The organism is Hyphomicrobium sp. CS1BSMeth3 (genome assembly GCF_900117415.1).
Taxonomy (GTDB): Bacteria; Pseudomonadota; Alphaproteobacteria; order Rhizobiales; family Hyphomicrobiaceae.
Genome location: NZ_FPEI01000006.1, coordinates 848279 through 904407 on the forward strand (window position 1 = coordinate 848279; position 56129 = coordinate 904407).

Annotated in this window: 52 protein-coding genes, 1 tRNA gene and 1 pseudogene (2 of these 54 running past the window's edge); 26 read left to right on the plus strand and 28 right to left on the minus strand. The window is 63.4% G+C overall.

Going from position 1 to position 56129, the window contains the following annotated elements:
- On the plus strand, positions 1–261 hold the 3' portion of the coding sequence (locus tag CS1BSM3_RS28105; protein ID WP_143149282.1) for a hypothetical protein. 15 nt of this gene lie to the left of the window's left edge; the window shows 261 of its 276 coding nt (coding positions 16–276); its start codon lies off the left edge, out of view; it ends in the stop codon at positions 259–261.
- Between the two features lie 120 nt (positions 262–381).
- On the plus strand, positions 382–1116 hold the full coding sequence (locus tag CS1BSM3_RS19040) for a DNA methyltransferase (protein WP_072389554.1): 735 nt from the start codon (positions 382–384) through the stop codon (positions 1114–1116).
- Here the strand turns inward: CS1BSM3_RS19040 and CS1BSM3_RS19045 are convergent.
- Positions 1113–2633: a glycosyltransferase family 39 protein gene (locus CS1BSM3_RS19045; protein ID WP_072389556.1), complete on the minus strand. Its 1521-nt coding sequence runs from the start codon at positions 2631–2633 to the stop codon at positions 1113–1115. The two genes, CS1BSM3_RS19040 and CS1BSM3_RS19045, sit on opposite strands and share 4 nt — an antisense overlap.
- 216 nt (positions 2634–2849) lie before the next feature.
- Here CS1BSM3_RS19045 and CS1BSM3_RS19050 point away from each other — a divergent pair, with 216 nt between their 5' ends.
- Entirely contained in the window at positions 2850–3185 is a 336-nt protein-coding gene (locus tag CS1BSM3_RS19050; protein ID WP_072389558.1) for an NIPSNAP family protein, read from the plus strand.
- A gap of 26 nt (positions 3186–3211) precedes the next feature.
- On the opposite strand, the gene CS1BSM3_RS19055 is transcribed toward CS1BSM3_RS19050, so the two are convergent.
- Genes CS1BSM3_RS19055 through CS1BSM3_RS19075 form a run of 5 tightly spaced genes read right to left on the minus strand, consistent with a single transcriptional unit; the run spans position 3212 to position 6775 of the window.
- On the minus strand, positions 3212–3979 hold the full coding sequence (locus CS1BSM3_RS19055) for an ABC transporter ATP-binding protein (protein ID WP_072389560.1): 768 nt from the start codon (positions 3977–3979) through the stop codon (positions 3212–3214).
- The gene (locus tag CS1BSM3_RS19060; protein WP_072394068.1) at positions 3979–4989 is read right to left on the minus strand and encodes a FecCD family ABC transporter permease; all 1011 of its coding nucleotides are present in this window, start codon (positions 4987–4989) and stop codon (positions 3979–3981) included. The genes CS1BSM3_RS19055 and CS1BSM3_RS19060 overlap by 1 nt, the downstream gene beginning before the upstream one ends.
- Entirely contained in the window at positions 4986–6056 is a 1071-nt protein-coding gene (locus CS1BSM3_RS19065) for an iron ABC transporter substrate-binding protein (protein WP_072389562.1), read from the minus strand. The genes CS1BSM3_RS19060 and CS1BSM3_RS19065 overlap by 4 nt, the downstream gene beginning before the upstream one ends.
- Entirely contained in the window at positions 6053–6553 is a 501-nt protein-coding gene (gene tsaA, locus CS1BSM3_RS19070; RefSeq protein WP_072389564.1) for a tRNA (N6-threonylcarbamoyladenosine(37)-N6)-methyltransferase TrmO, read from the minus strand. Before tsaA ends, CS1BSM3_RS19065 begins: the two co-directional genes overlap by 4 nt.
- Positions 6554–6565: 12 nt before the next feature.
- Positions 6566–6775: a TOBE domain-containing protein gene (locus CS1BSM3_RS19075; RefSeq protein ID WP_072389566.1), complete on the minus strand. Its 210-nt coding sequence runs from the start codon at positions 6773–6775 to the stop codon at positions 6566–6568.
- 235 nt (positions 6776–7010) lie between these two features.
- Here CS1BSM3_RS19075 and CS1BSM3_RS19080 point away from each other — a divergent pair, with 235 nt between their 5' ends.
- Entirely contained in the window at positions 7011–8441 is a 1431-nt protein-coding gene (locus tag CS1BSM3_RS19080) for an NAD-dependent succinate-semialdehyde dehydrogenase (protein ID WP_072394071.1), read from the plus strand.
- Positions 8442–8613: 172 nt separating this feature from the next.
- Here CS1BSM3_RS19080 and CS1BSM3_RS19085 read toward each other — a convergent pair whose 3' ends face one another.
- Complete coding sequence (locus CS1BSM3_RS19085) at positions 8614–9096, minus strand: GlcG/HbpS family heme-binding protein (protein ID WP_072389568.1); 483 nt, start codon at positions 9094–9096, stop codon at positions 8614–8616.
- A 273-nt stretch (positions 9097–9369) separates the two neighbouring features.
- A complete protein-coding gene (locus tag CS1BSM3_RS19090; protein WP_072389570.1) occupies positions 9370–10068 on the minus strand; it encodes a CBS domain-containing protein in 699 nt (232 codons plus the stop codon).
- A gap of 3372 nt (positions 10069–13440) precedes the next feature.
- On the opposite strand from CS1BSM3_RS19090, the gene CS1BSM3_RS19115 reads away from it, so the two are divergent.
- The 4 genes from CS1BSM3_RS19115 to CS1BSM3_RS19135 all read left to right on the plus strand — a co-directional run bounded on the left by CS1BSM3_RS19115 (position 13441) and on the right by CS1BSM3_RS19135 (position 15953).
- A complete protein-coding gene (locus tag CS1BSM3_RS19115) occupies positions 13441–13719 on the plus strand; it encodes a hypothetical protein (protein WP_072389580.1) in 279 nt (92 codons plus the stop codon).
- Positions 13720–14306: 587 nt separating this feature from the next.
- Entirely contained in the window at positions 14307–14777 is a 471-nt protein-coding gene (locus CS1BSM3_RS19125; protein ID WP_174263732.1) for a hypothetical protein, read from the plus strand.
- Positions 14778–14865: 88 nt separating this feature from the next.
- Positions 14866–15129: a hypothetical protein gene (locus tag CS1BSM3_RS19130; protein WP_072389584.1), complete on the plus strand. Its 264-nt coding sequence runs from the start codon at positions 14866–14868 to the stop codon at positions 15127–15129.
- A 14-nt stretch (positions 15130–15143) separates the two neighbouring features.
- Positions 15144–15953 (plus strand): hypothetical protein, encoded by an 810-nt coding sequence (locus CS1BSM3_RS19135; RefSeq protein ID WP_072389586.1) that lies wholly within the window; start codon positions 15144–15146, stop codon positions 15951–15953.
- Between the two features lie 94 nt (positions 15954–16047).
- Here CS1BSM3_RS19135 and CS1BSM3_RS19140 read toward each other — a convergent pair whose 3' ends face one another.
- From CS1BSM3_RS19140 to CS1BSM3_RS19210, 13 genes are all read right to left on the minus strand, one after another.
- On the minus strand, positions 16048–16590 hold the full coding sequence (locus tag CS1BSM3_RS19140) for a recombinase family protein (protein WP_072389587.1): 543 nt from the start codon (positions 16588–16590) through the stop codon (positions 16048–16050).
- A gap of 165 nt (positions 16591–16755) precedes the next feature.
- Positions 16756–16992, minus strand: coding sequence for a hypothetical protein (locus tag CS1BSM3_RS19145; protein ID WP_072389589.1), 237 nt, complete (start codon positions 16990–16992; stop codon positions 16756–16758).
- 1669 nt (positions 16993–18661) lie between these two features.
- Positions 18662–21112 carry a DNA-directed RNA polymerase gene (locus tag CS1BSM3_RS19155; protein WP_174263733.1) on the minus strand — a complete coding sequence of 817 codons (2451 nt, stop codon included), beginning with the start codon at positions 21110–21112 and terminating at the stop codon, positions 18662–18664.
- 400 nt (positions 21113–21512) lie between these two features.
- A complete protein-coding gene (locus tag CS1BSM3_RS19160; RefSeq protein ID WP_072389595.1) occupies positions 21513–22016 on the minus strand; it encodes a hypothetical protein in 504 nt (167 codons plus the stop codon).
- An 826-nt stretch (positions 22017–22842) separates the two neighbouring features.
- A complete protein-coding gene (locus CS1BSM3_RS19170; RefSeq protein WP_072389599.1) occupies positions 22843–23445 on the minus strand; it encodes a ribonuclease H family protein in 603 nt (200 codons plus the stop codon).
- Between the two features lie 88 nt (positions 23446–23533).
- Positions 23534–28735 carry a hypothetical protein gene (locus CS1BSM3_RS19175; protein ID WP_072389601.1) on the minus strand — a complete coding sequence of 1734 codons (5202 nt, stop codon included), beginning with the start codon at positions 28733–28735 and terminating at the stop codon, positions 23534–23536.
- A 925-nt stretch (positions 28736–29660) separates the two neighbouring features.
- Positions 29661–31061 (minus strand): tyrosine-type recombinase/integrase, encoded by a 1401-nt coding sequence (locus CS1BSM3_RS19180; RefSeq protein ID WP_072389603.1) that lies wholly within the window; start codon positions 31059–31061, stop codon positions 29661–29663.
- A gap of 170 nt (positions 31062–31231) precedes the next feature.
- Positions 31232–31305, minus strand: a tRNA-Gln gene (locus tag CS1BSM3_RS19185).
- A gap of 70 nt (positions 31306–31375) precedes the next feature.
- The gene (locus CS1BSM3_RS19190) at positions 31376–32251 is read right to left on the minus strand and encodes a 50S ribosomal protein L11 methyltransferase (protein WP_072389605.1); all 876 of its coding nucleotides are present in this window, start codon (positions 32249–32251) and stop codon (positions 31376–31378) included.
- Positions 32252–32441: 190 nt separating this feature from the next.
- Entirely contained in the window at positions 32442–32894 is a 453-nt protein-coding gene (locus CS1BSM3_RS19195) for a DUF1801 domain-containing protein (RefSeq protein WP_072389607.1), read from the minus strand.
- A gap of 12 nt (positions 32895–32906) precedes the next feature.
- Positions 32907–33410, minus strand: a complete 504-nt coding sequence (locus tag CS1BSM3_RS19200; RefSeq protein WP_072389609.1) for a DUF1801 domain-containing protein — start codon at positions 33408–33410, stop codon at positions 32907–32909.
- 32 nt (positions 33411–33442) lie between these two features.
- Positions 33443–34582: a DSD1 family PLP-dependent enzyme gene (locus tag CS1BSM3_RS19205; RefSeq protein ID WP_072389611.1), complete on the minus strand. Its 1140-nt coding sequence runs from the start codon at positions 34580–34582 to the stop codon at positions 33443–33445.
- Between the two features lie 37 nt (positions 34583–34619).
- On the minus strand, positions 34620–35351 hold the full coding sequence (locus CS1BSM3_RS19210) for a haloacid dehalogenase type II (RefSeq protein WP_072389613.1): 732 nt from the start codon (positions 35349–35351) through the stop codon (positions 34620–34622).
- Between the two features lie 84 nt (positions 35352–35435).
- Between CS1BSM3_RS19210 and CS1BSM3_RS19215 the strand changes: the two genes are divergently transcribed.
- Positions 35436–36119, plus strand: a complete 684-nt coding sequence (locus tag CS1BSM3_RS19215; protein ID WP_072389614.1) for a DJ-1/PfpI family protein — start codon at positions 35436–35438, stop codon at positions 36117–36119.
- A 5-nt stretch (positions 36120–36124) separates the two neighbouring features.
- Here CS1BSM3_RS19215 and CS1BSM3_RS19220 read toward each other — a convergent pair whose 3' ends face one another.
- The gene (locus CS1BSM3_RS19220) at positions 36125–36478 is read right to left on the minus strand and encodes a hypothetical protein (RefSeq protein WP_072389615.1); all 354 of its coding nucleotides are present in this window, start codon (positions 36476–36478) and stop codon (positions 36125–36127) included.
- Between the two features lie 2 nt (positions 36479–36480).
- Positions 36481–36798: a hypothetical protein gene (locus tag CS1BSM3_RS19225; protein WP_072389617.1), complete on the minus strand. Its 318-nt coding sequence runs from the start codon at positions 36796–36798 to the stop codon at positions 36481–36483.
- A gap of 192 nt (positions 36799–36990) precedes the next feature.
- On the opposite strand from CS1BSM3_RS19225, the gene mobA reads away from it, so the two are divergent.
- Genes mobA through CS1BSM3_RS19240 form a run of 3 tightly spaced genes read left to right on the plus strand, consistent with a single transcriptional unit; the run spans position 36991 to position 39326 of the window.
- Complete coding sequence (mobA, locus tag CS1BSM3_RS19230; RefSeq protein ID WP_348532909.1) at positions 36991–37611, plus strand: molybdenum cofactor guanylyltransferase MobA; 621 nt, start codon at positions 36991–36993, stop codon at positions 37609–37611.
- The gene (locus CS1BSM3_RS19235) at positions 37608–38528 is read left to right on the plus strand and encodes a S8 family peptidase (protein ID WP_072389620.1); all 921 of its coding nucleotides are present in this window, start codon (positions 37608–37610) and stop codon (positions 38526–38528) included. The genes mobA and CS1BSM3_RS19235 overlap by 4 nt, the downstream gene beginning before the upstream one ends.
- A 39-nt stretch (positions 38529–38567) precedes the next feature.
- A complete protein-coding gene (locus tag CS1BSM3_RS19240) occupies positions 38568–39326 on the plus strand; it encodes an extensin-like domain-containing protein (RefSeq protein ID WP_083528735.1) in 759 nt (252 codons plus the stop codon).
- Between the two features lie 149 nt (positions 39327–39475).
- Here CS1BSM3_RS19240 and CS1BSM3_RS19245 read toward each other — a convergent pair whose 3' ends face one another.
- Positions 39476–41815, minus strand: a complete 2340-nt coding sequence (locus tag CS1BSM3_RS19245) for a lytic transglycosylase domain-containing protein (protein WP_143149284.1) — start codon at positions 41813–41815, stop codon at positions 39476–39478.
- A gap of 233 nt (positions 41816–42048) precedes the next feature.
- Between CS1BSM3_RS19245 and dapA the strand changes: the two genes are divergently transcribed.
- The 4 genes from dapA (at position 42049) to CS1BSM3_RS19265 (ending at position 45040) form a co-directional block, all read left to right on the plus strand.
- Positions 42049–42942, plus strand: coding sequence for a 4-hydroxy-tetrahydrodipicolinate synthase (gene dapA / locus CS1BSM3_RS19250; protein ID WP_072389624.1), 894 nt, complete (start codon positions 42049–42051; stop codon positions 42940–42942).
- Positions 42943–43218: 276 nt separating this feature from the next.
- Positions 43219–43695: an SsrA-binding protein SmpB gene (gene smpB / locus CS1BSM3_RS19255; protein ID WP_072389626.1), complete on the plus strand. Its 477-nt coding sequence runs from the start codon at positions 43219–43221 to the stop codon at positions 43693–43695.
- On the plus strand, positions 43695–44486 hold the full coding sequence (locus tag CS1BSM3_RS19260; protein WP_072389628.1) for a GNAT family N-acetyltransferase: 792 nt from the start codon (positions 43695–43697) through the stop codon (positions 44484–44486). Before smpB ends, CS1BSM3_RS19260 begins: the two co-directional genes overlap by 1 nt.
- Positions 44483–45040, plus strand: a complete 558-nt coding sequence (locus CS1BSM3_RS19265) for a peroxiredoxin (RefSeq protein ID WP_072389630.1) — start codon at positions 44483–44485, stop codon at positions 45038–45040. Before CS1BSM3_RS19260 ends, CS1BSM3_RS19265 begins: the two co-directional genes overlap by 4 nt.
- A gap of 86 nt (positions 45041–45126) precedes the next feature.
- Here the strand turns inward: CS1BSM3_RS19265 and CS1BSM3_RS19270 are convergent, their stop codons facing one another.
- Positions 45127–45774 (minus strand): LabA-like NYN domain-containing protein, encoded by a 648-nt coding sequence (locus tag CS1BSM3_RS19270; RefSeq protein ID WP_083528736.1) that lies wholly within the window; start codon positions 45772–45774, stop codon positions 45127–45129.
- A gap of 191 nt (positions 45775–45965) precedes the next feature.
- Between CS1BSM3_RS19270 and folK the strand changes: the two genes are divergently transcribed.
- From folK to CS1BSM3_RS19315, 9 genes are all read left to right on the plus strand, one after another.
- The gene (gene folK / locus CS1BSM3_RS19275) at positions 45966–46556 is read left to right on the plus strand and encodes a 2-amino-4-hydroxy-6-hydroxymethyldihydropteridine diphosphokinase (protein ID WP_143149285.1); all 591 of its coding nucleotides are present in this window, start codon (positions 45966–45968) and stop codon (positions 46554–46556) included.
- Positions 46557–46657: 101 nt separating this feature from the next.
- Positions 46658–47095: a DNA-directed RNA polymerase subunit omega gene (rpoZ, locus tag CS1BSM3_RS19280; RefSeq protein WP_072389632.1), complete on the plus strand. Its 438-nt coding sequence runs from the start codon at positions 46658–46660 to the stop codon at positions 47093–47095.
- Positions 47096–47259: 164 nt separating this feature from the next.
- A complete protein-coding gene (locus CS1BSM3_RS19285; RefSeq protein ID WP_072389634.1) occupies positions 47260–49509 on the plus strand; it encodes a RelA/SpoT family protein in 2250 nt (749 codons plus the stop codon).
- An 88-nt stretch (positions 49510–49597) separates the two neighbouring features.
- A complete protein-coding gene (locus CS1BSM3_RS19290; RefSeq protein ID WP_174263734.1) occupies positions 49598–50161 on the plus strand; it encodes a DUF2062 domain-containing protein in 564 nt (187 codons plus the stop codon).
- Between the two features lie 46 nt (positions 50162–50207).
- Positions 50208–50972, plus strand: a complete 765-nt coding sequence (locus CS1BSM3_RS19295; RefSeq protein ID WP_072389638.1) for a pyridoxine 5'-phosphate synthase — start codon at positions 50208–50210, stop codon at positions 50970–50972.
- Complete coding sequence (gene acpS, locus CS1BSM3_RS19300) at positions 50969–51382, plus strand: holo-ACP synthase (RefSeq protein ID WP_072389640.1); 414 nt, start codon at positions 50969–50971, stop codon at positions 51380–51382. Before CS1BSM3_RS19295 ends, acpS begins: the two co-directional genes overlap by 4 nt.
- A gap of 157 nt (positions 51383–51539) precedes the next feature.
- Entirely contained in the window at positions 51540–51911 is a 372-nt protein-coding gene (locus CS1BSM3_RS19305; RefSeq protein WP_072389642.1) for a hypothetical protein, read from the plus strand.
- A 44-nt stretch (positions 51912–51955) separates the two neighbouring features.
- On the plus strand, positions 51956–52183 hold the full coding sequence (locus CS1BSM3_RS19310) for a cell division protein ZapA (protein ID WP_174263735.1): 228 nt from the start codon (positions 51956–51958) through the stop codon (positions 52181–52183).
- Between the two features lie 4 nt (positions 52184–52187).
- A complete protein-coding gene (locus tag CS1BSM3_RS19315) occupies positions 52188–52946 on the plus strand; it encodes a glycerophosphodiester phosphodiesterase family protein (RefSeq protein WP_072389645.1) in 759 nt (252 codons plus the stop codon).
- On the opposite strand, the gene CS1BSM3_RS19320 is transcribed toward CS1BSM3_RS19315, so the two are convergent.
- Positions 52943–53908: an HAD family hydrolase gene (locus CS1BSM3_RS19320; protein WP_083528738.1), complete on the minus strand. Its 966-nt coding sequence runs from the start codon at positions 53906–53908 to the stop codon at positions 52943–52945. The genes CS1BSM3_RS19315 and CS1BSM3_RS19320 overlap by 4 nt on opposite strands.
- A gap of 221 nt (positions 53909–54129) precedes the next feature.
- On the opposite strand from CS1BSM3_RS19320, the gene CS1BSM3_RS19325 reads away from it, so the two are divergent.
- Positions 54130–54459, plus strand: a complete 330-nt coding sequence (locus CS1BSM3_RS19325) for a YdhR family protein (RefSeq protein ID WP_244540565.1) — start codon at positions 54130–54132, stop codon at positions 54457–54459.
- A gap of 705 nt (positions 54460–55164) precedes the next feature.
- On the opposite strand, the pseudogene CS1BSM3_RS28690 reads toward CS1BSM3_RS19325, so the two are convergent.
- Together CS1BSM3_RS28690 and prmC are read right to left on the minus strand one after the other, a co-directional pair.
- Positions 55165–55380: pseudogene (locus tag CS1BSM3_RS28690) on the minus strand (DUF4167 domain-containing protein); the annotation flags it as partial.
- 388 nt (positions 55381–55768) lie between these two features.
- Positions 55769–56129: the final stretch of a peptide chain release factor N(5)-glutamine methyltransferase gene (gene prmC, locus CS1BSM3_RS19335; RefSeq protein ID WP_244540566.1), read on the minus strand. It continues 578 nt past the right edge of the window; 361 of the gene's 939 nt are visible here — the last part of the coding sequence; the start codon falls outside the window, past its right edge; its stop codon occupies positions 55769–55771.

Here is a 56129-nt window from a genome sequence, read left to right on the forward strand (position 1 = left end):
AAGGCGTTCGCTGCAGCGGCCATGCTGGCATCGGCTTCCACTTTTGCCGCGGCTGCACCTGCCAACATGAGCCACATCCCGGGGGGTGTGCGCAGCGATATCATTCAGGTTCACGGCAATCACGCGGACTGCCGGCGCGACCGAGGTGGCTGGCATCGCCACAACCGCTTCGGCGAGCGCAGGTCGTGCCGTCGCTGGGATGGCCGCGGCCGGCGTCCAGGGGCCTGCGTGCAAGTTGGTCCCGTCTGGTACTGCGGCTGAGCCGGGCGACATCACCGAGTTTCTGGTCCCCGGCCTGCGAAGGCCGGGGATTTTCATATGGTTCCGCTTGCGTCTTTTCTCCGAAGCAATGCTTGTCGGCATGAGGCGTCGGAGGGGATCATGAGCGCTGACCGGGCATCGCGGGGTGAGGCCGCCCGCTTGGAATGGGACGCACCGTCCAAACCCCGACGGAAGTCGCCTCAAGGGGCGGCCACCAACGATCTGGTTTTCAGCGCCTCGCGCGCCACCAATGACGAGGTGTTTCCGCAGATCCTCGAGCTCTATGTGGCGCCTGGCGCGAAGATCGCCGATGTCACGTATGGCAAAGGCGTTTTCTGGAAGCGCGTCGATCGCCGTCGCTACGATCTCAAGGCCACGGACTTGAAGGACGGCGTCGATGCCCGCGATCTCCCTTATGGGGAGGGCTCGCTGGACTGCGTGGTCTTCGATCCGCCCTATATGCACACGCCCGGCGGCACCGCGCACGTCGATCATCAGAACTACGAAGCGTACTACAGCAACAACAAAGCCCTCTCGCGCTCGAAGTACCACGAGGCGGTGCTCGATCTGTATTTCGACGCCGCGAAGGAAGCGTACCGCGTGCTCAAGAAAGGCGGCATCTATATCGTGAAGTGCCAGGACGAAGTGTGTGCCAACAGGCAGCGTCTCACGCACGTCGAGATCATCAATTTCGTCGAGAAGCTGGGCTTCGTGACGGAGGATCTCTTTGTCGTCGTCCGGCGCAACAATCCGGGCGTGAGCCGCGTGCTCAAACAGGTGCACGCGCGAAAGAACCACTCCTACTTTCTCGTGTTCTGGAAGGCGAGCGCGGCGCAGCGCTGGAAAGGCCTCTAGTCAATCGGAGCCGGCCGCAGGATGGCATAGTTGATCACGATCTCGCGGCCTTTCGGCAGGCGCTCGGCGGTGAAGCGCTCCTGCCGGATTTCTCGCCCTTGAACAAGCGAAGCGAGGATCCTCGGCGGGTTGTTGGGGGATCCATCCCAGACGAGCAGTGCGCCTTCGCGCGCCAGGCGCGCCGGTGTGATCCACGGCGAGTCAGCCAGCGAGCGGCCGGTGAGCACGGAGGGCTTGGTTGGGGCCGTCAGCGTGATGATGTCCGGGACCCAGAAGTAGCCCGCGACGATCCGCAAGGGCGCCTTGGTTTCCCGCTCCCAGATCTCGACCATGCGCCGCGAGATTTCGGCCTGTGGCCAGTTCACACGCGTTGGAGCGGATTTGCGCGGGTCAACCACCACGGCCACGCCGTACGCGAGCGGTGTGACGATCGTGATCGCTATGGCGGCGATGGCGAGGCGGCGGATGGCGTCGTCGGTAACTCGGAGGTTCAATCCGGCAACTGCGAACATGCCGGCATAACTCAACATCGAGTTGCCCCAGGACGCCTTGAGACCTGAACCCGTCAGCAAGGCTCCTGTCGTCGCGACCATGAGCGGGCCGAGTGTGATGATGGCGAGAAAGCTGACGATGCGTGCGTCGGGCTTCTGATCTCCTCCATCTGCCGGGGCGGGCGCACGCTTTCTCAGCAGCAGTCCCGCGATTGCCATCAACGCAAAGAGGCCCGCCACATTCAGGGCCACGTCGGCAAAGAACTGCGGGTAGCCCGCACTCGCTTCATGAGTGCGCGCAGCCGCATAGGCAAGCGGCGCGAAATTGTGGCGCACGAGCCAGTCGAGCAGAGGCAGCGAGATCAGGATTGTCGTGGCCGCGGCGAGCCACGGGCCGAGCGTCAGGATCTGAGCGCGGGCCTTCGCGTCCCAGAGCATCCACAAAGCAAGGATGGCCAGCAGCAGCAGGGTCGACAGTTTCGCGTAGAGGCCGATGCCTGCCGTGATCCCGAAAAGAAGCCACCAACCAAGCGATCGCCGTTCGACGGCGCGCCAGAGCGTCAAGGGCAGTGCGGCGGCCATCGGCAACTTTGCGATGTTGTGATTGAACTCGACCGTCGGCCACGCGAAGAACGCGACGCCTGCGAGGAGCAGCGTGCCCGCAATGGCGCGTCGCCGGCCGAGCAGATCATTGCCGAGCGTGTAGACGATGAGAAACGTCGCCATGACGAAGAGCTGCGAGATGACATACGCGGGCCATCCTATGGCGCCCGTCAGCACGCGCGAGCCTTCGAGTAACCAACTGGGCAGCGCGGGATGCTTGTAGGTAGCGATGACCCATTCGCGGCCCCAGGCATAGCCTTCTGCGACATCGAGCGGGACGGAGATGTGCGTGAGCGCTGGTGCCAGTGTCCAACCCACGAACTGGCAGACCATGAATGCAAGAACTGGAAGTGGCACCAGCCAGAATGTCCTGCCGAGCAGCGGGGCCGCTCGGACCTCGTCGGCACTTCCCTGCAAGCTCATTGCTGGTCCCCATTACCGCAATTCGCCAAATTTCCCCGGGCAGGCGGCCATCGTACAGGCGAGACCGGGGCCGGCTGCAAGCGACATCGTGGCGCAGACAGAGCAGATCACCCGTGCGGGCTGGTCAGGTCGGCGGCTGCATGTCGGTGTTGATCTCACACAGTCGATCGAGGCAAGTAGCCTCTGCGGAAATCATCGACCCAGCGAGGCGCAAGCATGTTCGTAGACGAGCGGATTTATACCCTTCATGCGGGGCAAGTCCCAGTGTTCCTCAAGCTCTATGAAGAGGAAGGAATGGAATGCCAGGTGCGCATTCTTGGAAACATGGTGGGCTACTACTTTACCGACTTCGGGCCGCTCAATCAGATCGTTCATATGTGGGGCTATGAGAGCCTCGATGACCGTTTCGAGCGGCGCAAGCGCCTGCTGGCAGCGCCCGAGTGGCAGTCCTACGCGAAGAAGATGAGGCCGCTCGTCGCAAAGGTCGAGAATAAGCTCCTCGTGCCGGCGCCGTTCTTCAAGGTTCCCGGGAGCAAGGCCGCGGGGGCGTGAAGGCGCAATACCGATAGTGCGCCCACCTACCACTTGGGCGAGCAGACGGATCGGCCGTCCGAAAGAACCTCCACCGAGACCTCTACGCCATAGACGCTGCGAAGCCTCTCGGATGTAAGGATCTCGCGTGGTGGCCCGGAGGCCACGATCTTGCCGTCGGCCATCAGTGCGACCCGCGTCGCGACGGCAAAGGCGTGATCGGGATCGTGCGTCGACAGCACGATGCCGATGTCGCGACCGGCCAGCCGGCGCACCTCCGAGAGAACCCGCACCTGATTGCCGAAGTCGAGGCTCGCCGTCGGCTCGTCCATGACGATGAGCGGCGCGGCCTGGGCCAGTGCGCGCGCAACGATCACGAGCTGACGCTGGCCACCCGACAGGCGCGTCACGTCGCGCTCGGCGAGCGCTGCGATGCCGAGATCCGCGAGTGCCTGCCGCGAGATGGCGATATCCTCGCTGCTCGGGCCCGCGAACATGCCGCGATGCGCGATCCTGCCCATGAGCACGAGATCGAGCGCGGTATAAGGGAACATCTCCGCCTGTGCCTGTGGGACATAGGCAATGCGGCGCGCAGTCTCCGCGCGGGGGAGCGCACCGATGTCCTCGCCGCCGAGAAGAACACGCCCGCCCTGCGGCGGCAGAAGGCCAAGCAGCGTGCGAAAGAGGGTCGTCTTCCCGCAGCCGTTCGGTCCGAGGAGGCACATGACCTCGCCGGCACCGACCGACAGCGACGCATCACGTCCGACAGGATGCTCGGGATATCCGAATGCGAGAGCTTCGGCCTCGATGCGCATCATGACCATCCATGGCGGCCGCGCCAGAGCAGCCAAAGGAAGAACGGCGCGCCGACAACCGCTGTGAGAATGCCGATCGGGACCTCGATGCGGGCGATCGAACGCGCGAGAACATCGACCAGCACGAGGTAGGATGCGCCCATGAGCGCAGCGGTCGGCAGGAGACGTTCGAAGTTCGGCCCGACGATCATGCGGGCGATGTGCGGGATGACGAGACCGACCCATCCGATCACGCCGGAGATCGCGACGACACTTGCCGTCATCAGCGTCGCGGCCGCTATGACGGCGGCGCGCACGCGTCCGGCTTCCATGCCGAGCGACCGCGCCTCCTCGTCGCCGAGCGAGAGCACATTGATCCGCCAGCGCAGCAGGACCAGGGGGACGAGGCCGATCAGAACCGCCGGCAGTGCGCCCGTGATCTCGGCGCCCCGCGTGCTTGCGAGACTTCCGAGCAGCCAGAATGTGATCGCGGGAAGCTGGTCGTAGGGATCCGCGAGGATCTTGAGCAGCGAGATCGCAGCGCCCGCGAGCGCGCCGACAACGACGCCGCCAAGAACGAGCACGAGTGTGGGATCTCGCCCGCGCACCGCGCTCGCGATCACATAGACGAGGCTCACGGTCGCTATGCCGCCGACGAACGCGAGCCCCTGGATGGCGGCCAGCGGGAGCGAGAGGAAAATGCCGAGAACGGCGCCGAGCCCCGCGCCTGCAGAGACGCCCAGGATGTCGGGCGAGACGAGCGGGTTGCGGAAAAGCCCCTGATAGACGACGCCGGCGCTCGCGAGGCTGGCGCCAACCAGGATGCCCGCGATGACGCGAGGCCCGCGGATGTTGAGGAGCACGCGCTCTTCCGGCGTCTGCGCGCTCTCACCGGACCAGAGACGGGCAATGGCGCTCCAGAAGCCCTCCAGCGTGATCGGATATGCGCCAATGGTCAGGGCGATGAGCACAGACAGGATCAAGACGACGCACAGGATCGGAATTGCGATCGCGCCGGCGCTCGATTTCATCGCTGCCGGAGCGTCGTCGGTGGTTGGCCATCCGCCCATGCGATCAACGTCTCGAGGTCGGCATCGGTCAAATCGACCTGATAGAAGAGCTTGTAGAACTTACGCGTCTCCTGCCGGATGTCGAAGGGAAAGCGCTCGCCGTGAAGGATGTGCGCAAGCCAGGCGAGTCCGATCAGGCGGTTGACCGAAGGTGGTCCGTCGATCCAGCCGAAGGGCGCCGTAGGCGCGAGATAGACGCGTTTGTTGCGTACTGCCGGGACCGATTCCCAGGTCACATCGGGTGACTTGGTCACCGCATCGAAGAAGTTGCGTTCCCAGGTGACGATGACCTCCGGCGCCCAAAGCAGGATCTGCTCGGGTGAAACATTGGCAATGCCCTGGCGGCGGTCATCCGACACGGCGACGTTGCGGCCGCCTGCTCGTTCGATGATCTCGGTGTTGATCGAGCCGCGCAGGCCCGTCTCCAATCCCTTGGCGCCACGCGCGAGATAAACGCCGGGCCTTTTCTCTTCCGGGACTGTAGCGGCGAGCGCGCCTATTCGTTGGAAGAGATCTTCTGCGTACTTCGCCAAGGTGTCGCCGCGCTCGGGAACGCCGAGGATGCTGCCGAGCAGGCGGAGCGAAGCAGGCGTTGCTTCGAAGCGCCCGTCAACGAGGACGTAGGGAATGCCCGTGCGCTGCTGAGTTGCCTCGGCGAGCGAGATGAATGTCGGGCGTACAGAACCGAAGTCGACGATCAGATCCGGGTTGGCCTTCAGCACGACCTCGACGTTCGCCGTATCGCCACGTCCGGTGAGGCGCCCGAGCTCAGGAAGATTGTGCGTCGAAGGGAGCAGATAGGGGATCTCCTCCTTGCGCGGCGCGCGCTGCCATCCGACCATGGTTTCGGGGAGCAGGCAGTAAACGACAGCCGATGCCGGCGGCCCAGCAGCCATCACGCGCGCAATGCGGTCGGGCAGAGTAACGGTCCGTCCGGCCGAGTCGGTGACGGTTCGCGCAAAGGCGGGCGCCGCAGCAGACAGCGCCAGCAAGGTGAGCGCGAAGATGGATCGGATCAGGCTGCTCATCGCTCGTCTCCAACCTGATCGTCGCCCGGCTGACGCGGTGCGAGCGGCGTGAAAAGCGTCCGGTCCGGTTTGAGGTCGATCAATGGCGTGCCGTCGAGACAATCGAGCCCGCGCACGAAGATGTTCGGCCCTTCCACGCGAACGAGCTGGACGATGTGCGTGCCGATCGGATTTGGCCGCACGGGCGTTCGCAGGCTGAAAGTCCCGCGTGCAACGCCATCATTGCGAGGGCTCTGCAGAACGAGATCGCGACGAGACTCGTGCAGCCAGTAGAGGACTTCCAGGCGCTCGAATTCAGCAATGCCGTCGAGGGCCGCAACCCAGGGCTCGAAGACCTCGATCCTGCAAAGCGGACCGTCGAGGCGCCCTTGCCGCGGGCAGGTCAGGCGGTCCGTCCAAGGTGTGTGGCAGCGGCCGACAAAGAAGAGGCCGGCGTCGGCGTTGTCGGGAAGGGCGACCGCCGCCTCGTTCGCGCGGATCTCGTTCAGTCGAACCATGGTGAGCCAACTCTAGCCGTCGATGCCGACCATGACGTCCGAGGCCTTGACGATGGCGTAGGCCTCCTTGCCGACGGCAAGACCGAGTTCGTCGACAGCCTCGTTCGTGATCGACGCGGTGACAATGGTCCCATTCACGTCCAGTCGGACGTGCGCGGTCGTCGCGCCCTTCGTAACCTCGACGATCTTCCCCTTCAGTCTGTTGCGCGCGCTGATCTTCATGCAGGTTTCCTCCTCCTGGGCCTCAGCTCTAGATATCCATGTGAATACAACGCTTCAGTGATGAAGCAAAGCACTGCGGAGGGGGTTGCGTAAGGCGCGGTGGCTTAGGCGGCTGGGTATCGAGCCAACTGCCATCGCGTCGGTGCATGGCGGGTCGGACGAGGGATCTGTTCCACCCATCGAGATATCCATATAGATATTTCGATGAACCCACGGATCGATGGAGGACAAAGGCATGGCGGCTTATCCCGAACTTCAGATGTACATCAACGGGGCATGGAAGCGGGCCGACGGCCAGCCCGTGCTGAACCCAGCCGACGAGAGCACCCTCGGCATCGTCCCACACGCGACGCGCAACGATCTTGATGCTGCGCTCGCGGCGGCGGCCGAGGGCCATCGGGTCTGGTCACGAACAGCGCCTGCCAAGCGTGCCGAGATCATCCTCAAGGCCGCTCGGCTCATGCGGGATCGCGTCGAGGAGATGGCGACGGCGCTCACGCTCGAGCAGGGAAAGCCCATTGCTCAGGCGCGGCTCGAAATCCTGCGCGGCTGCGACATCGTCGAGTGGGACGCCAACGAGGGCCGTCGTGTGTATGGCCGTGTCATCCCGAGCGAGCCGGGCATGCGGCATACAGTTCTTCGCCAGCCGATAGGCGTCGTCGCGGCTTTCTCTCCCTGGAACTTTCCCATGAGCTCGCCGGGACGTAAAGTCGCTGGTGCGCTTTCGGCGGGTTGCGCGATCATTCTGAAGGCCAGCGAGGAGACGCCGGCCGGCGCGATGCTCCTGGTCAAAGCTTTTCACGATGCAGGATTGCCGCCGGGCGTGCTCAATCTCGTGTTCGGCGTGCCATCCGATATCTCGGAGCATCTCATCCCGCAGCCGACCGTGCGGCTCGTGACCTTCACCGGCTCGATCCCTGTCGGCAAGCGCCTTGCCGAGCTCGCCGGGCGGCATATGAAGCCCGCCATCATGGAGCTTGGAGGGCACGCGCCGGTCATCGTGTGTGATGACACCAATCCGGAGCGGTCTGCGGCCACATCGGTCATCGGCAAGTCGCGCAATGCCGGACAGGTGTGCGTTTCGCCGACGCGCTTCTTCGTGCACGAGAAGAACTATCAGGCCTTTCTGGCCACTTTCGCGGAGAAGGCCAAGGCGCTCAAGGTCGGCGACGGCCTCGATGAGAGCAACCAGATGGGGCCGCTCGCCAATCATCGCCGCATCGAAGCCATGGAAGCTTTCGTCGCCGATGCCAAGGACAAGGGCGCGAAGATCATGGCCGGCGGCAGCCGGATCGGGAACAGAGGCTACTACTTCCCGCTGACCGTGCTCGCGGATGTGCCCGACACGGCGCGTGTGATGAGCGAGGAGCCCTTCGGCCCCTTGGCGATCGTCAATCCGGTGAAGTCGCTCGACGAGGCCATCGAGAAGGCCAACGCGCTTCCGTACGGTCTTGCTGCGTACGCTTTCACGAACTCAGCCCGCTATGCGGAGGAGCTCGCGGAGAGAGTCGAGGCCGGCAATCTGTCGATCAATCACCTGACGGCTTCGATTGCCGAGACGCCGTTCGGCGGCGTCAAGGAGAGCGGCTACGGGCGCGAGGGCGGCACCGAGGGATTGGAGTGCTACACGGTCGTGAAGAACGTGTCGCACCTCATGGCGCAATAGCCCGCGCCGCGCGTCGTAGCACGACGGTCGCTATCCGAGGTTTCCAGCTTCGGATGGCGGCGGCCGTGCTGAGCGCTGCGTCTGCAGCCGCAAACGCCATGGTTCAGCAGGAGCTGGCGAGGTGCGCGTACGGGCGGCCGCATCGGCCACCCGCTTTCGCCTGCGAGCAATTCTACTTGGCCGCTTCCAACCCGGCCCTGGCGCACTGCTCGTCTTGATCGGCGATGACACCACTCACCCCGACCGCGCCCGTAACTTTCCCGTCGACCGTGAGTGGCAGGCCGCCGGGAGAGGCGAAGACGCCGGGTAGAGTCGCAGTGGCCGGACCGCCCTTATTGATCACATCGGCAAAGGCACGGGTCGGGCGCCGGTAGGTAGCAGCGGACCTTGCCTTGCCAATGGCGATATCCATGCTTGCGTACTGCGTGTTCTCCATGCGCTCGAAGTACACAAGAAAACCGTGCGTATCGACCACCGCAATAGCCACGTTCCAATTGTTCTTCTGGCATTCGGCGAGTGCACCCGCGGCGGCCATTTTGGCGGTCGCGATGGTGACCGATGGGCCGTACTCGGGACGCCGGTCCTGCGCCATGGTTGGGGTAGCCGCCCCGAGCAATACGAGGGCGAGAGTAGAGAGAACCGTTCTCTTTGACATGTACTCCTCCCTAGGATTGTTGGTGGGAGTGGCTCCGGAAAGGACCCACCCGAGGGCATCCTAGCACTGCAGATGGCAGAACGGCGGGGCTTCAGAGCGCGCGTCGTCGTGCCTGGAGAAGCGTTCCTGGCTCGTCGTCGTCCAGGTCCACCGGATCAATCCGGTCTGCACTCACGTTTCCCGTCTTGTGGCCCCGCGTGCTCGGGAACGGCACGAGAAAGTCACTCGGGTCTGTCTCACCGAGGCGAATTCCGCAACCTAATGGCGTCGTGCTCAGACCCAACCGGGAAGGGTGTTCAGAGCGCCGACCTTGACATGATCTGCAACAGCCGCTGAGCCTGCGACCTCCTTCACCAGCACGAGAAGTGCGGTGTGCTGCTCCGCTGAATTGACCGTGCCCCAAACGTCGACAGCGCCATCCTTGACGGTGATGTTGACGAAGCCACTGTTCAACCAGGGTTGCTTGCGAATCTGCTCCAAGAGCGAGCGCTGCAACGCGGCATCATCCGATCTGGGGGCAGTTTCATTGAAGCGCGTTTGACTAAGAACACGAACGAGGTCACTGCGTGAGATAATGCCCACCAGCACCCCGTCTCGTATTACGGGAACCCGCTTGATCCCGTTCCTATCGAGGACATCGGCAACTTCACCGAGGCTGGCATCTTCGACGACGGAGATGATGTGCCGCGACATGACTTCGTGCGCCTTGCGTCCGTGGTCCTTGGCATACTGACGAGCAAGTTCATCCGGTCTCGCAAAGAAGCTCGAGAACCAGGATGGCCGTCTTTCGGCGCCTGTCTCTTTGCGGTGCAACAAATCGCTGGCCGTCAGAATGCCAATCACGTGTCCATCTGCCGCCACGACCGGGAGGCCGTTCAACCGCCTATCCGTCATCAGCTTGGCCGCCTCTTGAATGCTGGCGCCGGGACGCACGGTAGCAACGTCTCTCGTCATGATGTCTTTGGCCTGCATGGGCTTACCTCCGATCAATGCCGAGGCCCCACTGGAATGCCGCCGGACCTCTTCGGTTCTCATGCCAGTCAAATGAAAGCGCTCTGCCGTGATGGCCTAGCTTTGAACATGTGGGTGTCGCGCCGCTCGATCGCCAGGGAGCCAGGTTGCACGGCTGCCCCAGCGATATGGACGTGCAAAGGCATCCCACCGGCTCGTGGCCCGGAGGGCGCAGCCCCTGCGCTATGACTGGGGTGTGCCGGCCGAGATGATTGTGGCGCGGCGTGCTGTTTTTGTTTTGGCGTTAAGTATTTGGCTGGGGGACTAGGACTGTCAGGTGTCGGATGATAAGGCATTGAGCACGTTGATATTGCTGCATGTCTCGGCTTGATTGGGGGAGCAAATTGGGGGAGCGCGTCCCCCGCTCACGATCGAGCCAATCTATCCACAAGCAGCGAATCGGTGCATAGCTGAAGGATTGCGCTTGGGGCATGAGGCAACATGAGCGCCGATCGATTCGAGGTCTCCTTTCGGTTTCATGGCGGACTAGCTGACCGCGGGATGCTGGACGGCTCGGACCACGCCACCTCGACACAAGCTGTTCGGCGCCTTCTGGCCCTTCATGCTCATTGCTTTACAACAGGTAAGGTTCCGCGCGCCTCGTACTCTGATGGAGGTGGCTATCACGTTCTTCACGTCGCCAATCGTGTGGGCTCTCACGCAGACATTTGGGCGGTCGCATTCGATCCGAGAGCACAGAGCATCGCGGCATACCTAGCTGGTGTCTATTCTAGCGAGATTAAGGGAGGCCTCAACGCAGGGGCCCGCTTCCTTTGGGACAGCATCCGTTCGGCTGTGCGCAAAGGACCGTCTCACTTGCCTGAGTTTCAGCGAATAGAGCCAGTGCTGTCTGGCCTGTCGGGAAATCGCGAACCAATTGTGGATGTGGCAGCAGAGCAGGACGTTGAGCGTGGACGACTTCGAGAGGCGACTGTCCGCATCTTGTGCGATGCTGCTAGGCCCATTGGCAGAAGCGCGGATCATCTGGAGATCAGTATCGACGGGGAGATGGTCGCAGAGATTGATGTGGCAACGCTGAGATTGCTGCTCAACGAGCGTCAGCAGTATGTGGATCGACAGGCGGCACTGGAGCAAGAGATAGCTCGGGCGTTGACGCCCATACGGAGATTGCCGGGCAGACGATCAGGCCTAAGTTAGAGGAGCGTCCCTGACGCCTCGGCCTCAAGCTCCATGGGATCAATCAAGTCAGCTCCCTCGTTCCCCGCCTCGTTCATCCTGGTGCTTACCGGCCAGATGCGCATCAGCTCAGCGAAGGTCGATTTGACAAAGACACGGCCGCATATGAGAGCGTTATTGCTCCCGCCTTTCGGGCTTGTGCTCGTCTCCCAGCTGACGGATGACTTCATCCATCCCTCGGATATCTCCCTGCTCCTTGTCGTGGCGCCGCTTGGCTTCTAGGCGCTGCTTTCGACTTTTCCGCAGTTCGCGCGCTATTCTGGTGCGCTCATCGGCGGATATACCCAGTGGGTGATCCGTACGCATAACTGTCCTCGGGGTTGGAGTATGCGAGCTAGGCGCTACTGGAGCGATCTCGATAGGGCCCACATTCTCAGGAGGGGCGTGCTCGCGTTGAACAGCACTCTACAACACAGCGCCCCTGCAATTGTGACGCTGCGCGACCTTATTTCCTTCGGCGCTCAGCTAGGGACGGCTTGTTGGGCCACCCCGGCCGCGTCTCGGGCGTCATCATCTCACCGCCAAACCGGGCGTGAAAGCGCTGGGCATGTTCCGCCTCGGCGAAGCAGAACACATGGTGATGCTTTCCGTCGCGATAGAAGCCGTGTCCCCGTGCACAGAGTGACAGCTCCTCATTGGCGATGAAGCCGTGCACGATTGGGAAGTTGCGTCCGACGTAGGAGGACTCGGGGAGAGCCACTTGGTGAGGCCAGCCGCTGTCTATTGCTGAGCTGCTGAGTTCGCCTTTCCGCCGCCTCCCACCCATCCGACCTCCCACCAAATTGCCAGCCATGCCGGCCGCTGCTATTGATGAGAACGAATGTGGAACATGACGGAGGCGGCAGCAAGGGGATGGACAGCATTTCAAGGCTTAGCGGCGGGTGGTCAAATCTGAGGATGGCACCCGATCAGTTCCGACCATTGGCATACTTCCTCGCGGTTGCCGCTCTGCTGGTGTGCGTGGCGGCCGTCAATGCTTGGTTCGCGGACAGCAAGAGTAACGGTGGCTCGCTCGTTGGGACTGCCCGCGTGATCGATGGTGATACGTTCGACCTATGCGCTGGGCCACGAGGTTCCTGCGAGCGAGTTCGCCTGTGCGGGATAAATGCACCCGAGCGAGATGAATCGGGCTACCACGCCGCGCGGCAAGCGCTGGCGGAGCTGGTGAAAGGCCAGGACATCACTTGCAAGCCAGTCGGAGAAGGCACCGTGTGCGACGGACGCTCTCGCTCCACCTCACATGGTAGGATCGTGGCTCAGTGCCAAACTTCAACCGTGAAGGACCTTGCGGGAGAACTCGTGAGGCGGGGCGTTGCGTGCGACCTCGCGGGCTTTTCAGGCGGCTACTATCGAGATCGGTTCGGCGGACGATCTTGTTGAAATAGCTAGCGCAGCGTCCTCGACGATGCGAGGTGGGTACTGAAACTGACGCGGCCTGCTCTAGTTGTTGGCGATCGTCGTGCAAAGGCGAGTGGCCGTCAAAGCTTCGTGCGAGCCCTTAAGTGGGAACTGAGCGCGAGCCCTGGGAGAGACGACGCGTAGGGCATGGCCGTCAGCAATGGCCTTGATGCTTGAGTCGTCCAGGCTACCGAAGCTCACCAAGCCTCCGCTGATTTGCTGTGGAGTCGCCACATGGATCATACGGCCATCGACATGGACAGCTACGGGGTTGCCGACAAAGGCAGAGGCTGTGGGGCCTCCCGCGACGAGATGCCAATGGTCAGAGGCCGATCGGATAAAGCCCCATCCCATCTCTGCACTGACACCAGATCTGCTTGCGAAGGACTTCGTAGCCCAGCAGAGAGGCGGTTCGGATGGAGCAGTCATTAGCTGGACTTGCCAGCCGGCGCCCTCCCACACAATTCTGCCTTGGGCCGCAGCAGTAAGAGGCGCCAGGCCAATCGCAGCACTCAAGATCGATAGCGCAACCGTTGTCAATGAACGCATAGAACGTAGCTCCATCGCCTCAGCGGCATGGTTCAATGCAGATGCCGAGAAAGGGTGTGCAATACGGTGCCCAGGATGCATGTAGGGTCTCAATGAGAGATTGCTGGCCCGGGGCAATCGTGGCCTAAGGTGAACGACGGGTTAGCGACAATGTTGGTGATGAAGTGAGGAATTGGGGCAATCATCCACATGGCCAAACACGCACTGGACATCGCCAAGCTGATCTTCGAGGCGGAGCCCGATGCCTTCGCGGGTGATCCCGCAGCCGTAGAGCGGGTGTCTCAGGCGCTGGCGAAGATCAATGGTGCGCTCCTCGCTTCCACGCTGCTCAGGCATGGAGATGCGGCCCTCTCTGCTGCAGTGCAGAAGATCGCCAAGGCGGTGGAACTGGAGGCGAGGGAGACAGCGAGCACGATGCTGCTCCTAGAAGACAACGGCGAGGACCCTCCCACGGGCACGATCAACTAGGAACGGGCGCGCGCCTTGAGCTGTGCTGGGGAAGCGCAACGGAAGTCAATTGCAGTCCCTCCCGTTGATGCTATCTTTCTTGGCATCATGGGGTAGGTAATCGGTTTCGATCGCTCATTGCGCTTGGGTTGCTATTGCTCGCCTGGGGATGCGCTCAAACATCCTCGACATCGGAAGGGCCGCCTTCGCTCGCCACCTCTGCATCGACGCCATCAGTCGTCGCCCAAGCGCCCATCAACAACACGCCTCCCACTCCGCAACCTGCGCCGAAGCCCCAACCAAAGCAGCTAGAGGAGATCGAGCCACCACGTGGGCCACAGCTAACGGATCTCGCCATCGCGGCTCTCATCGTGCAGGCATCGAGGGCGAGCTATTCGGGAAACTGCGCGTGCCCGGACAACGTGGATAGGGCCGGGAGGAAGTGTGGCGCGAGAAGTGCCTATTCGAGGCCCGGAGGACGGAGCCCGTTGTGTTATGAGCGCGATGTCCCGGCTGGGATGATTGCAGAGTGGCGGGAGCAAAACAAGTAGTCTGCGGAGTGGCGTATGTTCGGATGGCTTCGGAAGAACGGGAGGAAGCCCAGCTCGGTGAGCGACACTGAGAGGCAGAGGCTTGCCGATATGGCCAAGCAGCTCGGCGAAGACCTTGCGGCGGACCTCGATGAATTCATGAGGCTGCGCTTTGAGCCTGTCCTCGATCGGTATCTCGACGTGCTGCGTGGATGTCTACAAGCCGCTGTGGCCGCCAAGGAAACGCCTCCGATATGGACTGCGCGCGTGGACTACGAGAGCTTCACGGAGAACGTTGCTGAGCTAAAGCACAAGGTTGCGAGCGAGGTCATTGCACACATGGCAGAGTGGCTCGCGATGGCAAATGAGATGGGCGTGCGGGCGGTCACGGATGAGTTATTGGCTCAGCGGATCGATGATTACATTACCCGTCTCTATCTCAGCGGCGGCGAACTGATGCTGAGATATGGGGATGCACTAATCGACGCGGACAAAGCGTGGCGCCTCAGCAATCCCGAGCTGGCCTTGGGCTTCCCTAACAACGACTGAGGTGCGAGTTGTCTTGATCTCCGCTGGGCTTGCTGTGTCTGCCGAATCAGTATGTGATTCGAACGGCCCTTAGAGCGCGGAGAATTGGATGTCTGTCGTCAAGTGCGGGATGTGCAAAGTACCCATGCAAGGCCCTGCGAACGCCAAGGGAAGTGACATCCTGACGTGTCCCAAGTGCGGGCAGCAGGACACGCTGGAGACCGTCCAGGCAGAGGTTGTCGATTACGCACGACATTGGATGGCGGAGCAGGCCGACGAAGTGATGAGGGAAGCCACACGCGGCAACAAGTACCTCACGTACAAGCCGGGCGCACGAAGCACTAAGCGGCATCGATACGTGTTGGATATGTGACTGGGGAGGCCGGAATGTCGGTGGACGCGGAGACGGCTCCAAAGAGAGCCAGCGTGTACTACTCGGCGGATGCGCTTGTTCGGGCCCGAGAAGGACTTGCAGCGGTGCCGGGCAAGCAGGAGGTTCTGCAAGCGAGATTCCTGATGCATCCCTTCAAAGTGCAGCGTGCACGGGAGTTCGCCCATCATGGCTTCGTCCGCCGTACAGCCACGTTGGCAAGGAGCGTCGCGAACGTCTTCGCGCTGATACCGCCTGAGCGTATTGAGCCGCTGGACGATCATGACGTTCGTCACGATGCTGAGATCAACATTCAGGCCGCCGTCTTCAGCGCGTTTGCAGCCGTGGACAACTTGGCGTGGATCTGGGTGATAGAGAAGGATGTGCTCCAGCCCAATGGCGAGAAGATCCGCCCTGAGTGGGTCGGTCTGCGTCCAAAGAATTGGGTAGTGAGGGATACTCTGCCGGACAAGCTGAGAGAATTCGTCGCCGGCTTCGATGAGTGGTTCGCGGGGATAGACAATTACCGCCACGCTCTAGCCCACAGAATACCGCTCTACATACCGCCATACTGCATTGATCCAAAGAACGCGGCGAGGCACGAAGAACTGGATTTGCTCCAAGTGCAAGCGGCAACCAAAGGTAAGTTCGAGGAGATGGATCGCCTCCGCGCCGAGCAGGAAGCGATGAGATTCTTCCGCCCATGGATACAGCACTCGTTCAGCGAAGGCGCCTCTCCGCTGGGTTTCCATCCGCAGCTCCTCGCTAACTTCAATACTATCGAGGCACTGGGCAATGCGGTTCTGGATGAACTGCGCGCAGAGTGACCGGGCAGAAAAAGACTGATGGTAGCGAGGGCGAGGGCCGTTGCATTCAAGAGTGCATTGGCCTTCCTCCGGCCGTCGGTGATGCCCAAGGTGGCTACTCACTGAGAGCCCGGTAGACTGATGCCCTTCCGATGCCCAACTGTTTGGCGATCTCGGTGGCGCCTAATCCCTTGGCCTTCAGCTTGCGAACCTCTTCCGCCTCGATGGACTTCGGACGGCCTTTGTAGACGCCATTCGCCTTGGCCTTCGCGATGCCTTCCATTTGGCGTTCGCGGCGGAGGTTCGTCTCAAACTCAGCGAAGACGCCCAGCATATCGAGGAAGCACTTGCCGGCTGCCGTAGAAGTATCAATTGGCTGCTCGGTGGCCCTGAGATGAGCCCCCTTGGCTTGCACCTCTCTGACGATCGTCTGGAGGTCCCCAATGGATCTCGCCAAGCGGTCGATCCTCGTGACCATCAGCGTGTCGCCACGGCGAAGGAAATCCAGCACGGTGGCCAGCTCAGTGCGGCCCTCGGTGGTGGTCCCTGTGCGCTTCTCAGAGCGGATGGTCGTGCACCCGGCTGCCTTCAATGCGGCTGTCTGCACCTCCAGGGACTGACCTTCGGTGCTTACTCGTGCGTATCCAATGACTGTCATGGGACGCCTCCGCGATGGGGAGCCGTAGGGCGTGATGCCTCAATTGGCTCTAGACCCACAGAGGGTGATGTCTCAGAATCCCAAATGCAACCCTCTTGAGACGGCTTTCGTGTCTCATGGTGAAGACTCGGCTGGGTATACCTGAATGAGACGGGTTGCGAGGCCTCATCCAAACAGGTTGATGATCCAGCTCGGGACACCGAAGAGGAGCATGTAGGCGCCCATTGGGGCAGCGACGATAAAGAACGGCGGAATGACGCCCACCACGAACATCATGAAGCTGCCGAGCTTGATGGCGATCCAGATCCAATAGAGTGATCCGATCGGTATCACCAAGGCGAGCGCTATGCCCGCAACTCCTCCGATAGTGCCGGCAACCTGATTGAAGAAGCGAGCGACCATCTGTCCCTCCCAATGTGTTCACGTGTCTGCAATGGCCACAGTCTAGGGCGGGGCGCGTCGATGTGCTACGGCGCGAGGCGAAACAGCAGTCGATAACCCGATGGTGGTAGCTAGTGTGCGGCGGCTCGCGTTGAGTGTGCCAGGCTGCTGCCTCATGGCCTAGCCTTCGAGTGTTGGGCAGGCCTAGGGCGATCCCGTGAAAGCGCATGGGGGGGATTGTCGCCTCGCCGTATTCGGATGGGGTCTCGCAAGGATGACCCTAATTCTATCGGGCTTGCTTGAGGTATGCCCCTGGAGCATGACTCGCGTTCGAGTACACGCTTAGGTGGTCGGTCACTCCATTTACAGACACAGGCCTGGGCCTAGCCTCGCTGTCTCCCTAGTGCTGAAGGGGAAGGGGCTTTGTGGTGATGATTGGGCACCGAGGAGCTGCCTCAAGGGCTACCTGTCGGAGGTCTTGGGCATGGCACTTCTGGTCCACTCCGCGCACAGACACAGAGGCCTCCTAAAGGCCACTACCAAGGGTCCTACACCAAGGGAAGTAAGGTGCATCACTCCCGCCCGTTTAAGCGAAGACCGGCCCGAGGCCCAGCGTAGGTATGAGCCTGAGGTAGGTCCCGGGCCGCAGCTCCCCGGTGCCAGCTATAACCCCACCATCCCTCTCCTCTAATCAACACCAGTCCTTAGGCCGGATGTCCCGAGGCAGCACAGCGGGACCGCCGCCCTCTGGCATTCCGGGCTGCACTGTGTGGTGTCCGTCAGGCCAGCGAGCGACATAACCTCCCCGGCACCAGCGCACGATCACTCCGCCGCCTTGAGCCGTGACTGTCTCGTAGCTGGGAAGTGCGCGCCGCGCATTCCACGCTCCATACGCGAGGAAGCCAAAGAAGGCTGCGAACAAGGCCAGCCCAACTAGATGCCCTCTATCGATCGAAGCAAACCGCATGGCGCAATACCTCCGAGTATCCATTGGTCGTGGTGATGATGGAGCTGTGGAGTTTAGCCGAAGGGTTACGCAAGGACGGCCGATCGTTTTCCGAGGTAGGGTAGTAGCCACCCGTGATGCCGCGCCGATTGTTGGGCTACCCCTCCGTAGAGCAACGCGATGCTAAGAGGCCATGTTCGCTTCCAGCCTCAACTCTCTGCGGAACGCGCCATCTCCCTAGGGCGTGCGAAGGGTTCGTAGCCAGCGGCCGTTTGCGCGCTCAGGTAGGGTAGTAGCCAAGGGATGCATCGCGAGGAAAATAGGCCGCCCCTCCGTAGAAAGCGGTGATGCTGTCAGGCGACGTAGGATTCCTCGGTGCCGTTATCGTTGTCGCACTCGGGTGCATCGGTCGGGGCACCAAGGGAGGCATCAGAGACAGGCTTCTCCATCGGTCTGTACTTGGCTAGCGATGGACCATCTCGGCTGTCTTCACGTGCCGTTCGTCCGGCTGCCGTCTCGATGCGCCGAATGATCATCCTCGGCGTTGTCCTTCCCTCAGACCACACCTCTAGCTGACCCTTGAGGCCTAGCTCCACGAGGTAGCGGCAGGCTGCGTGCTCGGGATCGAGGGAGCGCTCCACAATGACGGGGCTGCGCGCTGTCCCAAGGCGAACTGCATAGAGCTGCCCGCGTGGAGTGCGATGCGTTGGCGCGAGGTAGACCCGCATGGGGTTGCCTTTCTCGTCAGCAGAAGAAGTAGGCACTGTCCATAACCCTCCTCACATCGAACTCTCCGCGCGGGGGGAGCTTGGGCAGCTCGGCTCTGGCCTCGGCATTGGGTAGCGCCTTGAGCACAGCCTCGCGGAACGCCTTCAATGGCCGGCCCTCGTGGTGACACCTGACGAAGCCGGACCGCACGCACTGGCTGATGACATCCATGTCAGGAGCCAGGCCTCCAATGCAGTCATGAACGGTCGTGAGATCGGTGACACCGCACGCTTCGGCTTCAAGCACGGCAAGCACCAGTGCGGACGCGTCGAGGGCCTGCACGAAGTTGGGGGCTACACCGCTGCGCGCTTCTTTGTTGTCGAAGCGGCTAAGGTCGTTCTCGGCAACTGAGATCTCGCTCCGCTTGCCAGCGAAGATGACTTTCCGAGTGATGGTGGTGTGCTGGTAGTACAAGTTACGCCAAGGCCATCCCGCGGGAGTGCGCCAATCGATCTGGTCCGCGACGCCATAGTCCCCGAGGAGACGCAGCGCTGACTTCAGCCACGCGAAGACGCCATTCGCCGCGTTCACACGGTCGCCGAGGGCCTTGGTCATCTTCTTGGAAAGCCAGCCCACGAGTCTGCCCTCTTCGGGGCTGTCGGCCGGCACCTCGCGTCCCCACTCCAGCCGCTTGGGGTCCACCTCATCGAGGTAATCGCGGATCTCATCGAGGGTGACTTTGTGCGTGCCTCCGTAAGGTGTGACCATCACCACGCGCTTAGCGAGGGACCGCGGGGCTTCCTCTCTGCCGATCACACGGAGCCACATGTTGGCGTTGCGGCGCTCCTCACCGCTCGTGTTGTCGGCCGCATGGATGACTAGCTCTAGGAGGCGATCGGCAACGGCCTGATAGATGTCAGCGCGAGTGTTGCTTGGCTCCAGGTTCACCAGTCTGGCGAGAGCGCTATCCCCTGCGAGTGCTGCGAAGTGCTGGAGGCCGTTGCAGGTTCCATCGATGTAACACGGGAGGTGCGTGACGAACTCCGGGCTCCGTCCGCTATCGACATAAGCAATCCACTCGCGAGCCGCTGCGAGCGCAGACCATAGCTTGTCCCCCGCCATCTGCTCCCACTGTTGCCTATTCCCGAACGGGTCTTCCGCAATGCGTCGCAGCAGCTCCTCATGGTCTCGGGTCCACTTCTCTCTGTCGGCCCACGAGAGCTTGTCCTGATCGAATGCCTTTGCCACCTGATAGGCCAGCCACTTCGGCCCGGAGCCGTCACCTATTGGCTTACCCTCGGCAAACCGCAGCATCGAGCGCGAGAGGTCAGAGCTTTGAGGATTAAGCGCAGTGCCGGCACAGTAGATGCGCCCGCGAAAGTCGAGACGATGAGCGAAGTAGCAGCGCGGGTCCGTCTCTTGTTCTTCCCCTTCGATGCGCAGGCCACGAATGTCGGCTGCCTCTGCTAACACGCAATGTGCCCACAGCGCTCTAGATCGGCGGCTTTCGTTATTGCGATGGGCCTTGGCTGCTCGTGCACGCCACGCTGTCATGGCATCGGCATCGCTCTGATCGAGAGGCTTAGGCGGCACCTCCTCAACGAAACTGTCCGGCAGTCCGTGAAGATCGAGGCCGGCAGTCGCCGCCTCGGAGGCCACGCTAAGCACATGCTCGTTGGGCGTGAACGGTACTCGCTGCAACGCGTTCACAGCATCTAGCACAGGCTGAGCACCACGCCGCACTTCCTCATCGCGAAAGGCCACATCCAGAGACTGTCTCACGTAGGGCTTGTCAGCCGAGATGATGTGCCCTCGCTCTTTGTTGATGAGGTAGCCTCCACCTCGGAGCCAGCGCCATGGCTTCGGCGGACACACCATCGCTCGCTCTAGCGTCGCACCGATCGCAGCACGCTGGATGCCTTCCTCAAGATGCTTCCACGCGCTGGTGGACAGCTTAACGTAGCGTGGAAACCTGCGGCTGCTTCCATTGCCTCTGCCTCGCCGCTCTAATGAGATCTCACCCCGCGTCACATACTCGGCTGTCAGGAGTAGCCACATCCCGAGTGCAGTCCGAGCGCTGCGCGCCCATGGTTCCGCGGCCTCTAGTAGCTCGGGCGATGCTCTGTCGGCATCGAGCGCTTTCCTGTTGAAGCCGATGCGGAGAACAGCTTCACGGTGGCGTGGTGTGGCGCCGGCATCATCAAGTCGTCGCTTGAAGCTCTTGAGGAGGCCGGGGGAGTGCTTCTCCCACAGTGCTATCCGCGTGGCCCACTCTACTTCCCTGCCGATGTCAGCACTGAGCTGTGTTGCAGTGACGGGCTCGATGCCAGCCGCCACCATCCGGTTCACCAGCGTGGCCAGAATGGTCTCGATGGTCAGCAAGGCGAGTGCTTCGGCGCCGATCTGCTCATAGGCATCTAGCCAGCGAGGGCGTTTGCCACGGGTGTGCTTCGCCTTGTGAGAAGCGCTCTCGATGCTCTCGACCATCAGGGCAGCCCAGTGATGGGACATGCGTCGTGTTGGCTTCATGCGTCCGGGGTCGCCATCAGTGATTGCCTTGTCCCAGCCAATGAGCGTCTTGTGGTAGGCCTCCACCTTGTTGACGAACTCTCGTTGGAGCTGGAGCAGCTCGCTCGGGTCGGTTGGAAGCTCCGCAGGAAGGAAACGCTGGGCCAGCTCGTCCTCAGCATTGCTGCGGATCGAGGAGCGGCGGACGGGATCGCGATCGGATCTGAGCGGCTGGGCTCTGTCGGGATGTTCGTTGCTATCACTGCTCATGTGAGCCGTAGATCTCCCTGTATCGGGGCAGATGAATACAGCCGCCCTCAATGAATGAGGACGCTGATGCTTCGATAGTTGAAGATGATGGGTAGAGGCAGCGCGCGCCTCAGTCCGTAACCTTGGGCTGCAAGCGGCGTTTCGGCGTTGTTCTGCGTAGCCTCAGGCCGCGCAGCATCTCCGCCTGCCTTTTCGCCTCTCTCATCTTGCGCTGGGCGAGCGGGTGGCTATGCGGCACTAGGCTGTCGATAATCAGCTCATATCCTTCACAGCCTGCTGCCCACTTTCCTACGGGATGTCCGCCGGCATCCCATCGAACCGCAAGACAGGTCGGTCCTTGATGCCACTCGCTGATGTCATCTGGATACTCGACGACGCCCACAATCGGTGCTGTAGGGCCTCCATCGGTCATGGACACTATACGAACGTGCTTCCCGTTTCGCAGCTCTCCGAAAAGATATGGCGTCTCCTCAGGGTGGGCATCGAGCAGTGCGAGCTTGCCGACGCGCATCCATAGGCGCCAACAGAGCACCACGGGAGTGCGCTCGGGCTGTTGATCGTGCGTGTTCGAGGAGGCCTCCTGCGCCGCTGCTATCGGGATTAGCTCCGGCATTTCGCTGCATCTCCTGTCGGTGTTGAATAGGACGACAGCCGGGAGCCACACAGCAGGCGACGTATGCGGCATCTGATAGGCAGCGACGATAGGGAATGCCTTACTGCCCGCACTCCACGACAAGATGCGGACTGGGACGTTACACAAATCAAGTAGAGTGTCGAACGGAAGCAGCGGCCGGAAGTTCGGCCGCCGCCTCCTGCTGTCTTTCGGACTGCTGTCGTTTGACGAGTGCACTGTCTTGCGCTCGCTTACGCCACTGCGATTGCCTTCACAGCTCCTGCCCAAGGCGAAGACCGGTGACGCTTCCCGAGCGCGCGACGAACGCGAGATGCCTTGATGGCGCTGCGGATGACACCAGAGACATTGTGCCAATACACGTAGCCCGCTCCCTTGATCCCATCGAAGCCGTGCTCATCGACAAGCTCGTTGAGCTGCTGCTGTATCGAGGCAGACGAGCGGTTCCCCTTTCCAAGGCCAATCGACACCACTAGGCCTTCAGCAAGGATGAGACACGGCGCACCTTCGTGATGGCCCCGTCCAAGGGCCCGCGTTCCATCGATGTGGCGCGACAGTTGGGCAATGAAGCGATTTCTCGCTGCTACTGAGGTCTTAGGCATGGTCAATCACCGCTCCTTAATCCTACCTGCCGGCCCCCTTTCGGCCGGCTCAACGCGGAGGAGAATACCGCATAAGTAAGCGAAGTCGACGGCATAATACCTTGATAGTAAAGGATAATACGTCACGTGGACACTGCCGTCCTGGGGATACTATCTGGGAGCGGAGGATTGCCTCGCTAGAAGGCGATCGCAGCGGCAGTTCCGTCTCAGCCCCCATCGCGCGGATCGTCATAGTTGGCCGGACTGAGCAGAGAGGGGTTGAAGCGAGGACGAAACACCTTCGTCACATCGCGCCACGAGAAGCCTATGGGGCCGACACGCTTCGCCAGCGTTACCGCAATGGCACGCTCGTTGTACCAGAGCTTCTTCTCCGGTCCCGTGGAGGCTAGCGTCTCAAAGCTGGTGCTGGGGTGCAGCACCATGGCGACGTCGAGGTCCATCCAAAGGTCCGCGTTCGCTATCTTGTCACCGACACGATCACTGCCCTTCGCCGAGAAGACAGAAGGTTTCCTGTGCCAGTCATGCGCCTTCCAGACAGGCAGCATCATGGCACCTTTGGAAACGTATTCTCCGACGAACATCCTCAGCGTGCTGGGTCCTAGCTTTTCGCTTATGTGCGAAAGCACGCGCTCCACACTCACTAGCTCCATCGCATTGGGACTGTAGTTCGGCGATCTATCCGCGACGGCAAACCACGCTGTTTCCGTCCGTATGACAGCGCCGAAGCTCGCTCCGTCATCGTCCCGCGATACCCGTATGAAGGCCAACACGGTGGCTGCTGCTGCTGTTGCTTCTGCGTTCGTACTCATTGCTCATGCGTTCCAAGTGATGTCGGTGATAGTAGCGGTAGTTGTGGCTGTTGCGATGGAGAGGGAGGCAACTCGCCGAGAAAGCTGGTCACTCGTCACCGTCACCATCGTCCAAGCCATACGCTTCGAGCGTCACCGCTCGCCGCTGTGCTTCGACCGCCTGTCCGATCGTGCGCCGCTTGTGGTAGACGCGCTCAACGACCTCGGGATGGTCGCGGAGGATCGTGTTCCACGCGATGTTGCGGTACTGCCCGATGATGCGGCGGATGGCGTAGAGTTTGGTGCCGGGCATATCGCCAGGGCCATCAATCAAGTTCTTCTGATAGGCGTCGCTCTCGATGAAGTCCTCCAAGCGTTGCCGCAGCGGAGGTATCGATCCGGGCGCAGGATCGCGGGACCGGTCGCCGTACTCGTCATAGAGCCGCTTGCCGTTCGACAGCTTGAACTCCACGAGATCGAGGCTGCCTTTCTCGCCGGGGACTTGCTTCGTGCGGGGTAGCGGTTCGGGGACGCCCTTGTTGCCGGTCTCGACAAGGCGGGCGTATTCGTTGAGGAGAGCGTCGTCGTCCTTGTGGGAGGTGATGACACCACCTTGCTTCTTCATCGGCTCACCCCACGGTGTCCGCCTTGCAGCCAGGCCCTCGGAGGCAACTGGTAGCCGCTTCAACGCCATCTCGAACCAGTCGTTGGCCTCCCGGATCATCGGGTCGCCGAGGTAGTTGTTCGACTGGTTGATGAAGTTGGGCACTGCGATGGATGCACCGATGTTGCCCACGTACTGCCCGAGCTTCTTGCCACTCATGTCGGTGGCAGCTTCGATAAGCTGGGAGAGACCTTGCATGATGTGGCGGGAGAGAACGCTGTCGGCGAGCGACATGGCGAACACGGTGGCCCACTGCCCCATGTGCTCCTCGTCGAAGTCATCAATACGCTCGGCCACGATGGCAGGGACGTTGATGATGATGCCGAATGGGTCCATGCGCTTGGCGTTGAGCGAGGCTCCCGTACCTGGGATATCGATGCCGCCGTGGTGTCTTCCACGCTGCTCAAGCATCTGCCGCGCTGGCCAGTCTGGGCGGCCGTCGTTTTTTAGAGGCCCGGAGCCACGGGAATTGCCGCTTACCGCCGAAGCGAGAGCTAGCGTCCACAGGGCATAGCCCATGTAGAGCTTCCCTGTGGCAACCGCTGCCTCGTGCCCGCCTGCCTGCATCGCCTTCTGATACGCTTTGCTCATGTGAGCCAAGCCAGGAGTCAGCGACGCCGAGTAGTGCATGAGGTTATGGATGATGCTCGGGAACGGCACCGCGAACTTCAGCATCGGGTAGCGAGCGATATTCTGTTTCATCATCCCCATGAATGAGTCATGCGGGACGGCATTCATGAAGGTGGAGGACTTCGCTGCCGCAAGTGCACGCTGCGCCAGAGGATCATCCGGGTTGGGGATGCGTCCCAATGTCGGATCGTCGATGAAGGTCTGCTCGAAGCGCTTCCTCGCGTAGGCGTCCAGCTCTGCGCCCTTGAGGCCTTGAGATAGGCCGTCCGTATGTGCCGCTGCCAGAGCCTCAGCGTGGTAGGCCGCTCGCTTGAAGAGTTCGTCCTGTGCCGACAGTGTACGCGTGGACACAACGCCAAGGGCATCACCATAGAGCTTGATCGCGTGGCCGACTGCGCTCTCCGCGATGTTGCCCGCTGTGGCGCCGCCTTCCTTTACTGCATCGGGGTTTATGCCGAATGCGCGCCTCGGGTCCATGTGGTCGGCAGGGAACTGCCCATATCTGTCCACATTGGGATCGAGCTGAGGCCTGCCCTTCTTGAAGCTCTCTTTGGCATAGCCCAGAACCGTGGCTGCCTCGCTCACCATGTAGCTGTACTGCCGCATCCCTTCCCTGATCATGGTCTGATCGCCCAAGCCATAACCACCAACGATCTTGTAGAGCGGATGCAGAGCTGTTGCGGTGAAGGAAGAGGTGATGTTGACAGCGTGTGTCTCGAATCCTGAGAGAATGCTCCGTATCCAAGCCGCCTGGACGAAGTCGCGGAGGGCCTCATACCGCGTGGGACTGAGTGCGCGCCCCATGGCCTCAGGGTCGGAGCCTGCCGTCTTGATCCGCTTGAGCAGCATATCCAGCGGGGCATCCGCTGCGGTCGAGGCGAAGTCGATCTGCTGGTTGGGTGTCCGCGAGCGGCGCATGGCGTTGAGGGCACGGCCGACTTCCGAGGTCATGCCGCCCACCATGTCTTGCACCATGACGTAATGCGCCACCTTGTCCCGGAGTGCCTGCTCTGCCGCTTCCTTGGAGCCGTACGTGCCGAACTCGGGCCGTGCGTTCTCAGGGTCCAACTGCCGAGCGAGCGTGTGGAGTTCCTCGGCGAGCCCACTGGTGTACTGGCGCATGGCTAGCAAACGAGCGTGGACGTTCTCCAACCTGTCGCTTTCTCGGGTGATGCGGTTGAGGATCTCTCCCGGCTCCTGCCCGAGCTGCCGTGCGAAGGACTGCGCGAGCTTGTACGCCTCGCCGTAGGAGACACGACCGCGGTTGGCGAAGCTGTCCGGCAATTCCTTGAGGAGGCGGGCTTCCGTTGCCTCGATGACGGCGCGGATATGTCCTTCGTGCGTGAGGCTGTCGAACCTAGACGGTGTTGGAACGTCGTGGCCGATTGCATCGAGATCTGTCCTGCGAGTAATGCGGATAATGTCATCCACAACACCGTCAACTAGGGCCTTGTCGCTCGGGACTAGCCGCGTCGTGCTCGGGTGAGACGGGTCGCTCATCGGGCGGAGCGGCGTGTCCTCATTGATCGGGCGGGGCTTCCACTCGGGGAGCGTGCCGTCATTCAACGATGACGTTGCAGGAGGCTGTCTGTCCAAGGCGGTCTGCACGCGGTGTGCGCTCGGAGAGCCTGCGCCAATGTGCTGGGCGGCGATGGAGCTGTCACGGATAGCACCGATGACTTCGGCTGCCTCGCGGAACAGCGGCGTGTTGGGCAGCTCGCCAGCTACGCGATTGCCGACCATGAAGGCGACAACTTCTTGGTCGAGTGCCTCCTTGACCTCTGCCGGTGTCATGCCTTGTGAGCGATACCAATCCTCATAGGCTCCGGTCTTCCGCACGAGATCATCAATGGAGACGATCGGCGAGCCATCCCGAGCAACGGCCTCGCGTCCGCCCCACTCGATGCGCATCTCTTTGCCGGCCGCGAGGAGTGCTTCCCACTGACGGCTACCAAGCTTGCCGCCCTCGCGTAGAACGTGGATCTCTTCGTGTTCAAGGATGTTGCGCTTGGCGTCATCCACGGACATTCCAAAGCGCTGGGCATATGCTTCCGTCCGCTCTCGCATAACGCCAACGATGCGGTGCCGCGTGTGCTGGAAGCCTTCCCCATCAAAGCCAGTGTCACGGCCAACGCGAACGTCGTAGCCAAGCGCTCTGATGCGATCGACGACTGTCCCCGTGCCCTCCCTGAGGAACGCTTCCTCTGCAACACGATCGGCCTCCCACTCGATGCCTTTGATTGCCGGAGCATGTCGTGCGTGCGCCTGTGGTGCCTCGCCGGGGAGCTGGCCAGGGAGTGGGTCATTGGAAGGGCGAAGGCGAGCGGCGAGAGACTGCGCCTCGGAGGATGCTCTCGGGTTAGCGCCTCCGAGCTGACGCATCACGACGGGAGGAGACGTTGCAGGGGATGGTGCCGCAGGTTGCGGCTTGATGGTGAGCTTGGTGCCTTCGTCGGAGATGGTTGCGGGCGTGTTCAGGCGTTGGAAGCGACGCAGCGCAGTCTCAACGGACTGCTGCACGTCGGCCTCAGTGGCCTTGGGCTTGCCGGTAATCTGCGACCACCATTCACCCATTGGCCTCGTGATGCCGTTGGGGCCTTGCTTCATTCGTTCGAAGCGGTGAAGTGCCGTCTGGACAGACTGCCGGGATAGCTCGTCGCGCACAGCGGGGAGTTGGCGTGCACGCTCTAGGGCTGTCGTCACCGAGTCTGCGGACCGCTCTGCCGCTTCGTCCGTCTGTCGTGCGGCTGCTGATGCCTCCTGAAACGATAAAGGCCCCGCTCTGGGGGCCTCTGCTAGTTCTGCTGCTGATGTTGCCGTTCTCGGCTGTGGCGGCGGGGGCCATCCTGGTCGCTGTCGATCGAACGCCATGACACCGCGGGTCGCATTCGCTCCCGGCACTTGCTGAGGCGCTGCTTCATCGAGCTGTGAGGCACGGGGACTAAGGCCGGTGCGATCGAGGCCGGTCTGTATGGACTGCTGCGCTGCATCTGCGGAACGGACGGCTGCTGATGCCTCATGGAACGACTGCGGTGTTGTCTCGGGAGCTACTTGCGTCGCACGCGGCAAGGGCGGCCATGCAGGCCTCTGAGTGTCGAACGCCATAACACCGCGAGTGAGGTTCTCCCCTGGGATCTGCTGGGGACGAGCATCGCCGACAGTCGCAAGGGCCTGCTGGAGGTCACGGCCTGCGGGACTTTCCGGGGCAAGAGCACGTTGCACGTCAGGGGCGAGACCACCGCCCTTGTTGACCGCAGCGAATGCCTTCTCCGCTTCCGCCAGCTCTGCATCTGCGTCGGCATGTCTCCCCTGTTGGGCAGCACGTAGCGACTTCACCACGCGGAGGCCCACATCGATACTGACACCGATGCCGAGCCCCTCAAGCATATTCTTGAAGCGGCCCTCCGCCTCGGTATCCCCTGGAGCATGTGCTAGGTATGCAGTCACCGCATCGTTGAAGCCAGCGTGCTCGCGGAGGAGGTTCGAGAGACGAGCTTCCTTGCCGTCGAACGCAAACATGTCGGTGACAGCACCACGCGCGGCGGCCTGACCAACTGCACCCGCTGCGGTGGTCGCGCCCCGAAGGATGCCGGCTGCTCGTGCCAGCTTACCGAGGCCGATGTAGGACGCACCGAACTGAGCGAAGGCCCCGACGATGCGGGAGCCCTGCGGCATGGACTTGTAGTAGTTCTCGAAGTCCTTCCGCCATTCACCGTGGTGTGCGCCTGTCTCTCCGCCACCAATCACCTCACGGGCGAAGTCGTAGGGCTCCAGCACGAAGCCCTTGACGGCGCCGCGCCACACCGCGCCGGGCATGGAGGTGACGTCTTCCCAGAGCGAGTAGGGCTTCGCATCTGGTGAGGCTGGCTGCTGCTGCTGCTGACGAAGGATGTTGTCAATCTGCTGAGGAGTCGCTCGTGTCACGAAGAGGACGGCCGCCGCATCATCGTCGGAGAGGCTTGCCAGCTCCGGGCGCTGCGCCTTCGCCTGCTGGGCCTCCTCGGGAGATGGCCACACGGGGGCTCCGCCTGGCAGTCCTGGGAGTACGCCCTCGCCGGCTGTCGGGATGAAGCTGCCCTGAGGAGCGAGAGCCGCAGTCGGTGCTGCCTCGGGAGAGGCAACTGTCTCATGCGGGAGAGGATCGCCCATGTCGGAGAGCCCCGAAGGGCTAGAGGGCGACGTCGTAGGAGGTAAATCTGTCGCGTTCGGTAACGCCGTGGGGTCGGGCTGCGGTGCAATTGGATTTGACGGTGCTCCGTCGATCGCGGGGCCGGGGACTGGTGCAGCGTTGTCGCCGGTCAGGTCGCTAGGGGCAGTGGGGGGCAGTGCCTCGCCGCTGTCTGACAGCGAAGGCTCGATGAGGTTGGCCATGCGGAAGTGGTCCTTCGTGGTGGGAAGTGGATTGGTGGACGGTGAGGGGGGATAGAGAAGGCGCGTGCGGAGTCAGCCCCCGTGCGCGGTACTGCCGCGGGAGGTCGTGGTGGGGCGGGTGGATTCTGGAGAACGGGAGAGCGCGGAGAGGCGCTGAGCGGCGGTGCCGGTTTAGGTGAGCGCTAGCGTTAGATGGCAGCCCGATTGAGGCTAGCTGGTCTCACTGCCGCCCAAGGATGGCGTCGGGGTACGCGCGGGGTACGCGATCCGTCATCTATTAAACAGCCCACAACTGGCTACCGAGAGGTTGCCCCAATGCTCTACCTGGGGAGGGCCGGAGGGAGGTCGGGGGGACGATCCGTCATCTATTAAAGGGAGCACAACTGGCGCCGGGGAGGGGCGATCCGTCATCTATTAATGGGTCACCAACTGGTCACCGAGAGGTTGAGCTGATGCTCTACCTGGGGAGGGTCATGGCGACGATCCGTCATCTATTAATGCCCGAACAACTGGCTGCCTCCCACGGTCCCACGTCTATTAAAGCCCCCCCAACTAGCTGTCGGTCCCGCTTTCACAGTGTCACCTGTGGGAGAGCCACCGCCTGGACGCAAGCCCTTCGCTGCTCCATCGAGGGACCGCCCGAGTATGTCCCCAAGGTCATCCCCTCGCGGTTCGTCTTGTGGCCCACGACCGCAGCAATGATGTGCGGAAGAATGCCGGCCTGCTCTGCCTTGGTCGCAAACCACCTGCGGAACGAGTGGAAGTCCACTCGGGAGCGCTTCTCTCCGGGTAGCCTTTCGTCAACACCGACGCTGCGACGGTAGGTGACAAACCGCTTGCCGACCTCATCGGCACGCTCCGCGAGGCGACCCTCCTTGTCGTCTGGCAGCTCAGGGAACAGCCACGCGCTTGATGCCTTGCCGGACACTCGCTTGGCGATGAGCGACGCGAGGTCACGATGGAGTGGCACAGCGCGGATGCCGGCTTTGGTCTTGGCGCGGGGAAGATCGATTGAGAGCCCAAGAAGGTCGACGTCGCGGACACGAATGCGGCCTATCTCCTCCCGGCGCATTCCGCTGAGTGCTGCAATGAGCATGAACTCCATGAGCACGGGGTCATCCGGCTTGCCTGGGTGGAGGAGGCGAGAGACTTCATCGTCAGTGAAGGGGCGCGGCTCGTTATCTTCAATCGTGCCATCGTTGTTGAACTTGGGAGCGCTCCTCGGCGGCAGTCTCTGTCCACGCCAAGGATTGTCCGAGCCGAGTGGCAACTTGCCTTTGTCCCCAAGCCAGCGCCAGTAGGACGACAGCGCGGAGACATACTTGCGAGCTGTCTTGTACTTGGCCTTGGGTGCGATGAAACGCTTGGAGATGAAGTCGCCCGCCGCGCGCCTGTCGAACGCCTCCAGCGTCTGAGGGAGCCCGTGCTCGGTCGCGAACGCTGCTAGGTGGCGGATCGCGTCAGCGTAGTGCTTGAGCGTGCGAGGCTTCACGTGCCCATCGAGATCCGTCATCCACTGGTCGATGTGGACGGTAATCGGCGTCCGCTCGCCTTTGATGATGCCGAGGTATTCTCTCGCCTTCTCCGGGGAAGCCTGCTTCGCTATTTCGGCTGCATCGTCGTCAAACACCTCTGTTTCGAGCAGTTCCATTACGGCGATGTCCGATGCCCGGCCGTCGCGCTCGATGTGTCCCTTGAAGTCGTCGCGAAGCTCTCGATAGTCGAGCGCCCGAGCCACAATCGGATCAAGCGGCGCTGCCTTTGCTTTGCGCTCGGCTTCCTTGATTAGCGTCTTCCACTCTCGCAGATGCGGCCATGCCCTGACTTCGGCCTCGCTACGGCTGTCGGTCCCGAGCCCCTTCTTGAAGACTGTCTTTCCGATGGTCGCTTGAAGATGCCTAGGGACACGGAATACCGCCCGCCACTGCCTACCGTGGAACTCTAGGTGATCGTATTGGAGACGCGATGCCATGGCACGAACTCGACAGCCGAATGAACCTGCGAAGCGGTCATCAAACAGCAAGTCAGACGGTCAGTGCAACCCTCTTTGGGGGAGCATTGGGGGAGCGCATGGGGGAGCAGATGCCCACGGAGCATCCGTAAGTGGCTGATATTAGGGAATATTAAGTGTGCTCGGAGATGTGGCTGGGGGACTAGGATTCGAACCTAGACAGGCAGAGTCAGAGTCTGCAGTCCTACCATTAGACGATCCCCCAACAGGCGCCGGTCAGGGCCGGCGCGCTGGGAGGCCTCTCTTATCAAGCGTCGCCCCTCGGCGCAACCCTGTCACCGCCCCTGCGGATATTGCCCGCGGCGCTCGAGCGTCAGGATGACCCAGCCGTTCAGGCGGTCGGCCCGGACCCGCGCAAATCCCGCCGCAGTGTAGGCCGCCAGCACCGCCGCAGCCTGCGATTGCAGGATCCCCGAAAGAACCACGATCCCTCGGGGAGGAACGGCCTTTGCGAGCCTTTGCGCGAGACGGATCAGGGGCTCCGCAAGAATGTTGGCGACGACCAGATCAAAGGGCACGCGACGGCGAAGCAGGGGATGCTCGAGGCCGAGCGCGGCAACGAGGTTGATGCGATCCCCGAGCGCATTCTTGTACACGTTCTCGCGCGCGACGCGCACGGCCTCGGGATCGAAGTCGCTCGCCGTGATCGTGGCCGCGGGCAGCACCCGCCCCACTGCAATGGCGAGTACGCCCGAGCCGCATCCGAGATCGAGCACGCGCCCGAAATGCCGCTGGCGCGTGAGCCGGTCGATGGCCAGCAGGCAGCCGAGCGTCGTTGCATGATGGGCGGTGCCGAAAGCCTCGCCGGCATCGATCTCGATCGCATTGCGGTGCTTGCGGCCGATCGCGCGATCGTGGCTGCCGTGAACGAGAAATCGCCCCGCCGCGACGGGCGGCAGGCCCGCCTGGCTCACCGCGACCCAGTTCTCATCTGGCACGGCTTCGATGGAAACGCGCGCGTCGGTTCCGATGATGCCGGTGATCGTCGCTGCCTCGATCGCGTCCTCATAGTACGCGTCGATGATCCAGCCATTGCCCGGCGCTTCGAAGAGGCTCACGGCCAAGGGCGAGTGCGTTACCGCCTCCTCGATGAGGCCCGCGATCGAGCGCGCCGCGCCGACGTCGTTCATGATGATGCGGGCGCGGTGCATAGGTTGAGCCTGCTGCCTGTTGGTTCCGGCCCGCGGTGTACCCGGACCGAGGGCGTTGTGCACGCGGAAACGAGGGGTCGCGCCTGCGGCGCGAGTGGGGCCGCATGCCTCTGGCATGCCTCCGGCATGACCCCACACCCCGACCGGGGGACACCCCCGGCCCCCGTCTTTTATGAATTTGAGAGTTCGGTCAGCCCTTCGGCTTTTTCCGAGCGGGACGCGCAGCACCCCGCTTGGCCGTGTTCAACGCCACGGCAGCGCGAACGAGGGCCTTGAAGGCCCTTTCATCGATCTTGTCGCCCTCGTGAATGTCGATGGCGCGCCGGGCATTGCCTTCGAGGCTGGCATTGAAAAGGCCCAGGGGGTCCTCCAGAGAAGCACCCTTGGCGAAGGTGAGCTTAACTGCAGCCTTGTACGTCTCGCCCGTGCAGATGATGCCGTCGTGCTCCCACACGGGGACGCCGCGCCACTTCCACGTCTCGACCACCTCGGGATCGGCCTGCCTGATGAGCTTGCGCACGCGCGCGAGCATCTCGCCGCGCCAATCACCAAGCTCCGCGATCCGTGCGTCGATGAGTTCGGAGGGCGAGGGCCCTTCCTTCGTGCTGGCCTTCGGTTTCATGTTGGTTGCCGCCCTTTCCAGAGTTGGCAGCGCTCACATCTTCTCGCCGGGCAGCTTGCTCGCTTGCTTCACCCAGGCCGTGAACTGGGCTTCGTCGAACTGCCCGTCCTCCTGAATGTGGAGATAGCGCACATCCTTTTGCGTCGACGTCTCGGGTGGCACGGGTCGCAGCGATGCGCCGCGGAAGAAGGCGATCTTGATGTACTTCGCGAAGCAGTGAAAGCTCAGGAACCAGTGCTTGTCGTCCATGCCGTAGAACGGCGAGTTCCATTTGACGGCCTTCTGTACATCAGGGATCGCGCGCGTGACGAGCGCGTCCAGGCGGCGTCCTACATCGCTCTTCCAGTCCGGCATGGCCGCGATATAGGCCTGCACGGGCGCATCGCCATAGCCCTTCGCGATCTGCGGATTGCCGCCTGAGAGGAGCTTGGGCTCAGCGGATTTCTTCGGCGCAGCCTTCTGCGGCTTGGGTGACTTCGCAGCCGCTGCGGATTTCTTTGCGGGCTTCGCCGTCTTCTTCGATGGCTTGTCGGCCATTGAGTTCGCTCCGTTCGTGGATCTGTGGCGGGCTAGAACACGGCCCCGCGCGCGGCCACTGGCCACACACTTTCGACGACAGGCGCCGCGCTCTCCATGCCGCGAATGCCGACATACCAGTCGTGCAGGTTCACAGTCGGATCGCAGTGGCCGGGAATGAGCCGTACTTTGTCGCCGAGCCCAGGACGCGTGTTGCTCTGGGCGAGATTGAGATTGCCGTGCTCGTCCGAGGGGCGCTCGTACACAGCGCCGGCAAAGCCGACGGCCTCCGGCGGGCCGGACTCGAACGTGAAGGTCTTGAGGCCGGCATCGATAACCGCGCGGTCCGCCTGCGTCAGGCTCATGACCGTCGCGTAGACGAACAGCGAATGCTCGAAGGTATCGTAGGGGCCGCCATCGGCGCGCTTGTTGCGGGCGTAGTCGGCGTCCATGAAGATGTAGGAGCCGCACTGCAGCTCATTGTAAATACCGCTGGCCGCCTCGAGCTCGAACGTGCCTGTGCCGGCGCCGCCGATGATGTCGCAGGAGAGGCCCGCACCTTTCAGCGCCTGCACGGTCTGCTTGGTGCGTGCGATGGCTTCGTCGATGGCCGCGCGGCGTTCCTCGATGGTGCGGAAGTGCTGCGCGCGCCCCTGGTAGGCCTGCAAGCCCGCAAAACGCAGATGCTTCTCTCGCGCGATGGCTTGCGCGAGCTCGACAGCCGGCTCGCCAGGATCGACACCACAGCGGCTCGCACCGACGTTGATCTCCACGATCACGTCGATGCGTGTGCCGTTGCGCTCAGCGGCGGCCGCCATCGAGGCGACGCCCACGGGATTGTCGACGCAGCCGATGACGCGCGCCTGCCGCGAGAGCGCCGCAAGCCGGTCGAGCTTACGCGCGCCGATCACCTCGTTGGAGACGAGCACATCCCGCACGCCGCCCTCGACCATCACGGCCGCTTCCGAAACCTTCTGGCAGCACAGACCCACGGCGCCCAGCGCGATCTGCTTCTGTCCGATGATCGGCGACTTGTGCGTCTTCGCGTGCGGGCGCAGGCGCACGCCGGCCTTCCCGACCGCATCGGCCATGCGCTTCAAGTTGCGCTCGAAGGCATCGAGGTCGATGAGGAGGGCGGGTGTATCCACCTCGGAGAGGGGCATCCCCGGATAGGCCGGCGGCAGGGTGGGCATCGCAATGTGCTCCAGTTTGCGAAAGCGTGGGCCGTGCTTAGCTTTGTGGTGCCAAAGTTGCCGCCAATTCGGCGAAGTTGGCAACGATCAGGTCCGGCTGGTTCGGCGATTGGCCGAAGGGCCGCTTGCGGCGATCGATGAAGACCGAGCGGAAGCCGTGTGACTTGGCGCCGATGCAGTCGAAGGCATGGTTGGCGACAAAAATGATGCCGGAGCGCTCGATATGAGGCCACTCGGCGTTGATGATCTCCTCGGCCGCGGCATAGGTCGCGAAGTGCGGCTTGAAGTAGCCTGCTTCCTGCACCGAGATGAAGCGATCGAAGGGAAAGCCGATGTGCGGGCGCGCGTTCTCCAGCATGTCGCGATCGCCATTCGAGAGGATCACGAGCTTGTAGCGCGTCTTGAGCTGATTGAGGGCGGCGATCACATCAGGGAAGGGCTTGAGCAGCTCGATCTGCGAGACGAGCCAGGTCACTTCATCCTGCGTATGCTTGATACCGCAGCGGTCCATGACCTGCGACACGGCGCGATGGCCGATCTGGCGATAGGGTGTGTGGCCGCGATCGAGAAGGCCATCGATCATGCTGTCCTCGAAGTGCGTGCGCCGCCACCATGTGACGAAGCTCGAGGGATTGCCGTCCCAGCTCTTCTTCTTGAGGAACGGCGTCACGGCCGCGGTGAGGCCGGACTGCATGTCGACGACGGTGCCGTAGAGGTCGAAGACGAGGGCCCTGGTCTCGCGCTGTAGGATCTCTTCGATGGTTGCCATGGGCCTTGCTCCGTTCTGCTTGTTCGTGGTTGTGTTCGGCGTGGATTGTTGCCCCCGCGTGCCATGAGATCAAGGACTGAGACTATGCCCTTCCGCATTGGCCTCCTGCTATTCCCGGACATCACCCAGCTCGACATGACGGGGCCTTACGAGGTCTTCACGAAGTTTCCCGAGGCGGAGGTGCGGCTCATCTGGAAGACGCTGGAGCCGGTCAAGGCGGGCGGCGGGATGCGCATCATGCCCGATACGACCTTTGCGGATTGTCCGCAGCTCGATCTCGTCTGCGTCCCGGGCGGCGCGGGCATGAACCCGCTCATGGAAGATGCCGAGACGCTCGCATTCCTGCGCAAGCAGGCACCCGGCGCGCGTTATGTCACGAGCGTGTGCACGGGGGCGCTGGTGCTCGGTGCTGCGGGCCTGCTCAAGGGCAAGCGGGCAACGACACACTGGATGAGCCACGAGATGCTCTCGGCATTGGGCGCGACGCCGGTCGCGGAGCGCGTGGTCGTCGATGGCAATCTCATCACGGGCGGCGGCGTGACGGCCGGCATCGACTTCGCGCTGCGCGTTGCGGCGGAGGCTTTCGGCGAGGATCTGGCAAAGGCCATCCAACTCGGCATCGAGTACGATCCGCACCCGCCGTTCAATGCCGGCTCGCCGGAGGGGGCAGGCCCCGCCGTCATGGACCGGGTTCTTACGACCGCCGCCAAGCGCCAGGCCGAGCGTGCAGCGATCGTCGCGCGGGCGGCGGCACGCCTCGCAGGCTGAGCGGGTCAGAACATGTCCTGCCAAGCCTGATAGGCCGGATAGGCCATCAGCGCCGCAACGGCGAGCCAGATGAGCAGCGACACGACCGAGCTCGAGCGGCGGCGAAGCACGCGTTCATAGAGCGCGGCCGGCAGGCCCGAGAACATGAATGTCATGAGCGAGAGCAGGACGGACGTCGTGTAGAAGAAGCCCATCTGCGTGCCGAGCGGGGTGCCGCGCAGAAAGGGTGTCAGCAGATAGAGCAGGGGATCGAATGCCGGCGAGAAGCCTCGCCCGTTGAAGATCGCGATGACGATGATGCCGGCGAGCAGCACGAGGCGCAGGAACGTGAACTGCCGCTCGTCGTGGGCGTGCGCCATGCTCAAGCTCCGATCTTCGGGCGGATGCCTGCAGCGAGAAAGCCCCAATAAAGGAGCACGCGCAGCACCGCCAGCCAGACCACGGCGAGCGCCGGCACGAGGCCGTTCGGCACGATGTGCGGCGTGAGGACGCGGACCGTGCGAAGCATGGGGTTGACGACCCCGTGGAAGACGCGAAGGAAGGCGCCCTGCGCGTGCATAGACCAGCCAAAGGCGAGCATCGTCACGAAGTAGAGCGCCATCAGATACATGAGCGCGGCGAGGACCAGATTGGGCACATGGAAATACCAGTGCTCCAGCAGGGCATTGGCAGCGGGCATGATGTTCGCGTCCGATCCGTGAAGGCGGGTCACTCTCTGCGAAGTCCGGGGCGAGCGCAAGGCGGCCGGCGCGCAGGTCCACGCAGTAGCATTCCCTTTACCGTGGTTCGGACATATGCCGGGCTCATCCTATTTCCGGCAATTCTGCGCTGGTAGAGTGCGGCCATGAGCCGAGCAGGGATCGGAGAGATTGTGGGCGTCGTGCTGGCGGGCGGCCGCTCGCAGCGCATGGGCGGGCGCGAGAAGGCGCTCGCCGATCTCGCGGGCCGGCCCATGCTCGCGCATATTCTCGCGCGGTTCGCCCCGCAGGTCAGCCGCCTGGCGATCAACGCGAATGGGGATCCAGCGCGCTTTGCGGCGTTCGGCCTGCCCGTGATCGCGGATCAGATACCCGACTTTCCAGGGCCGCTCGCCGGCGTTCTGGCCGGCCTGCGCTGGGCCTCCGGGTGCGCCGCAACCCACATGGCAACCGTTTCCAGTGATGCACCGTTCATACCCTTGGATCTGGTGTCGCGGCTGGCCCGGGCTTCGGCCGAGGCCGGCGGCGCGGTGGCGCGGTCGGCCGGCAGGGTGCATCCCGTGGTCGCACTGTGGCCCGTGGGCATCGCCGATCGGCTCGAGCAGGCGCTCGCGACGGGTGAGCGGCGGGTTCATCGTTGGGTCGAGACCGAGGGCATGACAACGGTCGATTTCACGCCGTTCGAGATCGATGGTCGCACGGTCGATCCGTTCTTGAATGTGAATACGCCGGAGGAGCTCGCCGAGGCGGAAACGCTGATGCAACTCTTCGAGCGTCAAAGGGAACGCGCATGAGGGCAGGCCAGGACGACCAGTTGACGTGGCTCCAGCAGTACGTGGGCGCCCTTGCGGCCATCGTGCTGGCGTTCGCGCTCTGCGAGACCGCGCTGGCCCAGGCGACCCGGGTCAAGCCGCCGGTCCCGACAGGCGTCGATCCGGGCGGCATCGCGATCGCGCTGATTGCGACCGGCATCGACTACACCCATCCCGAGATCAAGGACCGCCTCGCGCGCGACGGCGAGGGCGAGGTCATCGGCTACGACCTCATCGACAACGACAATCGCCCTTATGCGGCAACCTCGCTCCCTGAGAACCATGATGGCGCGGTCGATACGCTCCTCGCGCGGCGCATTCTCTCGACCTATCGCCACGCGCGGCTCGTCCCCGTGCGCGTCGACCCGAATGACAAGGTTATGCTGGCGCGCGCTCTCGCTTTCACGGCGACGACGCCGGCGCGGATCGTCGCCGTCCCGCTCTGGGGCGAAAGCCGCGAGACCTGGGAATTCTTCCAGCAGGCAGCGGACCAGGTGCCCGATCATCTGCTGATCCTGCCCGCGGGGAATGCCGATGCTGTCGCGCAGGGACGCGCGCAGTTTCCCGCAGCGCTCAATCTCAAGGGCGCGCTCATCGTCGCCGCCGTGAACGAGACCACGGAGCGCGGCACGCTCGCGCGGCCGGGTGCCCCGCGCATCGATGCACTCATGCTGGGGCGCGGCGGCTCGTGGTTTCCCGGCATCGTCCCGACCGCCGCGGATGCGACCGAGGCGGTAGCGCTCGCCGCGGGGCTCGCTGCGTGCACGCAGCACGGCAAGGCGCCGCTCGGCGCGCAGGAGCTCCGGGAGCAACTGCTGGCCCTCGCCGTGCGCAAGGAAGGGCCGCGCGAGACGCCGGTGCTTGACCCGTTGTGCCTCTATGGTGGCACGCGCTATTGAAGTTCCTCAGGGGATGGTGGTGCGGGGGCACGCGTTAGGGTGGACGCCGAGAACAAGTCCGACAAACAGAGCGCGCCATCGCGCGGGCAAGGCCGACGCGCGCCGCGCGTGCGTGCGATCCTGCTGCTGGTGCTCGTCGCGGCCAGCATTTTCGTCGTCATGCGCCAGGGCCTGCTGCCGGCACGCTGGAGCCCGCTGCCGGCGCTTGATCTCAGCGTGCCGAATGCCTGGTTCGTCGACTGGCGCATTGCCGAGCTGAAGCGCGATCGGGAGCTGTGCACGCGTGTTCTGCGCGGCCCGGTCATCTCCGCCTCGCCCGTCCGCGACAACCCGATCAAGGATGGCTGCGGCTGGGAGAATGCCATGCGCATCTCGAGCGCGGGCGGCGCATCATTGAGCGTCGGCACGGTCTCGTGCGAGGTAGCGGCGGGCATCGCCATGTGGATGGCGCACGAAGTGCAGCCGCGCGCAGTGGAGATCTTCGGATCGCGCGTCACGTCCGTGCAGCATATGGGCACGTACGCCTGCCGCAATGTGCTCGGCCGCAAGATGTGGACGGATGTGCGCAGCGAGCACGCGACGGCGAACGCGCTCGACATCTCGGCTTTCACGCTCGCGAGCGGCCGCCAGATCAGCGTTGTGCGCCACTGGTCGGGATCAGGTGCGGAAGCGCGCTTCCTGCGCGAGATCCATTCTGCCGCGTGCCGCTACTTCCGCGTTGCGATCGGGCCCGAGTTCAACGCCCTCCACCGCGATCACTTCCACTACGACCGCGGCTTCCTCTCGCGCTGCAAATAGCTCTTGTCCCCTCTCCCCGCCCTTGCGGGGAGGGGGTTAGGGTGAGGGGCGGCGGCATACGCTGACGTCGAGCAAGCGTGGCCGCCCCTCACCCCGACCCTCTCCCCATTGAAGACAATGGAGAGAGGGGGAAGAGGCGTTCGTGAAGCCTATCGCTTCAAATCCGAGACGAGCCGCACCGGCGTCGGCTCGCCGAGGCGGGCGCGATACATCTGGATGTTCGAGAGCACCTTCTTGACGTAATCGCGCGTCTCCTCGAACGGGATCGTCTCGATCCAGTCGACGGCATCGACCTCGGGCGTGCGGGGATCGCCGAAGCGGCGCATCCATTGGCGCGCGCGCCCAGGCCCGGCATTGTAGCCGGCGAGCGTCAGCACATAGCTTCCCGAGAACTCCTGCTTGCGATCGCCGATGTAGGCGCTGGCGATCATCGCATTGTAGCTCGTGTCCGTGACGAGCCGCGGGATGTCGCACTTGATCTTGTGATCGCGGCAGATGTGGCGTGCCGTGATCGGCATGACCTGCAGGAGGCCGCGCGCGCCGGCGTGCGAGATGATCTCGGGATTGAACTCGCTTTCCTGCCGCGCAATGGCGAGCAGCAGCGCACGCTCCGGCGATTGGCGCAGCGGCTTGTACTCGGGGAAGGGGTGCACCGGATAGGAATAAGCGATGAGGTTCATGCCGCGCGCGACGCCGGTCTTGCCGACGCGCAGCGCCATCTGATGGTCGCCGAGCGCGTTTGCGAGATGCGCGAGCATGGCGATCTCGGCCTCGCTCTTGAGGCTCGTGCGCAGGTGCGCGACGATGATGCGCGAGATGCCGCGTCCCACATCCGCATAGTGCGCGAGCACGGCCGCGCGCAGCAGAGGATTGGCGTTGAAGCTCTCCGCCACGGTCGAGGACGGCATGGTCGGCAGCGGAGTGGGCGCTGCCTGTGGACCCGGGTTGAGCTTCTGGTGGGCGAGTGCGCCGTGGAACGTATCGATGCGCTGCGCCGCCTCCTCGTAGAAGCGCGCCGCCTCCTTCTTCTGGCCGAGGGCCTCATGAGCACGCGCGAGCCAGTAGTTGCCGCGCGCCGCGCTCAGCGGGCCATCGGCATTCTCGCGCGAGGCTTCGAGGTGCAGGACGGCCGCCTTGGTGTCCTTGAGATGGCGGAGCGCAATCCAGCCGGCGAGGAAGGTCGCATCCTTGATCGGGTTGACCGTGAGCGGGCCGGGTGCGCGCGCGAGGTCATAGGCCTCCTTGTAGCGCCGTTCGCCGAGATACTCGTAGATCGCCCAGCGCCGGTGCAGCCACCAGGAGTCCGGATCGACGAGGGCACTGGCCTCGGAGGGCGCCAGCCGCAGCAAGCGGGCGACTTCCTCTTCCTTGCCCTGGCTGCGCGCGAGCTGAATGCGCTGGAAGAGCAGGCCCGCATCGGACGCCGGCTCCTTGGCGGATGCGGGAAGGCCCGCCATCAGCTTTGCGGCATTGCCGGCGCGCGCATAGACCGCGATGCGCGCCTCGGCCTTCTTGCGTTCGACATCCTGAAGCTTGGGCAGCAGACGGCGCGCAGCCGCCACACGTGGCGTGCGCTGAGCCGCGAAACGTCCCTCGTCGATCAAAAGCACATCGAGCCGGCGCCTGTGATCGCCAGCCGTGAGAAACCGCTCGAAGCGCGCGAGAAAGCCCGTTTCGGCCGTCGCCGGGATGTCGTTCTCGCGCCAGGCCTTCACTGCGAGCGCCTTCGCGCGGGTCTCATCGCCGAGCGCGAGGTGCGCCGAGGCGAGCGCGATCGCGCCTGAGCCCGAGAGCGGCGCATTCGAGCCGAAGAACGACAGGATCTCCTTGGCCGGACCACCCACCGCGACGAGCTGCTGCTCCGAGCGGCGCCTGAGAAGGGCGGCATCAGGCCAGCCGGGGTTCTCGGCCAGAAATTTCGTGTAGTCGGCCGCCGCGCCAGCTCCCGTGCGGAGCGCATACCACGTGACGAGCGTGCGGATGGCGGGCTCGCTGATCTTGGATGCCTGATCGCGCGCCTCCGCCGGGTCATTGCCGTCGACCGCCTTGAGGGCATCCTTGAGGCGCTGGGTATCCGCCGCGGACATCCGACTGTCGCGCAGCGGCGCGATCAGCTTGTCCATGGCCGCGAAATAATCGGCTTCGGGTGAGCCCGGAAGGGCCGCGCGCACGGCCGTCGGAGGCTTGGCGTGGGGCGCCGGACCGCCGTCCTCCGTGGTCTCTGTCGCGGGCTGCGCGTCTGCCATCCGGTTTGGACTGGGATCGGGAAGAGGCGGCGCGGACTTCTGCGCCGCTGCCTTTTGTGCTGCTGCCTTTGCCGGTGCGGCTTTCTTGGCTGCGGTCTTGGTCTTGGTGCTCTGGGCTTCGACGACGCCGGCGCCGAGCGTCAGAGCGAGAGGTGCCGCCGCGAGGAGGGCCGCAAGCGGGGCGAGGAGCCTCCAAGAGCGCGCCCGTAGGGGGCGTCCAGGTATCGCCCAGGTTGCTGTCATCCCGAGCGTTCCCCCGGCGTCACTGATCGAATCGTGATTTTTGCGCATCGAACCAGGATAAGGCCAAAACGTGCAGGCTTTCGGGCAAGGGTGAAATGTGACATACAGAAACCACGTCAGCGTGTGCCGCGCCTAGCCGCCCCGAGGGGCATGGTGGGCGCGGGCCTTGGCTTTTTAGCCTAGTTCCGGCGGCAACGGGGCGTGAAACAGCGAGCAACGAGCGGAGGAAAACCATGTTCAAGGGTTCGTTCACAGCGCTGGTCACGCCATTCAAGAACGGCAAAGTCGACGATCAGAGCTTCCAGCGCTTCGTGGACTGGCAGATCGCGCAGGGCTCGCACGGGCTCGTTCCGGTGGGGACGACGGGCGAGACCCCGACGCTCAGCCACGACGAGCACATGCATGTCGTCGACCTCTGCATCCGCACGGCACGGAAGCGCGTTCCCGTGATCGCGGGTGCTGGCTCCAACTCGACCGAGGAAGCCATCGAGCTCACGGCCTTTGCCAAGAAGGCGGGTGCCGACGCGGCCCTGCACTCCACCGGCTACTACAACAAGCCGACGCAGGAGGGGCTCTTCCTCCATTTCAAGGCGATCAGCGACGCCGTCGACCTGCCCTTCATCGTCTACAACGTGCCGGGGCGCACGGTCGTCGATATCAGCGCGCAGACCATGGCGCGGATCTCGGAGCTCAAGAACTTCGCCGGCATCAAGGACGCCACCGCGAACATGGAGCGTCAGTCGCAGCATCGCCTGCTCATTCGCAAGCCGCACGCCGCGCTTTCGGGCGAGGATGCGACCGCGCTCGGCTACATGGCGCACGGTGGCAATGGCTGCATCTCGGTGACGTCGAACGTCGCGCCGAAGCTCTGCGCCGAGTTCCAGAATGCCTGCCTCGCCGGCAACTTCCGCCGCGCGCTGGAGATCCAGGACATGCTCATTCCGCTCCATGGCGCGCTGTTCTGCGAGACCAATCCGGCGCCGGTCAAGTACGCGGCCTGGCGCCTCGGCGTGATCGAGAGCCCGGATTGCCGTCTGCCGATGGCGCCGCTCACGGATGCGAGCAAGAAGACGGTCGATGCCGCGCTCGCGCACGCCGGCCTGCTCGAGGTGAAAGCCGCCGAGTAGGGCGCGCGCCCTGAAAGGGGCCTAGTAATGGACATACTGCCCAATGGATCGGGCTGCCCTATAGTGTGCGGGCAGCCCGAACTCTTTCGGGGCGAGTGTCCCGATTCCGAAGTTCGCCCTATCTCGATGCTGGTGTGCTGAGCGAACTTCGGAATCAAAGGGACACTAGAATCATACCTTTGCTAGTGTGATTCAGATCGAGAAATTCGCTCCACGCCTGGCCGCTTGCTATGGCGAATTTCTCGATCATCACACTAGGTACGAGAAGCATGAGCCATGTCGAAGAAGGATGATGACGACCGCAAGGTGGTCGCCGAGAACCGGCGCGCCCGCTTCGAGTATTTCATCGAGGACACGTTCGAGGCGGGCATCTCGCTCACCGGGACCGAGGTGAAGTCGCTCCGGCGCGGCCAAGCCAACATCACCGAGAGTTACGCTGCAGCCGAGGACGGCGGCCTCGTGCTCGTCAACGCCCATATCCCCGAGTACCAGATGGCTGGGAATTTCTTCCAGCACGCCCCGCGGCGGCCGCGCCAGCTCCTCCTCCATCGCCGCGAGATCGACAAGCTCTCGCAGGCCGTGCAGCGCGAGGGTATGACGCTCATTCCGCTCGAGATCTACTTCAATGCGCGCGGACGGGCGAAGCTCAAGCTCGGCCTCGCCAAGGGCAAGAAGGTCCACGACAAGCGCGAGACATCGGCCAAGCGCGACTGGCAGCGCCAGAAGGCACGCCTCATGCGAGAAAAGGGCTGATGGCGGGGGCAGGCAATACGGTAGCTGCGGCGGCGGTCTTGTCCGAGCGCGAGCGATTGCTCGCCATCGAAGGGGCGGCCGTGCGGGCATGGCCCGCTGGCGAGACGCGCGATGTGGACGGTTGGCTATGGCGTTACTCGGGCGGCGGCTCGCAGCGCGCGAACTCCGTCTCGGCGCTCCACTATCGCGGCAGCGATGTCGAGCGCACGATCGACGAGATCGAGCGCCTCTATGGCGAGCGTGGCGCGCCGGTGCGCTTCCAGGTCGGCTTTCCGCTTTCCGAGCCTGAGGATCTGGATGCCCGGCTGGCCGCGCGCGGCTATGTGATCCATGACCCCGTGAGCACGCTCGTCAAACCCATCGAGCCCGTGACCATGCCGGCGGATGTGGCGCTGACCGAGAGGCCTTCGGAGGCTTGGCTGAAGGTCTATTTGAGCAACATCTCGCCGGATCGGCGGCCGTTCGCCGAGGCAATCCTCGCGCGCGTGCCGGCGCCGTGCGTCTTTGCCGAAGCCCGGCGCCAGGGCGAGGCGATCGCGACGGCACTCGGCGTGCTTCATGAGAGTGCGGTGATTGCCGAGTGCGTCGGCACATCGGGTGCGGCGCGTCGCCAGGGTGCGGCGTCGGCCGTCATGTGCGCGCTCGAAGCCTGGGGCCGATCACAAGGTGCGCGCACGATCGGGCTGCAGGCCGTGACGACGAATTTGCCCGCGCAAGGGCTCTATGCGGCGCTCGGCTACACGGCAGCGGGCACCTATCACTATCGTTTTCTCGAGAAGGGCGCGCGATGACATGGCCGTTTCCAGCGCCCAAGGATGATGGTGCCGCGCGCCATCTCGTGCGCGGCCTTGCCATGCCGGACATTGCGCTGCCGACGACAGGCGCGCGCGAGGTGAACTTCAGCAGCCTCGATGGCTGGACGATCCTCTTCATCTATCCCTGGACGGGGCAGCCCGGAGGCGAGAACCCGCCGAATTGGGATGACATTCCGGGCGCGCACGGCTCGACGCCGGAGGCAGAGGGCTTCCGCAATCTTTACCGCGCTTTCGAGCAATCGCAGGCGCGCGTGTACGGTCTCTCGGCACAGACGACGGACTGGCAGCAGGAGCTTGCCGAGCGGCTCGGTCTGCCTTTCGAGATCGTGAGCGACGCAGAAGGGCGCCTGCGGCAAGCTCTGAAGCTGCCGACCTTCGAGACCGGTGAGGTCGTCTATCTCGCGCGCCTGACGTTGGCGATCCACGAGGGCCGGATCGTGCGCACGTTCTATCCCGTGCATCCGCCGGATGCGCACCCCCGGGAAGTCCTCGCCTGGTTCAACGAGCTGGTGAGCCGCAAAGGTCGCTAACGCCCCGCCTCAACGGACCCCGAAAACAGAAACGGCGCCGAACCGCTCTGGGTCGACGCCGCTTCGATGTCTTGTGCGAGCCGGGCTTACATATCGACCGAATCGTCGTGGCCCTGCTGAGCGCCCGAACTCACGCCTTCGCGGTCGCGCTGGGCGCGGAACTGGGCGAGGCGCGTCTCGCGTGCCTCCCGCGGGATCCGCTGGCTCGGATCGCGGCAGATGTCCTTCTCGAGGTCGGCAATGTCGATGAACTGATCTGCCTGACGGCGAAGCTCGTCGGCGACCATCGGCGGCTGCGTCTGCAGGGTCGAAACGACGCTGACGCGCAGGCCCTTGGCCTGGAGGGCGGCAACGAGGCTCCTGAAATCACCGTCGCCGGAGAAGAGGACGACGTGGTCGAGCTTCGGCGCGAGCTCCATGGCATCGACAGTCAGCTCGATGTCCATGTTGCCCTTGATCTTGCGCCGGCCGGAAGCGTCGGTGAATTCCTTGGTGGGCTTGGTCACCATCGTGTAGCCGTTGTAATCGAGCCAGTCGATCAGCGGCCGGATCGAAGAATACTCCTGATCCTCGACAAGTGCCGTGTAGTACAATGCCCGGACCAGATAGCCTTTGCTACGGAAGACACCAAGCAAATTCTTGTAGTCTATGTCGAAGCCGAGTGCCTTTGCGGTGGCATAGAGGTTCGCCCCATCAATGAACAGCGCGATACGCTCTGTAGGGTAGAAAAACATTGTCCACTTGCCTTTTCATTGTTGGCTCAGCCCATCCGGGCGAGCGTGTACGTCCACGGATTTGAGTGTGGGATTTCCCCACCTGAGTCACGCAGATCGAACGCCGAAAGATGTTAACACATATATAGACAGCGGCGCGTGAAATGAAGAGGAAGTTCGGAAATCCTGAACCACTTCACAGGTAATTGCCAATGCGCGTTTCGAATAACGCGAGCTCCAATTCGCATAGCATCCCCAAGGCGCTAGCTGGTGCAAAGTGTTTGATTTCGCTGGGCGCCAACGTCCCAGGTAGATGGGGCGCGCCGGCCGCTACACTTCGCCGCGCGATCAGCATACTTGAGCAAAACCAGGTTTTTATTGCTGCATGTTCGCGAATTTACCGCACCCCTGCACATCCTGGTGCAGGACTTATGCCGAATTTCTACAATGCAGCGGTGATTGTCCAAACCAATCTTCCGCCAGCCGGCATACTCCGACTACTGAAAAAAATAGAGAGAATGGCGGGACGGCGCATAAAGCCGCGCTGGAGTGCGCGTCCTCTCGATCTCGACCTGATCGACTATGGTGGGCGCATACTGAACTGGCCGGCGACGACACGTGTCGGCAGCCCCCTTGTTCTGCCCCATCCGTTCATGCACGAGCGTGGGTTCGTCTTGCTTCCGCTCGATGAGATCGCACCCCACTGGCGTCACCCGGTGCTCGGGATCTCGGTGGGGGCGCTGATCAGGCGGGATCCGGGGCTCCGGCGCGGCATTGCGCAAGTTGGCCAGTTGATTCTCTGAGACAATCGTGGCATTAAGCCCGCCGAACGGGCACTTGCCCAGAGGCGCCGAAAGTGCGCCCAGTGCCTAACTGACATCGGACATTCGAGGATTTTACAGCGATGGCGCGTGTCACGGTTGAAGATTGCGTGGACAAGGTCCCCAATCGGTTCGAACTGGTGCTTCTGGCGGCCCATCGCGCTCGCGCGATCGCCTCGGGTTCTCATCTCACCGTCGAGCCCGACAATGACAAGAACCCGGTCATCGCGCTGCGCGAAGTGGCGGAGCGCACCGTGCCGGCGGACGACCTGCGCGAGAGCCTGATCCACTCGATCCAGAAGAACGTCGAGATCGACGAGCCGGAGGCTGGTGCCGCCCCGCTCATCGGTGCGGATCGCACGCGCCAGCAGCTCGGCCGCGACGACCAGTCTTCCGATACGGCGATCGACCAGATCAGCATGTCGGAGGAGCAGCTCCTGCGCGCCATGGAGAGCATGGCGCCGATCGAGCCTTCCTCCAATGGCGGTGGTGGCGGCAACGGCGGCGCACGCGGCCGCTGAGGCAGGACCTTCGCTTCTCATCACGCTCGCTCTGTCTGGTGCCGGCAGCCGCTGCTAGCCGGGGCGGGGACTCATGCTTATGTTCTGCAGGATGTGAAACGGCGCGTCGGCTGGCGTGCACTCGACAGGCTGTAGCGAGGCTCGATGCAGGGGCTTGAAGCGCCATGATGCGTCAGTACGAGCTGGTCGAGCGCGTCCTTCGCTATGACCCCAAAGCCGACGAGACGCTGCTCAACCGCGCCTACGTTTACGCCATGCGCGCGCACGGCCATCAGAAGCGTGCATCAGGCGACCCTTATTTCTCTCATCCGCTCGAAGTCGCCGCGATCCTGACCGATCTCAAGCTCGACGACGCGACGATCGCGACGGCCCTCCTGCATGATGTGATCGAGGACACCGAGGCGACGCGCGCGGAGATCGATCAGCTCTTCGGCTCCGAGATCGGCGTGCTGGTCGACGGCCTTACGAAGATCAAGCGCCTCGACCTCGTTTCCAAGAAGGCCGAGCAGGCGGAGAATTTCCGCAAGCTCCTCGTCGCCATCTCGACCGACATCCGCGTGCTGCTGGTCAAGCTCGCCGACCGCCTGCACAACATGCGTACGCTCGAGCACATGTCGCCCGAGAGCCGCCGGCGCAACAGCGAGGAGACGCTGGAGATCTATGCGCCGCTTGCCGGTCGCATGGGTATGCAGGCCATGCGCGAGGAGCTCGAGGAGCTCGCCTTCCGCTGGCTCCATCCCGAAGCTTATCGCACTGTTCGCGAACGCCTCGACCGGCTGACCGAGAACAACAAGGGGCTCGTCGAGGAGATCCGCCAGAGCCTGGTCGAGAAGCTCGCCGAAGCGGGTTTCAAGGCCGAGGTGACCGGGCGCGAAAAGAAGCCGTACTCCATCTGGCGGAAGATGCAGAACCGCCAGATCTCGCTCGAGCAGCTCTCCGATCTCTACGGCTTCCGCGTGATCTGCGACAGCGTCAGCGACTGCTATCGCGCGCTCGGTCTCGTCCACACGACTTGGCGCGCTGTTCCCGGCCGCTTCAAGGACTACATCTCGACGCCCAAGCAGAACGGCTATCGCTCGATCCACACCACGATCGTCGGCCCGCGCCACCAGCGCGTCGAGCTGCAGCTCCGCACCGAGCCGATGCATGTGACGGCCGAGTACGGCGTCGCCGCCCACACCTTCTACAAGGAAGCAGGCCTCGGCAACGGCAAGGCCATGACGCCGGACGTGGCTCGCGAGATGGGGCCTTATATCTGGCTGCGCCGACTCGTGGAGACGCTGCTCGAGGGCGACAATTCCGAGGAGTTTCTCGAGCACACCAAGCTCGAGCTCTTCCACGATCAGGTGTTCTGCTTCACGCCGAAGGGACGTCTCATCGCGCTCCCGCAGGGAGCGACGCCGATCGATTTCGCCTATGCCGTGCACACCGACGTTGGCAACTCATGTGTCGGTGCCAGCATCAATGGCCGCCAGATGCCGCTCTCGACGGCGCTGCGCAATGGCGACGAGGTGCTCATTCTCACCTCGGCAAGCCGCACGCCGCCGGCTGCATGGGAGCGCATTGCCGTCACCGGCAAGGCGCGCAGCGCCATACGCCGCGCGGCGCGCGATTCATTGCGCCGCCAGTACGCCGAGCTTGGCCGCCGCCTCATCAGCTCGGCCTTCGGCAAGATCGGACAGGACTATTCGGACGACCGGCTGCGTCGCGCGCTCTCGCGCTTGACTCACAAGACTGTCGACGACGTCCACGCCGCGGTCGGGCGGAGCGAGCTGCCGATCGCCGATGTGATCCGCGCCATCGCGCCGGAAGCTGCTGCACTGTTGCCGATGTCGCCCCGTGCGCGCCCGCGCAATCGCTACGAGAACGGCGAAGGGGGCGCGGAGGAAGGCTGGTTCAATCTCTCCAAGGTCATGGGCCTCAAGTTCCGCTGGCCGACGAGCAGCGGAACGGGCGGCAACAGCGCCGGTCAGGGCATTGTGATCCGCGGCATTCGCAATGATGTTCCGGTGTCCTTCGAGCCGGGCGGCGCGGTGCCCGGTGACCGCATCGTCGGCGTCTTGACGCCCGGGGAGGGAATCCGCATCTTCCAGATCCATTCCCCGCGTCTGAGTGAGTTCGAGCACGAACGATGGATCGACGTCACCTGGGACATCAACCAGGAGGCGCCAGAGCGTTTTCCTGCGCGGCTCTCGGTCACGGTCCTGAATGAGCCGGGTACGCTTGCGCAGATCGCGCAGGTGATCGGCGAGGCGGACGGGAACATCGACAACCTTAAAATGCTGCACCGTGGCGCAGACTTCACGGAGATGATGATCGAGGTCGAGGTGTTCGATCTGGCACACCTCAACCGCATCATTAATGGCTTGAAGAGCAAAACGGTCGTCAGCAAAGTCGAGCGCGTATTTGCCTGAGGTGTGTCCCGCGTACATGCGTTGCGTCACATGGGGGCCGTAAAGGCCGCTCATGTACCTACTACCATGCCAACGCGAGTGCGGCGCCATGCTTAAGCAGATACGACGGCGCGTCGGGATGTTCGGCGCCTTCAGCGGCCTCGGTGCGTCCGAGGGGAGGAGCCTGCGTGAGGCCTGGACCTCCGTGCTGCGCCTCGATACGACGCCGCACGCCGTCGGTCTCGGCCTCGCAACAGGTGTCTTCGTCGCCTTTCTGCCTGTGCTCGGCATCCAGATGCTGGTCGCGGCTGCGATCGCCTGGGCGGGGCGCGCCAATATCGGTGCAGCACTGCTCGGGACATGGGCCGGCAATCCGCTGACCTGGCCCGCCATGTGGATCACCTCTTATCTGCTCGGCATCATGCTTCTCGGCGAAACGAGCGCCATAACCATCGAGGAGCTCGAGCGCACGCTCATGCGCCTCGCCGAGACACCGGTTTTGCGCGTCGATCCGCTGACCATGCTGAATACGGCCGGCAAGCTGCTATGGCCGATCCTCAAGCCGCTCTTCGTCGGCAGCATGGTGCTGGGGTTGATTTCCGGCTCTGCTCTCTATTTCATAGGCCGCCGGGCGGCCGAGGCCTTTCACACGCGCCGCCAGCAGCAGGCTTGACGCAGGGCCAGGACGGCCGCGCCGGCCGTAAGAGGCGAGCGTGCCCATGTCTGAAGCCAGATCCTTGCCCGCGGCGTTGCGCCTCGGCGTGAACGTCGACCACGTTGCGACCGTGAGGAACGCGCGCGGCGGTGGTCATCCCGATCCCGTGCGCGCCGCGCATCTTGCCATCGAGGCGGGCGCCGACGGCATCACGGCGCACCTGAGAGAAGACCGCCGCCATATCCGCGACGACGACATCGCGCGCCTGAAGGCCGAGATCACGCGACCGCTCAATTTCGAGATGGCAGCGACGCCGGAGATGCTCGCGATCGCACTCAAGACCGTGCCGCACGCCTGCTGCCTCGTCCCCGAAAAGCGCGAGGAGCGCACGACCGAGGGCGGGCTGGATGTCGTAGGAGCCGGCAGCTTCCTCGAGCGCTGCATCGGCGAGCTCAAGGCGGCGGGGATACGCGTGTCGCTCTTCATCGAGCCCGATCGGGCGCCGATCGAGGCGGCGGCGAAGCTCGGCGCCGACATCGTCGAGCTGCATACGGGCACTTATTGCGAGTATGCCCTTGCCAACGATTGGCAGCGCGTCGAGCATGAAGTGCAGCGTCTGCGGCGGGGCGCACGCGAGGCGCACGCCGCTGGCCTTGAAGTGCACGCAGGGCATGGCCTCACGTACAATACAGTGGGCGAGGTCGCGCGTTTCCCCGAGGTGGCCGAGCTCAACATCGGACACTTTCTCATTGGGGAGGCGATCCTGATCGGATTGCGCCCGGCCATCGAGCGGATGATCCGGCTCATGCGCGAGGCGCGCGCCTCATGATCCTCGGCCTCGGCAACGATGTGATTGATATCCGTCGCATCGCGCGCACGATCGAGGTCTACGGCGATCGCTTTCTGAACCGCGTCTTCACGGAAACCGAGCGGCGCAAGTCTGATCGCCGCAAGGAGCGCGCGGCGTCGTATGCGAAGCGCTTCGCCGCCAAGGAGGCGTGCTCGAAGGCGCTCGGGACGGGCCTGCGCAAGGGCGTCTTCTGGCGCGATATGGGCGTCGTCAATCTGCCCTCCGGACGCCCGACGTTGAAGCTCACCGGCGGCGCTGCCGCCCAGCTCGCGCTGATCACGCCGCCCGGCTACGAGGCGCGCATCGACCTCACCATCACCGACGATTTTCCGATGGCTCAGGCGATCGTCATCATCTCCGCAATTCCAACCGGCGAGCCACCTCGCTGACAGTTTTGCGCTGTGCATGATCGACACGCATTGCTGTCGAGTGCGCGCAGGACTTTCATCTCGATTGACGCGCAGGCTGCACGCCACTTAAGTTTTCGTTGCGGCAGCATTGGGCACAATGCACGGGTGGCACTGACCGCTGACTGGAAGGTTCGAGATGAGTGAGCGCGGCAGCGGCAAATCGCGTAAGTCACCTGCCTCAAAGGCGCTTGCATCGAAGCAACCAGCTCCCAAAGCAGCGGCGCCGAAAAAGGCCGCTGCTGTCGGTCGAAAAGCCAGCGGTGCGCCGTCGGGCAAGAGCAAGGCGCCGGCGAAGCGTGCCGCAGCCGCGAGCCCCGCATCCGTACTCGATCCTCCTGCGCTCCTGGCGCGCGTGGTGAAGCTCGAGAGCGAGCGTGACCGCCTCCTTGCCGAGCTCGAGAAAGCCGAGAGCCGCATTCGCGCCCTGGAGGAAGGGCGCGATCAGGTTCTCAGTCGGATCGACTGGGTCATCGATTCTCTGAAGAGCCTTATCGAGAGCGAGCAGTAGGAACATGCGGGGGCCGCCGCGCAGAACGGCGGATGTGGCGGCGCATGGGGCAGGCGACGATTACGATCAACGGTCGGACCTATCGTCTCAAGTGCGGCGATGGCGAGGAGGAGCGCCTGCTGGCGCTTTCGGATATTGTGCGCCAGCGAGTCGACAGCCTGGCGGGGGAGTTCTCCGCGGCCGGCGACGACCGCCTCCTGCTGATGGCAGCGCTCATGCTCGCCGACGAACTGCTCGACGCCCAGGCGCGCCTCAAATCCCTCGGAGTCTGAAATCGTGGGTCCTACGCTCGATCGCGCTCAATTCATCCGTCCGATCGCCCATCGCGGTCTGCATGACCGCAATGCGGGCATTCTCGAGAACACGGGCCCGGCTTTTGTTGCGGCCATCGACGGTGGCTATGGCATCGAGTGCGACCTGCAGCCGGCCTTAGACGGCACGCCGTTCGTGTTTCATGATCGTGCGCTCAAGCGGCTCGTCGATTCCGATAAGCTGATCGACGACCTGAGCCCGGCCGAGCTTGCGAAGCTGCGCTACCGCGGCCAGGACACACCGATCCTGAGCTATGCCGATTTCCTGGCGCTGGTCGGCGGCCGGGTGCCGCTCGTCGTTGAGATCAAGAGCGACTTCGATCAGCCGAAGGCCGGATTCCTCGAAGCCATCACGAGCATGACGGCGGCCTACAAGGGGCCGATCTGCCTGAAATCATTCGATCCTGCAGTCATGGCGCGCTGCCGGGCGCTGGCGCCGGCAATCCCCCGGGGCATCATCGCGACGGACTACACGGTCAACAACTGGTGGCCGAACAGGATCGATGCCTCGCGCGCGATCAGCCTCACCTATCTGCTGGAGAGCCGCGAGGCCGAGCCATCCTTCTTCTCCTATCACGTGCGCGCGCTGCCGACGCCGGTGACGCGCTTCGTGCGTGAAGGTCTAGGCCTTCCGCTCTTCACGTGGACTGTGCGCACTGAGCGCGAACGCGCGATCGCCGCCAAATGGGCGGATGCACCCGTCTTCGAGGGCTATCGGCCCTAGTCGGTTCCTTTGCGCTCCACGCTGCGGCGCAGACGCCAAGCCTCTTCCTCGAGGCGAATGTTCGCGAGAATGCGATCGATGAGCAGTGTCGTGCGGCGGAAAAGCTCGGAGCCGCGCGTGTAATCAGCCGGCGCGAAGAAATCGCAGCGGCCGGCGCGGAAAAGATCGACGCACTTCGCGCGCGACTTCCCCGGCGGATGGACCGCAATGGCATGGCCGCCGTTCTTGCGCATGACCGCCATGGACGGCACGTCGGTATCGCCATCGCCGAAGTAGATCATGTTACCGAAGGGGATCGGGCGCTCGCCCTCGGGCATGTGCTCGTTGATGGACTGGCCGAGGTTCTCGATGCCCTTGTTGATGCGGAAGAGGTACTGCGTCTTGCCGGTGTCGCTGATCACGCGCTTCGGATAGGGGAGGTCGTAGGCGTCGAACCAGTACTCCGAGGCGAAGACATTGTGGAAGTGCGGGCGGATGCGCGTCCCCTCGATAATCTCCACGAGGCCGGAGGAAATGAGGTAGTGGCGCAGTGCCACGCCATGGCTCTCGGCGCGGATGCTGATGTACTTGGCAATCTCGCTGAACCACGCCTCGACACCGGGAAAGAGCTCGACGTCGCGGCCGAGGGCGACGAGATCTGCGCGGTCGATGCGCACGCCGCGCGCCTTCGCCTTCTTGTACATGAGGTGCATGTAGGTGATCAGCGGATCGGCTTCCTGCTCGCGCGCCACTGTATTGCACTCGCGCCAGAAGGCCTTCGGGTCCTCGCCGATCTTCGGAAGGAAAGTGTACTCCTGCATGGGGCGCGGTGAGAGCGTCCCGTCGAAGTCATAGACGAGGGCGATCGTCTTCTTCCCGAAACCGGACTTGGCCGCCGTCGCGCTTGTACGTGACGCCGCTGGCCTCGGGCTTTTGCGGCTGTTGCTTGCGCGGCTCGATCGCAGGCTCGTCTGCTCCGTCATGGCACCCTCTGAGGTCCGCTGATGCAACTCTTCCGAGAGCAGAGGCACGATTCGGCCGGCAAGACGAGGGCGCTCGGATGCATTAGCGGGCAATAACGGGCGCGGACCGCAAGCCGAGGTCATGCTCGGCGGCGATTCTCAGGCTGCGCAATGCTTTTCAGAATTTCTTGGTTTGGTCAGCCGCCTGCCGATCTTACTGATCAGGGAATGGATGCATTGCGATGGGGTCGACCATGATCACCGCAATCGTGCGCTATCGGCTTCCGCTGACGATCGATCGAAATGCGTGCCGATGGCACTTTTGGAGGATCGCCCCTGGCTTCAGCGAAGTGCCGGGCCTGATCAGCAAGCACTTCATCTGGAGTCCGGATGGCACTGCCGGTGGCGTCTACCAGTGGGAGAGCAGGGCCTTCGCCGAGGCCTTCTATTCCGGCCCATGGCGCAAAGGGATCGTGGATCGGTATGGTGTCGAGCCCACGATCGAATATTTCGAAGTCTTCAGCATCACCGACAACGCCAATGGCGTCGTCCGCGTGCCGCAAGTGGCCTGAAGAGGGCCTAATTCCTTAAGCGCCCGACTTTTCCTGGGTGCCGCCGTCCTGCCCGCCGCCTTCAGGTGTCTCCTCGCGGCGCGGTCGGCGCACGGGGCGGCGCAGGAATTCGGGCTGGTCCTTCATCATGTCGAAGCGCTCGCGCCGGCGCGGGGCTTGCTCGCGCTCGCGAGGGGCCTGCTCGCGCGGCGGGGCGGTATCGCCGGCTTCGATGACCGGCTGCGGCTGTTCGGTGGGCGCCGGCTCGCGGGCGGGGCGCGGTTCGTCCCCACCTTCATTGCGCTCGGCGCGCTCGTTGCGGTAGTCGGGGCGCTCGAAGCGGCGGTCGCGGAAGCGCGGGTGCTCGCCGCGGTCCTGGCGCTGTTCCTGCTGACGTCCCTGGTGGCGGCGATCTTCGCGCCGGTCGTCCCGGCGGTCATCGCGGCGCTCGTCACGCCGCTCGTCGTGGCGCCCGTTCTCGTGGCGCGGTTGGGATTGGGGCTGCGGCTCCTGGCCCGGATGGCGGGCAAAGGCCGGGACGGCCGGTTGGTCGCCCATGCCTGGATCGACCGTGTCGCCTTCGGCCTCCTCGCCCTCACCCATATCCATGCCCTGAGGGCGGTGGCGCTGTCCGTTGGCTGCTTCGCCGCCCTGCTGCATCTGCTGCTCGCGGTAGGCGATGATCATGCGATTGTAGTGTTCGGCGTGCTGGAGATAGTTCTCGGCGAGGACCGGGTCGCCCGAGGATTGCGCGTCCCTCGCGAGGGCAATGTACTTCGCGGCTATGTCGGCTGCCGTGCCTCGGACTTTTACGTCGGGGCCGTTCGACTCGAAGCTGCGCGCGAGCGGGTTTTGCCCTTTGCGATGGTGATGACCATGGCTGCCATTGCCACCGCTGCTGCCGCGGCTACGCCCGCGGCGATGCTGCTGACCCTGCCTCATAGGCTCCCGTTCTTTCCTCGAAGGGTTCTTGCGTGCTCAGGCACGCCGAAGCCAACCAAATCGTGGCTTCATTTCGAGCGGGCTCATTACGCGGGCCACGACGTATGACGCAAGGTCATGCCGTCACGGCAACAAGCAACGAGGCCCGCACCACACCGACCTACATCAGAGATGTCCCCGTGATCCTCTACGCACCGCCCCCGCCCTAAGGCCCCAAGGTGCGACACACGTCTCGATCACTGAGTTCAGGTGGACTTGGCAGCTTTTGGCGCTAACGCGCCGTGCTCTGCCTCTCACCAGCTGGGCCCGTCTTCCTGCCTGCGGGTCAAGACCGCCGAGGCTGAGACGCGCCACACGCTTTGCCTGGGTCGTAAGCTAGACTCCTTACTCACCGATTCCAAGATTTATTTTCTAGGTTGCGACCAGATGTGGCAACGGCAACACAACGTCTGTTGCCTCCAAGATCGCTGAGCAGCGGCCAGTCCAGGGGGGCCGGCACCATGCCATGGTTTACAGCCAGCGCGGCCACCTTATCGGCCTGATTGTGGCCCACCTCGAAAATGACCCAGCCATTGGGCTCCATCACCCGGGAGGCGTCCGCGAGAATCGCCCGGTAGGCGTCGAGGCCGTCGGGCCCGCCATCCAGCGCGCTCCGGGGATCCCACCGGGCGACCTCGGGTTCGAGGCCGCCAATTTCGTCGCTTGGTATGTAGGGTGGGTTCGACACTATTAGATGGTAACGGCAACCG

Bases quoted from the DNA above. Each gene is read 5' to 3' on its own strand.
- CS1BSM3_RS19040 (WP_072389554.1), top strand. From the start codon at position 382: ATGAGCGCTGACCGGGCATCGCGGGGTGAGGCCGCCCGCTTGGAATGG.
- CS1BSM3_RS19045 (WP_072389556.1), bottom strand. From the start codon at position 2,633: ATGAGCTTGCAGGGAAGTGCCGACGAGGTCCGAGCGGCCCCGCTGCTC.
- CS1BSM3_RS19050 (WP_072389558.1), top strand. From the start codon at position 2,850: ATGTTCGTAGACGAGCGGATTTATACCCTTCATGCGGGGCAAGTCCCA.
- CS1BSM3_RS19055 (WP_072389560.1), bottom strand. From the start codon at position 3,979: ATGCGCATCGAGGCCGAAGCTCTCGCATTCGGATATCCCGAGCATCCT.
- CS1BSM3_RS19060 (WP_072394068.1), bottom strand. From the start codon at position 4,989: ATGAAATCGAGCGCCGGCGCGATCGCAATTCCGATCCTGTGCGTCGTC.
- CS1BSM3_RS19065 (WP_072389562.1), bottom strand. From the start codon at position 6,056: ATGAGCAGCCTGATCCGATCCATCTTCGCGCTCACCTTGCTGGCGCTG.
- tsaA (WP_072389564.1), bottom strand. From the start codon at position 6,553: ATGGTTCGACTGAACGAGATCCGCGCGAACGAGGCGGCGGTCGCCCTT.
- CS1BSM3_RS19075 (WP_072389566.1), bottom strand. From the start codon at position 6,775: ATGAAGATCAGCGCGCGCAACAGACTGAAGGGGAAGATCGTCGAGGTT.
- CS1BSM3_RS19080 (WP_072394071.1), top strand. From the start codon at position 7,011: ATGGCGGCTTATCCCGAACTTCAGATGTACATCAACGGGGCATGGAAG.
- CS1BSM3_RS19085 (WP_072389568.1), bottom strand. From the start codon at position 9,096: ATGTCAAAGAGAACGGTTCTCTCTACTCTCGCCCTCGTATTGCTCGGG.
- CS1BSM3_RS19090 (WP_072389570.1), bottom strand. From the start codon at position 10,068: ATGCAGGCCAAAGACATCATGACGAGAGACGTTGCTACCGTGCGTCCC.
- CS1BSM3_RS19115 (WP_072389580.1), top strand. From the start codon at position 13,441: ATGGCCAAACACGCACTGGACATCGCCAAGCTGATCTTCGAGGCGGAG.
- CS1BSM3_RS19130 (WP_072389584.1), top strand. From the start codon at position 14,866: ATGTCTGTCGTCAAGTGCGGGATGTGCAAAGTACCCATGCAAGGCCCT.
- CS1BSM3_RS19135 (WP_072389586.1), top strand. From the start codon at position 15,144: ATGTCGGTGGACGCGGAGACGGCTCCAAAGAGAGCCAGCGTGTACTAC.
- CS1BSM3_RS19140 (WP_072389587.1), bottom strand. From the start codon at position 16,590: ATGACAGTCATTGGATACGCACGAGTAAGCACCGAAGGTCAGTCCCTG.
- CS1BSM3_RS19145 (WP_072389589.1), bottom strand. From the start codon at position 16,992: ATGGTCGCTCGCTTCTTCAATCAGGTTGCCGGCACTATCGGAGGAGTT.
- CS1BSM3_RS19155 (WP_174263733.1), bottom strand. From the start codon at position 21,112: ATGGTCGAGAGCATCGAGAGCGCTTCTCACAAGGCGAAGCACACCCGT.
- CS1BSM3_RS19160 (WP_072389595.1), bottom strand. From the start codon at position 22,016: ATGCCGGAGCTAATCCCGATAGCAGCGGCGCAGGAGGCCTCCTCGAAC.
- CS1BSM3_RS19170 (WP_072389599.1), bottom strand. From the start codon at position 23,445: ATGAGTACGAACGCAGAAGCAACAGCAGCAGCAGCCACCGTGTTGGCC.
- CS1BSM3_RS19180 (WP_072389603.1), bottom strand. From the start codon at position 31,061: ATGGCATCGCGTCTCCAATACGATCACCTAGAGTTCCACGGTAGGCAG.
- CS1BSM3_RS19190 (WP_072389605.1), bottom strand. From the start codon at position 32,251: ATGCACCGCGCCCGCATCATCATGAACGACGTCGGCGCGGCGCGCTCG.
- CS1BSM3_RS19200 (WP_072389609.1), bottom strand. From the start codon at position 33,410: ATGGCCGACAAGCCATCGAAGAAGACGGCGAAGCCCGCAAAGAAATCC.
- CS1BSM3_RS19205 (WP_072389611.1), bottom strand. From the start codon at position 34,582: ATGCCCACCCTGCCGCCGGCCTATCCGGGGATGCCCCTCTCCGAGGTG.
- CS1BSM3_RS19210 (WP_072389613.1), bottom strand. From the start codon at position 35,351: ATGGCAACCATCGAAGAGATCCTACAGCGCGAGACCAGGGCCCTCGTC.
- CS1BSM3_RS19215 (WP_072389614.1), top strand. From the start codon at position 35,436: ATGCCCTTCCGCATTGGCCTCCTGCTATTCCCGGACATCACCCAGCTC.
- CS1BSM3_RS19220 (WP_072389615.1), bottom strand. From the start codon at position 36,478: ATGGCGCACGCCCACGACGAGCGGCAGTTCACGTTCCTGCGCCTCGTG.
- CS1BSM3_RS19225 (WP_072389617.1), bottom strand. From the start codon at position 36,798: ATGCCCGCTGCCAATGCCCTGCTGGAGCACTGGTATTTCCATGTGCCC.
- CS1BSM3_RS19235 (WP_072389620.1), top strand. From the start codon at position 37,608: ATGAGGGCAGGCCAGGACGACCAGTTGACGTGGCTCCAGCAGTACGTG.
- CS1BSM3_RS19245 (WP_143149284.1), bottom strand. From the start codon at position 41,815: ATGACAGCAACCTGGGCGATACCTGGACGCCCCCTACGGGCGCGCTCT.
- dapA (WP_072389624.1), top strand. From the start codon at position 42,049: ATGTTCAAGGGTTCGTTCACAGCGCTGGTCACGCCATTCAAGAACGGC.
- smpB (WP_072389626.1), top strand. From the start codon at position 43,219: ATGTCGAAGAAGGATGATGACGACCGCAAGGTGGTCGCCGAGAACCGG.
- CS1BSM3_RS19260 (WP_072389628.1), top strand. From the start codon at position 43,695: ATGGCGGGGGCAGGCAATACGGTAGCTGCGGCGGCGGTCTTGTCCGAG.
- CS1BSM3_RS19265 (WP_072389630.1), top strand. From the start codon at position 44,483: ATGACATGGCCGTTTCCAGCGCCCAAGGATGATGGTGCCGCGCGCCAT.
- CS1BSM3_RS19270 (WP_083528736.1), bottom strand. From the start codon at position 45,774: ATGTTTTTCTACCCTACAGAGCGTATCGCGCTGTTCATTGATGGGGCG.
- folK (WP_143149285.1), top strand. From the start codon at position 45,966: ATGCGCGTTTCGAATAACGCGAGCTCCAATTCGCATAGCATCCCCAAG.
- rpoZ (WP_072389632.1), top strand. From the start codon at position 46,658: ATGGCGCGTGTCACGGTTGAAGATTGCGTGGACAAGGTCCCCAATCGG.
- CS1BSM3_RS19285 (WP_072389634.1), top strand. From the start codon at position 47,260: ATGATGCGTCAGTACGAGCTGGTCGAGCGCGTCCTTCGCTATGACCCC.
- CS1BSM3_RS19290 (WP_174263734.1), top strand. From the start codon at position 49,598: ATGCTTAAGCAGATACGACGGCGCGTCGGGATGTTCGGCGCCTTCAGC.
- CS1BSM3_RS19295 (WP_072389638.1), top strand. From the start codon at position 50,208: ATGTCTGAAGCCAGATCCTTGCCCGCGGCGTTGCGCCTCGGCGTGAAC.
- acpS (WP_072389640.1), top strand. From the start codon at position 50,969: ATGATCCTCGGCCTCGGCAACGATGTGATTGATATCCGTCGCATCGCG.
- CS1BSM3_RS19305 (WP_072389642.1), top strand. From the start codon at position 51,540: ATGAGTGAGCGCGGCAGCGGCAAATCGCGTAAGTCACCTGCCTCAAAG.
- CS1BSM3_RS19310 (WP_174263735.1), top strand. From the start codon at position 51,956: ATGGGGCAGGCGACGATTACGATCAACGGTCGGACCTATCGTCTCAAG.
- CS1BSM3_RS19320 (WP_083528738.1), bottom strand. From the start codon at position 53,908: ATGACGGAGCAGACGAGCCTGCGATCGAGCCGCGCAAGCAACAGCCGC.
- CS1BSM3_RS19325 (WP_244540565.1), top strand. From the start codon at position 54,130: ATGGGGTCGACCATGATCACCGCAATCGTGCGCTATCGGCTTCCGCTG.